This is a genomic window from Acidimicrobiales bacterium (assembly GCA_035316325.1).
GTDB lineage: Bacteria > Actinomycetota > Acidimicrobiia > Acidimicrobiales > VFJN01 > DASXTK01.
The window spans coordinates 1-57,572 of record DATHJB010000203.1 but is presented as its reverse complement, the minus strand read 5'-3'; the positions used below and the strand labels follow the sequence as shown (position 1 = coordinate 57,572).

Annotated in this window: 52 protein-coding genes and 1 tRNA gene; 33 read left to right on the top strand and 20 right to left on the bottom strand. The window is 71.5% G+C overall.

What is annotated here, in order from left to right; genetic code table 11:
• The first annotated feature begins 66 nt into the window (after positions 1 to 66).
• Positions 67 to 140, top strand: a tRNA-Ala gene (locus VK611_26660).
• A 70-nt stretch (positions 141 to 210) separates the two neighbouring features.
• Here the strand turns inward: VK611_26660 and VK611_26655 are convergent.
• From VK611_26655 to VK611_26640, 4 genes are read right to left on the bottom strand one after another with little or no spacing between them, the layout of a single operon-like run.
• Positions 211 to 588, bottom strand: coding sequence for a hypothetical protein (locus VK611_26655; protein HMG44944.1), 378 nt, complete (start codon positions 586 to 588; stop codon positions 211 to 213).
• Positions 588 to 791 carry a hypothetical protein gene (locus VK611_26650; protein ID HMG44943.1) on the bottom strand — a complete coding sequence of 68 codons (204 nt, stop codon included), beginning with the start codon at positions 789 to 791 and terminating at the stop codon, positions 588 to 590. The genes VK611_26655 and VK611_26650 overlap by 1 nt, the downstream gene beginning before the upstream one ends.
• 52 nt (positions 792 to 843) lie before the next feature.
• Positions 844 to 1,251: a RidA family protein gene (locus VK611_26645; protein HMG44942.1), complete on the bottom strand. Its 408-nt coding sequence runs from the start codon at positions 1,249 to 1,251 to the stop codon at positions 844 to 846.
• 44 nt (positions 1,252 to 1,295) lie between these two features.
• Positions 1,296 to 2,075 carry a DNA-formamidopyrimidine glycosylase family protein gene (locus VK611_26640; GenBank protein ID HMG44941.1) on the bottom strand — a complete coding sequence of 260 codons (780 nt, stop codon included), beginning with the start codon at positions 2,073 to 2,075 and terminating at the stop codon, positions 1,296 to 1,298.
• 41 nt (positions 2,076 to 2,116) lie between these two features.
• Here VK611_26640 and VK611_26635 point away from each other — a divergent pair, with 41 nt between their 5' ends.
• The 6 genes from VK611_26635 (at position 2,117) to VK611_26610 (ending at position 8,423) form a co-directional block, all read left to right on the top strand.
• On the top strand, positions 2,117 to 2,440 hold the full coding sequence (locus VK611_26635; protein HMG44940.1) for a PF20097 family protein: 324 nt from the start codon (positions 2,117 to 2,119) through the stop codon (positions 2,438 to 2,440).
• 77 nt (positions 2,441 to 2,517) lie between these two features.
• Complete coding sequence (gene metG, locus VK611_26630; GenBank protein ID HMG44939.1) at positions 2,518 to 4,305, top strand: methionine--tRNA ligase; 1,788 nt, start codon at positions 2,518 to 2,520, stop codon at positions 4,303 to 4,305.
• A gap of 75 nt (positions 4,306 to 4,380) precedes the next feature.
• Positions 4,381 to 6,060, top strand: coding sequence for a DEAD/DEAH box helicase (locus VK611_26625; GenBank protein ID HMG44938.1), 1,680 nt, complete (start codon positions 4,381 to 4,383; stop codon positions 6,058 to 6,060).
• 148 nt (positions 6,061 to 6,208) lie between these two features.
• Entirely contained in the window at positions 6,209 to 6,745 is a 537-nt protein-coding gene (locus VK611_26620; protein ID HMG44937.1) for an HU family DNA-binding protein, read from the top strand.
• Between the two features lie 201 nt (positions 6,746 to 6,946).
• On the top strand, positions 6,947 to 7,450 hold the full coding sequence (locus VK611_26615) for a sigma-70 family RNA polymerase sigma factor (protein ID HMG44936.1): 504 nt from the start codon (positions 6,947 to 6,949) through the stop codon (positions 7,448 to 7,450).
• Between the two features lie 7 nt (positions 7,451 to 7,457).
• Entirely contained in the window at positions 7,458 to 8,423 is a 966-nt protein-coding gene (locus tag VK611_26610) for a hypothetical protein (protein ID HMG44935.1), read from the top strand.
• Here VK611_26610 and VK611_26605 read toward each other — a convergent pair whose 3' ends face one another.
• A complete protein-coding gene (locus VK611_26605; GenBank protein ID HMG44934.1) occupies positions 8,424 to 10,232 on the bottom strand; it encodes an AMP-dependent synthetase/ligase in 1,809 nt (602 codons plus the stop codon). It abuts the gene before it with no gap.
• Positions 10,233 to 10,452: 220 nt separating this feature from the next.
• Here VK611_26605 and VK611_26600 point away from each other — a divergent pair, with 220 nt between their 5' ends.
• Both VK611_26600 and VK611_26595 read left to right on the top strand, forming a co-directional pair.
• Positions 10,453 to 11,646 (top strand): thiolase family protein, encoded by a 1,194-nt coding sequence (locus VK611_26600; GenBank protein HMG44933.1) that lies wholly within the window; start codon positions 10,453 to 10,455, stop codon positions 11,644 to 11,646.
• A 134-nt stretch (positions 11,647 to 11,780) separates the two neighbouring features.
• Positions 11,781 to 14,168, top strand: coding sequence for a CocE/NonD family hydrolase (locus VK611_26595; protein ID HMG44932.1), 2,388 nt, complete (start codon positions 11,781 to 11,783; stop codon positions 14,166 to 14,168).
• Positions 14,169 to 14,171: 3 nt separating this feature from the next.
• On the opposite strand, the gene VK611_26590 is transcribed toward VK611_26595, so the two are convergent.
• Positions 14,172 to 14,504: a hypothetical protein gene (locus VK611_26590; protein HMG44931.1), complete on the bottom strand. Its 333-nt coding sequence runs from the start codon at positions 14,502 to 14,504 to the stop codon at positions 14,172 to 14,174.
• A gap of 176 nt (positions 14,505 to 14,680) precedes the next feature.
• Positions 14,681 to 14,977, bottom strand: a complete 297-nt coding sequence (locus VK611_26585; protein ID HMG44930.1) for a cell division protein CrgA — start codon at positions 14,975 to 14,977, stop codon at positions 14,681 to 14,683.
• A gap of 67 nt (positions 14,978 to 15,044) precedes the next feature.
• Between VK611_26585 and VK611_26580 the strand changes: the two genes are divergently transcribed.
• From VK611_26580 to VK611_26550, 7 genes are read left to right on the top strand one after another with little or no spacing between them, the layout of a single operon-like run.
• Positions 15,045 to 16,646, top strand: coding sequence for a Ppx/GppA phosphatase family protein (locus tag VK611_26580; GenBank protein HMG44929.1), 1,602 nt, complete (start codon positions 15,045 to 15,047; stop codon positions 16,644 to 16,646).
• A gap of 43 nt (positions 16,647 to 16,689) precedes the next feature.
• Positions 16,690 to 17,673 (top strand): FkbM family methyltransferase, encoded by a 984-nt coding sequence (locus tag VK611_26575; protein ID HMG44928.1) that lies wholly within the window; start codon positions 16,690 to 16,692, stop codon positions 17,671 to 17,673.
• A gap of 27 nt (positions 17,674 to 17,700) precedes the next feature.
• Positions 17,701 to 18,306, top strand: a complete 606-nt coding sequence (locus VK611_26570) for an aminodeoxychorismate/anthranilate synthase component II (GenBank protein HMG44927.1) — start codon at positions 17,701 to 17,703, stop codon at positions 18,304 to 18,306.
• A gap of 58 nt (positions 18,307 to 18,364) precedes the next feature.
• Positions 18,365 to 20,221, top strand: coding sequence for a molecular chaperone DnaK (dnaK, locus tag VK611_26565; GenBank protein ID HMG44926.1), 1,857 nt, complete (start codon positions 18,365 to 18,367; stop codon positions 20,219 to 20,221).
• A 1-nt stretch (position 20,222) separates the two neighbouring features.
• Positions 20,223 to 20,759: a nucleotide exchange factor GrpE gene (locus VK611_26560; protein HMG44925.1), complete on the top strand. Its 537-nt coding sequence runs from the start codon at positions 20,223 to 20,225 to the stop codon at positions 20,757 to 20,759.
• Between the two features lie 10 nt (positions 20,760 to 20,769).
• Positions 20,770 to 21,906, top strand: coding sequence for a molecular chaperone DnaJ (gene dnaJ / locus VK611_26555; protein ID HMG44924.1), 1,137 nt, complete (start codon positions 20,770 to 20,772; stop codon positions 21,904 to 21,906).
• Positions 21,907 to 21,935: 29 nt separating this feature from the next.
• Positions 21,936 to 22,337 carry a helix-turn-helix transcriptional regulator gene (locus tag VK611_26550; GenBank protein ID HMG44923.1) on the top strand — a complete coding sequence of 134 codons (402 nt, stop codon included), beginning with the start codon at positions 21,936 to 21,938 and terminating at the stop codon, positions 22,335 to 22,337.
• On the opposite strand, the gene VK611_26545 is transcribed toward VK611_26550, so the two are convergent.
• On the bottom strand, positions 22,303 to 23,310 hold the full coding sequence (locus tag VK611_26545) for a hypothetical protein (GenBank protein HMG44922.1): 1,008 nt from the start codon (positions 23,308 to 23,310) through the stop codon (positions 22,303 to 22,305). The genes VK611_26550 and VK611_26545 overlap by 35 nt on opposite strands.
• A gap of 50 nt (positions 23,311 to 23,360) precedes the next feature.
• The gene (locus VK611_26540; protein ID HMG44921.1) at positions 23,361 to 24,581 is read right to left on the bottom strand and encodes a glycosyltransferase family 4 protein; all 1,221 of its coding nucleotides are present in this window, start codon (positions 24,579 to 24,581) and stop codon (positions 23,361 to 23,363) included.
• A gap of 291 nt (positions 24,582 to 24,872) precedes the next feature.
• On the opposite strand from VK611_26540, the gene VK611_26535 reads away from it, so the two are divergent.
• Positions 24,873 to 26,087, top strand: a complete 1,215-nt coding sequence (locus tag VK611_26535) for a glycosyltransferase family 4 protein (GenBank protein HMG44920.1) — start codon at positions 24,873 to 24,875, stop codon at positions 26,085 to 26,087.
• A gap of 19 nt (positions 26,088 to 26,106) precedes the next feature.
• Here the strand turns inward: VK611_26535 and VK611_26530 are convergent, their stop codons facing one another.
• The 4 genes from VK611_26530 to VK611_26515 all read right to left on the bottom strand — a co-directional run bounded on the left by VK611_26530 (position 26,107) and on the right by VK611_26515 (position 31,635).
• The gene (locus VK611_26530) at positions 26,107 to 27,213 is read right to left on the bottom strand and encodes a glycosyltransferase family 4 protein (GenBank protein HMG44919.1); all 1,107 of its coding nucleotides are present in this window, start codon (positions 27,211 to 27,213) and stop codon (positions 26,107 to 26,109) included.
• A complete protein-coding gene (locus VK611_26525; protein HMG44918.1) occupies positions 27,210 to 28,442 on the bottom strand; it encodes a hypothetical protein in 1,233 nt (410 codons plus the stop codon). Before VK611_26525 ends, VK611_26530 begins: the two co-directional genes overlap by 4 nt.
• A gap of 140 nt (positions 28,443 to 28,582) precedes the next feature.
• On the bottom strand, positions 28,583 to 30,028 hold the full coding sequence (locus VK611_26520; protein ID HMG44917.1) for a hypothetical protein: 1,446 nt from the start codon (positions 30,026 to 30,028) through the stop codon (positions 28,583 to 28,585).
• Entirely contained in the window at positions 30,025 to 31,635 is a 1,611-nt protein-coding gene (locus VK611_26515) for a hypothetical protein (GenBank protein ID HMG44916.1), read from the bottom strand. Before VK611_26515 ends, VK611_26520 begins: the two co-directional genes overlap by 4 nt.
• A 99-nt stretch (positions 31,636 to 31,734) precedes the next feature.
• Here VK611_26515 and VK611_26510 point away from each other — a divergent pair, with 99 nt between their 5' ends.
• The gene (locus VK611_26510) at positions 31,735 to 33,564 is read left to right on the top strand and encodes a polysaccharide biosynthesis tyrosine autokinase (protein HMG44915.1); all 1,830 of its coding nucleotides are present in this window, start codon (positions 31,735 to 31,737) and stop codon (positions 33,562 to 33,564) included.
• Positions 33,565 to 33,622: 58 nt separating this feature from the next.
• On the top strand, positions 33,623 to 36,103 hold the full coding sequence (locus VK611_26505) for an AAA family ATPase (protein HMG44914.1): 2,481 nt from the start codon (positions 33,623 to 33,625) through the stop codon (positions 36,101 to 36,103).
• 4 nt (positions 36,104 to 36,107) lie between these two features.
• Here VK611_26505 and VK611_26500 read toward each other — a convergent pair whose 3' ends face one another.
• Entirely contained in the window at positions 36,108 to 37,679 is a 1,572-nt protein-coding gene (locus tag VK611_26500; GenBank protein ID HMG44913.1) for a hypothetical protein, read from the bottom strand.
• A 201-nt stretch (positions 37,680 to 37,880) separates the two neighbouring features.
• Here VK611_26500 and VK611_26495 point away from each other — a divergent pair, with 201 nt between their 5' ends.
• The 8 genes from VK611_26495 (at position 37,881) to purQ (ending at position 46,274) form a co-directional block, all read left to right on the top strand.
• Positions 37,881 to 39,506 (top strand): hypothetical protein, encoded by a 1,626-nt coding sequence (locus tag VK611_26495; GenBank protein ID HMG44912.1) that lies wholly within the window; start codon positions 37,881 to 37,883, stop codon positions 39,504 to 39,506.
• A gap of 48 nt (positions 39,507 to 39,554) precedes the next feature.
• On the top strand, positions 39,555 to 40,835 hold the full coding sequence (locus tag VK611_26490; GenBank protein HMG44911.1) for an adenylosuccinate synthase: 1,281 nt from the start codon (positions 39,555 to 39,557) through the stop codon (positions 40,833 to 40,835).
• A gap of 49 nt (positions 40,836 to 40,884) precedes the next feature.
• A complete protein-coding gene (purD, locus tag VK611_26485; protein ID HMG44910.1) occupies positions 40,885 to 42,138 on the top strand; it encodes a phosphoribosylamine--glycine ligase in 1,254 nt (417 codons plus the stop codon).
• Between the two features lie 38 nt (positions 42,139 to 42,176).
• A complete protein-coding gene (purE, locus tag VK611_26480) occupies positions 42,177 to 42,638 on the top strand; it encodes a 5-(carboxyamino)imidazole ribonucleotide mutase (protein ID HMG44909.1) in 462 nt (153 codons plus the stop codon).
• A gap of 180 nt (positions 42,639 to 42,818) precedes the next feature.
• Positions 42,819 to 44,246: an adenylosuccinate lyase gene (gene purB / locus VK611_26475; GenBank protein ID HMG44908.1), complete on the top strand. Its 1,428-nt coding sequence runs from the start codon at positions 42,819 to 42,821 to the stop codon at positions 44,244 to 44,246.
• Positions 44,247 to 44,313: 67 nt separating this feature from the next.
• Positions 44,314 to 45,243 carry a phosphoribosylaminoimidazolesuccinocarboxamide synthase gene (locus VK611_26470; protein ID HMG44907.1) on the top strand — a complete coding sequence of 310 codons (930 nt, stop codon included), beginning with the start codon at positions 44,314 to 44,316 and terminating at the stop codon, positions 45,241 to 45,243.
• Positions 45,244 to 45,312: 69 nt separating this feature from the next.
• A complete protein-coding gene (gene purS / locus VK611_26465; GenBank protein ID HMG44906.1) occupies positions 45,313 to 45,585 on the top strand; it encodes a phosphoribosylformylglycinamidine synthase subunit PurS in 273 nt (90 codons plus the stop codon).
• Positions 45,582 to 46,274 (top strand): phosphoribosylformylglycinamidine synthase subunit PurQ, encoded by a 693-nt coding sequence (gene purQ, locus VK611_26460; GenBank protein ID HMG44905.1) that lies wholly within the window; start codon positions 45,582 to 45,584, stop codon positions 46,272 to 46,274. The genes purS and purQ overlap by 4 nt, the downstream gene beginning before the upstream one ends.
• Here the strand turns inward: purQ and VK611_26455 are convergent.
• Positions 46,271 to 46,687, bottom strand: a complete 417-nt coding sequence (locus VK611_26455) for a hypothetical protein (protein HMG44904.1) — start codon at positions 46,685 to 46,687, stop codon at positions 46,271 to 46,273. The genes purQ and VK611_26455 overlap by 4 nt on opposite strands.
• Positions 46,688 to 46,775: 88 nt before the next feature.
• On the opposite strand from VK611_26455, the gene purL reads away from it, so the two are divergent.
• Positions 46,776 to 49,010, top strand: coding sequence for a phosphoribosylformylglycinamidine synthase subunit PurL (gene purL, locus VK611_26450; GenBank protein HMG44903.1), 2,235 nt, complete (start codon positions 46,776 to 46,778; stop codon positions 49,008 to 49,010).
• Positions 49,011 to 49,032: 22 nt separating this feature from the next.
• Here the strand turns inward: purL and VK611_26445 are convergent, their stop codons facing one another.
• A complete protein-coding gene (locus VK611_26445) occupies positions 49,033 to 49,536 on the bottom strand; it encodes a GtrA family protein (protein ID HMG44902.1) in 504 nt (167 codons plus the stop codon).
• Between the two features lie 240 nt (positions 49,537 to 49,776).
• On the opposite strand from VK611_26445, the gene purF reads away from it, so the two are divergent.
• From purF to VK611_26425, 4 genes are read left to right on the top strand one after another with little or no spacing between them, the layout of a single operon-like run.
• Entirely contained in the window at positions 49,777 to 51,228 is a 1,452-nt protein-coding gene (gene purF / locus VK611_26440; protein ID HMG44901.1) for an amidophosphoribosyltransferase, read from the top strand.
• On the top strand, positions 51,228 to 52,262 hold the full coding sequence (gene purM / locus VK611_26435) for a phosphoribosylformylglycinamidine cyclo-ligase (GenBank protein ID HMG44900.1): 1,035 nt from the start codon (positions 51,228 to 51,230) through the stop codon (positions 52,260 to 52,262). The genes purF and purM overlap by 1 nt, the downstream gene beginning before the upstream one ends.
• Entirely contained in the window at positions 52,259 to 52,819 is a 561-nt protein-coding gene (pyrE, locus tag VK611_26430; GenBank protein ID HMG44899.1) for an orotate phosphoribosyltransferase, read from the top strand. Before purM ends, pyrE begins: the two co-directional genes overlap by 4 nt.
• A gap of 44 nt (positions 52,820 to 52,863) precedes the next feature.
• The gene (locus tag VK611_26425) at positions 52,864 to 53,313 is read left to right on the top strand and encodes a hypothetical protein (protein ID HMG44898.1); all 450 of its coding nucleotides are present in this window, start codon (positions 52,864 to 52,866) and stop codon (positions 53,311 to 53,313) included.
• Here VK611_26425 and VK611_26420 read toward each other — a convergent pair.
• A complete protein-coding gene (locus VK611_26420; GenBank protein HMG44897.1) occupies positions 53,231 to 55,246 on the bottom strand; it encodes an ATP-binding domain-containing protein in 2,016 nt (671 codons plus the stop codon). The two genes, VK611_26425 and VK611_26420, sit on opposite strands and share 83 nt — an antisense overlap.
• 98 nt (positions 55,247 to 55,344) lie before the next feature.
• Here VK611_26420 and VK611_26415 point away from each other — a divergent pair, with 98 nt between their 5' ends.
• Positions 55,345 to 55,650 (top strand): hypothetical protein, encoded by a 306-nt coding sequence (locus VK611_26415; GenBank protein ID HMG44896.1) that lies wholly within the window; start codon positions 55,345 to 55,347, stop codon positions 55,648 to 55,650.
• Between the two features lie 3 nt (positions 55,651 to 55,653).
• Here VK611_26415 and VK611_26410 read toward each other — a convergent pair whose 3' ends face one another.
• The 3 genes from VK611_26410 to VK611_26400 form a co-directional block, all read right to left on the bottom strand.
• Positions 55,654 to 56,115, bottom strand: coding sequence for a DUF3806 domain-containing protein (locus VK611_26410; GenBank protein ID HMG44895.1), 462 nt, complete (start codon positions 56,113 to 56,115; stop codon positions 55,654 to 55,656).
• A gap of 242 nt (positions 56,116 to 56,357) precedes the next feature.
• Complete coding sequence (locus VK611_26405; GenBank protein HMG44894.1) at positions 56,358 to 56,948, bottom strand: DUF2314 domain-containing protein; 591 nt, start codon at positions 56,946 to 56,948, stop codon at positions 56,358 to 56,360.
• Positions 56,945 to 57,256 carry a helix-turn-helix transcriptional regulator gene (locus VK611_26400; protein ID HMG44893.1) on the bottom strand — a complete coding sequence of 104 codons (312 nt, stop codon included), beginning with the start codon at positions 57,254 to 57,256 and terminating at the stop codon, positions 56,945 to 56,947. The genes VK611_26405 and VK611_26400 overlap by 4 nt, the downstream gene beginning before the upstream one ends.
• Between the last annotated feature and the right edge of the window lie 316 nt (positions 57,257 to 57,572).

Here is a 57,572-nt window from a genome sequence, read left to right as displayed (position 1 = left end):
ATGGCTGCTCCGATGGCCCGTCCCTCCACAGCCCGGCACTCTAGAGCACTACGCTGAACCGACCCAGGGGACGTAGCTCAGTTGGCTAGAGCACCTGCTTTGCAAGCAGGGGGTCGTGGGTTCGAGTCCCATCGTCTCCACCCAGGCGCTGCCGTGGCGCGACGGGGACCGTTACCCCTGGTGAGGTGACGGGTCCCCGGGCCGACCGGGTTAGTGGTGTTGGGGGTGCTCGCCGGCCTCGTTGGTCAGGGTGACCACCAGTTCTGAGTGGCCCGTGCCGGGTAGGCCGAGCACGGCGTTGAACAAGCTGGTCCAATCGCCGCAGTTGGTCATCGCCGCGACGGGGTTGTAGTCGATCGTCTTCAGCGTGAGCCGACCGGTGCTCTCGTCGTAGTCGTCGGCGACGTAGACGTTGTCCGCGTAGCCGACCGAGCAGGCCGGGTCGTAGCCCGGGTAACCGGAGATCAGGTCGAACATGATCGTCATCGGGATGGCGATGACGACGCCGTCAGGGGTGAAGATCCCCTCTCGCATCGGCCCGGCACCCTGAGGGACGATGTCGAGGCACCACAGCTCACCCCCGCTCATCAGGCACTCTCCACCGGCTCGACGTGCAGGTCGGCGGGGTCGATGACGATCCGGCCGTTCTCCTCGATCGTTGCCGCCAGGAAGCTGCCGCCGTAGGGCTGCAACCCGTCGAGGCGCTCGTTGGCGTCGTCGGTCGCATCGCATTGGGGGTCGCCCCCGTCGGCGTCGTCGTCGATGCCGTTGGCGCACATCGGGTTGCCCACGTCGAAGAAGCTCCGCTCCGTCTTCTCGGCACGATCGCCTGTGGATCTGGCTCTAGGGGAGGACTGCGGTGGCCTCGACCTCGACGAGCAGGTCGGGTTCGGCCAAGGCCGCGACGCCGAGGAGGGTGATCGGGCGGAGCGGGTCGACGTTGGCACGGGCGGCGGCTCGTCCGATCCCCTCGCCGAGGGCGGCCATCTTGTCGCCGGTCCAGTCGACCACGTAGATCGTCAGCTTCCCGACGTCGGCGAAGGTGCCGCCTGCGGCCTCCACCGCCGTGGCCACGTTCACGAAGGCCTGCTCGACCTGGGCGGCGAGGTCGCCGGGTCCGACCGGCTGGCCGTCGGCGTCCCGGGCGACCTGCCCGGCGATGAACACCGTTCGTGACCCGGACGCCACCGCCACCTGCCGGTACACGTCCGGCTTGGGAAGGCCGTCCGGGTTGAGGAGTTCGATGGGCATTGTGGGGTCTCCTTGATCGAGTGCGGAGTTCAGAGCAGAGGATGTCACCTCTGGTGGAGGGGGCAGCTCCAGGTCGTGCGGCCGGCGATCTGGCGGCGGAGGAGGGGAGTGCCGTCGAGGGGGCAGAGGGCGCCAAGGGCGGCGGCGGTGCGGAGGGGTCCGGTGTGGCTGCCGCCGGTGGACATCATCGTGGGCAGGGTGGTGAGGATCGACTGGTGGAGGGCGCCGAGCTCGGACGGAGTGAGGGAGCTCGCGGGGCGGGCGGGGTCGAGGGCGGCGGCGAAGAGGATCTCGTCGGCGAGGAGGTTGCCGATCCCGGCGATGCGGGACTGGTCGAGAAGGCGGGCCTTGAGAGGCGCCCGGCTCCGGCCCAGCGCCGCCGCCAGCTCCGACGCCGTGATCGTCAGGGCGTCGGGGCCCAGCCGCGCCACGTCGGGGTCCAGCTCGACGCCGCCGAGACGCCGCGGGTCGAGCATGCGGAGGTCGCCGCCGTCGTCGAAGAAGAGGGAGAAGCGGATCCAGGCGGGATCGGTCCGGGTGCTGGAGTACTGGAGGCGATCGATCGACGCCGACCCGTCGACCAGCAGCCGTCCCGTCATCCCGAAGCGCAGGCCGAGCCGGGTGCCGTCCTCCAGATCGAGGAGCAGCAGCTTGCCGACCCGGTCGATACCGGAGACCCGCTGCCCGACCAAGGCCGGCTCCAGCACCGAACGGTCGCCCCGCTTCACGTACCAGGCGTCCGGCGCCTCGACAGCCACGATCCGGCGGCCCACCACCGCCGACGCCTGCCGCCGATAGGTCTCCACCTCCAACAGCTCCGGCACGGCGCGCAGCCTAAGCACCCTCCGTGCGCCACGATGTCGGCGTGGAGCTCGTATCGGCGCTGGCGGCCATGGGGGCGGTCGTCGTCGTCTTCCTCGTCGCCCAGCCGCGGAAGAAGCGCGACGGCCCGTCTGCGGGGGAGGAAGGAAGCTTCCGGCCGCTGGTGACGTCGCCCGACGAGGCGAGGTGCCATGAGTGTGGTGGGGACGTCGAGGCCGGGTACCTGACCGGTGGCGACTACATCATCTGGCGACCCGGCGGGCGGCAGCGCCGGGGGCGTGAGCGGCTGGACGACGCCGGGTGGAAGGCGGTCCGGCAGCCGGCGCGGCGGTGCACGGCGTGCCGCCTCGTCTGGTTCGAGTACTGACAACGGCACCCGAACTCGGTCCGGGCGGGTTGGCGAACACCGGTACCGTGGCAGGGGTCCGCCAGGAGGCTCCCGAGATGTCCACTCTCTTCTTCGCAGGTGTTGCGTGGCCGTACGCCAACGGTCCACGCCACATCGGTCACGTCGCCGGCTTCGGCGTGCCCTCGGACATCTGGGCACGCTGGGCGCGCATGGCCGGCCACGAGGTGCTGATGGTGTCGGGCACCGACGAGCACGGCACGCCCATCACCGTCGCCGCCGAGGCCGAGGGGCTCACCCCCAAGGAGCTGGCCGACCGGAACAACGCCCTCATCGTCGAGGACCTGCGGGGGCTCGGCCTCTCCTACGACCTCTTCACCCGCACCACCACGGCCAACCACTACGAGGTCACCCGCGAGCTGTTCCGCAGCCTCTACGAGCACGGCGGCATCATCGAGATCGAGCAGCAGGTCGCCTTCTCCGCCTCCGACGGCCGCTCGCTGCCCGACCGCTACATCGAGGGCACCTGCCCCATCTGCGGCTACGACAGCGCCCGCGGCGACCAGTGCGACAACTGCGGCAACCAGCTCGACCCGGAGGACCTCATCGAGCCCCGGTCGAAGATCGACGGCCTGCCGCCGGTGTTCAAGATGACCAAGCAGTACGCGCTCGACCTGCCCCGGTTCGCCGAGGAGCTGCGTGACTGGGTGAAGGCCCAGGACCGCTGGCGCCCCAACGTCCGGGCGTTCAGCCTCAACCTGCTCGACGACGCCAAGGTCCGGGCGATCACCCGCGACATCGGCTGGGGCGTCCCCATCCCCTTCCCCGAGTGGGAGAACGACCCGCTCAAGCGCATCTACGTGTGGTTCGACGCGGTGATCGGCTACCTGTCGGCATCCATCGAGTGGGCCCAGCTCAGCGGGGAGCCCGACGCCTGGAAGCGCTGGTGGCTCGCCCCCGACGACGCGGCCCGCCACGCCTACTTCATGGGCAAGGACAACATCGTCTTCCACTCGTTCCTGTGGCCGGCGATGCTCGCCGGCTACGACGGCCCGCTGTGCGACGCACCCGACGGGACGCACCGTCCGCTCCACCGCCCCGACGACATCGTGGCCAGCGAGTTCCTCACGATGGAGGGCCGCAAGTTCTCGTCGTCGCGCCAGGTCGTCATCTACGTGAGCGACGTCCTCGAGCGCTACGGCCCCGACCCGCTGCGCTTCAGCCTCACCGCGGGCGGCCCCGAGACCGGCGACGCCGACTTCACCTGGGCCGAGTTCGTCCGCCGCAACAACGACGAGCTGGTGGCCACCTGGGGCAACCTGGTGCAGCGGGTGTGCGCCATGCTGCGCCGCAACGGCGATGTCGTGCCCGACCGGGGCTCCCAGCCGGCGGACGGCAAGGAGCTGCTGTCCCGGGTGGCCGACGGGTTCGCCAAGGTGGGTGACGGCATCGAGCGCTACCGCTTCAAGCAGGCGCTCAGCGACGTCCTGCTGCTGGCCCAGGAGGTCAACGCCTTCGTGTCGCAGAACGAGCCGTGGAAGGTGGTGAAGACCGACCCCGACGCGGCACTCGGCATCCTCTCCGCGGCCTACGACGCGGTGTGCGACCTCAACGTGATGATCACGCCCTTCCTGCCCCACGGCGCCCAGCGGGTGTGGGACAACCTGGGCGCGCCGGTCACGGTCCCGTTGCCGGTGGTCACCGAGGTGGGTGACGGCGACGACCGCCACCGGGTGATGCGCACGGCCCCCGACACCAATCGCTGGGAGCCGCTCCGGGTGGAGCCCGGCACGCCGATCGGCCCCGCGTCGACGCTGTTCGCGAAGATCGACACCGACGTGGTCGACGCCGAGTTGGCCCGCCTGGCCGAGTCCAGCACCGCCTGAGCGCGCGCCCCCCGACCGCGTCCCCCGCCGCCGCCTGCGGGACGTACCGGGTTCGTGCCAGTATCGGCGCCCCCCATGGCTCGCAGCGTTCGTCTCCGTCCTTGGCAGAAGCGCGCCCTCGACCGGCTCGCTGCGACCGAGTCCTCCGACTTCCTGGCTGTCGCGACCCCGGGCGCCGGCAAGACGACGTTCGCCCTCACCGCGGCGGTCCACGACCTGGCCGCGAACCAGGGTCGGCGGCTGATCGTCGTGGCGCCGACGTCGCACCTCAAGCTCCAGTGGGCCGACGCCGCCGAGGGCTTCGGCCTCCACCTGGAACCGACGTGGGCACCGGGCAAGGGCGCGCTGCCGGCCGACGTCCACGGCCTGGTGACCACCTACCAGCAGGTGGCGTCGAACCCCGACCCGCTCCGGGGCATGGCCGAACGGAGCCTGGTGGTGCTCGACGAGATCCACCACGCCGGCGACGACCGGGCCTGGGGCGCCAGCGTCCGCCACGCCTTCGAGCCGGCGCCCCGACGCCTCAGCCTCTCCGGCACCCCGTTCCGGTCGGACACCCTGTCGATCCCCTTCGTCAACTACGTCGGTGAGGAGGCGGTGCCCGACTTCGAGTACGGCTACGGCGACGCCCTCGGCGACGGTCGGGTGGTCCGTCCCGTCTACTTCCCCCGCATCAACGGGTTCATGGAGTGGATCACGCCCGACGGGATGGTGGCGTCGGCCTCGTTCGACGACGCGCTCGACAAGTCCGGGGCCGCCCAGCGCCTCCGCACCGCGCTCAGCCTCGACGGCGAGTGGCTGCCGGCGGTGCTGGTCCAGGCGAACGATCGGCTGAAGGCGCTGCGGCGCCACCACCCCGAGGCCGGCGGCCTGGTGATCGCCGCCGACCAGGACCACGCCCACGGCATCGTCGACCTGCTGAAGAACCGCTGCGGCGTGCGGGCCGCGGTGGCCGTGTCGGACGATCCCCGCTCGTCGGTGCGCATCGCCCGCTTCTCCGGCAGCTCCGACCCGTGGATCGTGGCGGTGCGGATGATCTCCGAGGGCGTCGACATCCCGCGCCTGCGCATCGGCGTCTACGCCACCACGACCACCACGGAGCTGTTCTTCCGCCAGGCCGTGGGCCGCTTCGTCCGTTGGACGAGAGGCGTGCCCCGCCAGAAGGCGTACCTCTTCATCCCCGACGACCTGCGCCTGCGGACGTGGGCGACGCAGGTGGCCGACGCCCGCCGCCACTCGCTCCGCAAACCGGAGACGAATGGTGACGAGCAGCCCGCCGACGACATCGCCTTCGACGAGATGGTGCACGAGGACGACATGAACCCCGAGTCGGTGTCGCTGTTCGCGGCCCTCTCCGCGGTCGTGACCGGCGAGGACGAGTCGTCGGTGTTCGAGCTCGACGACGACGCCCTGGACCGTATGGAGCAGGACGACGGCGAGGACGCCAGCGAGACCGCCGGCTACGACGTGCCGCTGCCGTCGCTCGGCGAGTCGACCTCCGGGATCGACGCCGCGGTGGCCGCGCACGTGGGCGCCCACGCCGGCGCCGCGGCGAGCTCGCGGCAACGTCGGGCGGAGCTGCGCGAGCAGAACGCGAAGATCGTGCAGGAGCTCGTGTGGCAGACCGGCCAGACCCACGCGCAGGTCAACTCGAGGCTCAACCGGCTCGTCGGGCTGCGCCGGATCGACGAGGCGACGGTCGACCAGCTGGCGAAGCGCCTGACGCACGCCGAGCGCTGGTTCAAGAACGGCTGACCGAAAACTCAACTAAATCAAGGCGGATTTCCACCACCCTCCGCGTTCATGGCCGTGGGACCTGCACGTTTGCGTGAGCATCCCCGCGCGCAACGTGAACATTGGTGAGACTGTGCGCGTTATCCCTACACAGTCAGGAGCGCGTGAAATGAACCGTCGTGATCTGGTCGCCGCCGTGGCCAACCACACCGGACGAGACCGCAAAGAGGTCGACGAGGTCCTCAAGGGCTTCACCGATGTGGTCACGGCCGTCGTTTCGAAGGGCGAGCCGGTCGCCATCTCCGGCTTCGCCAAGTTCGTCAAGGTCGACCGTCCGGCTCGGATGGGCCGCAACCCCCAGACGGGTCAGCCGGTGCGGATCAAGGCCTCGAAGAAGGCCCGCGTGACCGTGCTCAAGGCGTTCAAGGACGCCGTGATGAGCCCGAGCACCGCCCCGAAGCTTGTCAAGGGCACGTGGCCGCCGGCCCCGGCGCCCGCCAAGCCGGCCAAGAAGGCCGCTCCCGCCAAGCCCGCCAAGGCTGTCGCCAAGCCGGCCGCCAAGCCGGCTGCGAAGCCGGCGGCCAAGAAGGCCACCCCGAAGAAGGCGGCTGCCAGCAAGTCGGCGGCCACCCGCAAGACCACGGCGACGCGCAAGAGCGCCGCCAAGCGCGCCCCGGCGAAGAAGACCACCGCCCGCAAGCGCTGAGTCGCCCACGCGAACGAGGAATCCGGATCGGCCCCTGGCGCTCCGCCGGGGGCCGCATCGCGTCCGGGGAGGGACGCCGCCCCAAAAGTTCGCGGGGAGTTCCTACACGCCGCGTGCCCCGGCGGCGTTCTTGAGGCAGTGTTGAGCACGATGGTGGTCGACCACCGCTTAGCCGATGCCCTCCCGACGAAGGTCGGCAGTGTGGCGGTACCGGCGTTCGAGGCGTTCTACGTCGCCAACGAGCGTCGGCTCTACCGCGCGCTGTTCGTGGTCACCGGCGACCGCGACCAGGCCGAGGACGTCATGCAGACGGCGTTCTGCAAGGTCTGGGAGCGCTGGGACCGGGTGGCGATGCTCGACGATCCCGTCGGCTACCTCTTCCGTACGGCCTTCAACACGCAGCGCAGCGCGGCCCGCCGCAGCGTGCGGGCGGCCCGGCGCCTGGTCGGCTGGATGTCGGAGGCGTCGCCGCAGGGGCCTCCCGAGCCGTCCGAGGTGGCGGCCACGCGAGACAGCGCGGCCCGGGCCCTGGACGAGCTCACCCGGCGCCAGCGGGAGGCGGTCGTGCTCACGGCGTTGCTCGGCTTCGGGGGTCCCGAGGCCGCGCAGATCATGGGCATCCGCCCTGCCACGGTGCGAGTCCTGGTCAGTCAGGCACGTGCGGTGCTCGCACGGTCGCCGGAGCACGAGGTGCCGCGCTCGTGAGAGTGACGTGACGGGCAAGCGTGACGACCTACGGGCCCTCCTCGACAAGTTCGCCGCTAACGCCGGCGACCCCCCAGAGCACGGACTGGACGGGGTCATGGCGCGGCGGCGCCGCCGGACGCGCCATCGCCGTGGAGCTGTCGCCACGGCGATGGCGCTGGCGGTGTTCGGAGTCGTCGCCCTTCCCTGGCTGAGCGGCCTGCAGCGCCCCCACGACGTGTCCGCGGCATCGGAGGGGTCGTCGCCCGAGCGGAACACCGAGCTGCCCGACGTCGTGAAGTTGTTCTGCGCCGGCGGCGGCATCGACGTGCCGGTGGCGTCGATCCGGCCTCAGCACGACGGCCTGCACCTCGACGTCGACAACCGGCTGGGCGCCACCACCCAGGTGTGGGTGACCGCCGACGGCTGGAGCTCGGGCCGCTTCGACGTGTCGGCGGGCGAGACCAGCAAGGTGCTCGCCGCCCCGCCCGGTTCGCTGACCGTCGGCTGCCACGCCGGCGACACCGACCAGCAGCGCCGGGTCGACCTGGTCGACGTCGACCACCTCTACGAGGCGCCGACGCTCGACTGCCCCGAGGAGGAGCGGGCGCCGCTCGCCGGCGTGTTCCCGGTGGTCAAGGTCACCCCGTCGCTGCCGACGGCCGCCCGCGATGCCCTGACCACGGACCGCATCCCCGACAGCGTCCAGATGAAGGCCTTCACCGGCTACCCCGAGGGGGACAGGGTGTGGGACTCACCGGCGGCCGACCCCGTGGTGCAGGTGGTCCGCAGCGACGAGACCGTGGCGCTGGTCCACCTGGCGGGCACGCCGCCCGCCGAGGACCGCGGGCAGGCGGCGCCGGAGGGAAGCGACGCCACCGCGCGCGAGCCCACCCCGGTGGCGCCCTGGACGAGCGCCCCCCTGGTGGAGCACTGCCCGGCCTTCCTGGCCCCGCCCTCCGGCGACGTGGAGTCGCCCCGGGGTCAGGCGTAGTCAGGCATACAGCGCGTCGATCTCCGCCGCGTACTTGGCGAGGATCGTGCGGCGCTTGAGCTTCGACGTGGGCGTGAGCTCGTCGCTGTCGGGCAGCCACTCCTGGCCCAGGATGGCGACCCTCTTCACCCGCTCGGCCTGGTTGAAGCGCTGCATCGCCTCGTCGACGCCAGCCTCGACCGCGGCCCGCAGCTCGGGCGACGCCGCCAACTCGGCGAACGATGTGAAGCGGACGCCGTGCTCGCGGGCCCACACCGGCGCCACCTCGGGATCGGGCACCACGAGGGCGGAGATGAACGGGCGCTCGTCGCCCACCGTGCACGCCTGGCCCACGAGGGGCACCGTCTTCAGCGCCGCCTCCAGGTTGGCGGGGCTGATGTTCTTGCCGCCGGCGGTGATGATCAGCTCCTTCTTGCGGTCGACGATGCGCAGGTAGCCGTCGTCGTCGAGCTCGCCGATGTCGCCGGTGTGCAGGGTGCCGTCGTCGTCGAGCGCCTCGGCGGTGCGTTCGGGGTCGTCGAGGTAGCCGAGGAACACGTTGCCGCCGCGGCAGCACACCTCGCCGTCGTCGGCCAGGAACACGTCGCAGCCGGGGAAGGCGACGCCGACGTAGCCGGGCTTCACCTCGAGCGGCGACCACGTCATGGGCCCGGTGGTCTCGGACAGCCCGTAGATCTCCGACATGGGCACGCCGATCGCCCGGTACCAGGTGATCAGCTCGGCCGGGATGGGGGCGGCGCCGGTGACGGCGTACTGGGCGGCGTCGAGGCCGACCTTCTCCCGCACGCCCCGGAACGCGGCCTCGTCCATGGCGGCGAGGGCGTCGTCGTCCTCGGTGGTCGACGCGCCCCACGTGCGCTTCTCGACCAGCGGCGCGGCCGTGGCGACGGCGCCGTCGAAGCGGGCCTTGGCCTCGGGGTCGGCGCCCAGCGCGGCCTCGACGCCGGCGTGGATCTTCTCCCACACCCGCGGGACGCCGAACATGGTCTGGGGCCGCACCTCGCGGGCGTAGGCCGCGACCTCGGCAGGGTCGGGGCAGGTGGTCACCTCGAACCCGCCCACGATCGCCAGGTAGTGGCTCGACATGCGCTCGGCGATGTGGGCCATCGGCAGGTACGACACCACCCGGAACCCCGTCGGGTCGATGTCGAGCAGCTCGAGGTAGCCCGCGGCCGTCCACACCACGTTGTAGTGGCTGAGCATCACGCCCTTGGGCGGCCCGGTGGTGCCCGACGTGTAGATGACGGTGACGAGCGACTCCGGCGTGCAGCTCTCGAGCGCGGCGTGGAGGTCAAGCGTGTTGTGGCCCTCGAGGATGCCGGCGGCGTCGACCACGCCGGGGCCGCTGACGCCCAGCGGGTTGTCCATGAGCACGATCCGCTCGAGCTTCGGCAGCTCGTCCTGCACGGCGAGGAAGCGCTCCAGGAACCCGGCGTCCTCCACCACGGCGACCTTCGCCTCGCAGTGGCCGGCGAGGTAGGCGACCTGCTCGGGCGGCGACGAGTTGTAGATCGACACGGAGGTGGCACCGAGGAACGCCACGGCGAGGTCGACCACGTGGAACTCGGGGATGTTGCGCATCATCAGCACGACGCGGTCGCCGGGCCCGACGCCGAGTGAGGCCAGCCCGGCGGCGGCGCGGGAGACGCGGTCGGCGTAGTCGTCGTACGTCCAGCTGCGCCAGCCGCCGCCCTCCTCCCGGGCGCGCAGGGCGACCAGGTCGCCATGGGCGGCCACGGTGTCGAGGAAGCGGCTGCAGACGGTCTGTCCCTCGACCCGCTGGTCGAGGTCGGCCCTGGTGATGCCCACGTGCGGTCCCCCCGGGTTGGTTCCGGCCGCCCTCCGTCGTGAACGGCTCTGCGGTCAGGGTAGAGGTTCCACGACCGGTGATGTGCCGCCGGTCACAGAGGCGGGTGGCCGCCTCGGTTGCACGCCGTGGGCCCTGTGGGCAGACTGACTTGACCACCGGGTCAAGTACCTGTTGGCACGCTATTTGGCACCCATTGGCAAGCAACGAGGAGCAGGCCACATGCCTACCGCCGTCATCGTCGACGCTGTCCGCACCGGAGGCGGCAAGCGCAACGGCAGGCTCTCGGGTTGGCATCCCGCCGACCTCGCCGCCGAGACCCTGAACGCGCTCGCCGAGCGCAACGACCTCGACCCCGGCGTGGTCGAGGACGTGATCATGGGCTGCGTCATGCAGGCCGGCGCGCAGTCGATCAACGTCGGTCGCAACGCCGTGCTCGCCGCCGGCTGGCCCGAGGAGGTGCCGGCGACGACCATCGACCGCCAGTGCGGCTCGTCGCAGCAGTCGACCCACTTCGCCGCCCAGGCCGTGATGGCCGGCGTGCACGACGTCGTCGTCGCTGCCGGCGTGGAGATCATGAGCCAGGTGCCGATGGGCGCGTCGGTCGGCGACGGCAAGTTCGGCTTCCCGTTCGGGCCCCGCATGGGCCTGCGCTACCAGGACGTCGGCGGCCTCGTGCCCCAGGGCATCTCGGCGGAGATGATCGCCGACAAGTGGGGCCTCAGCCGCCAGGACCTCGACGCCTTCGGCCTCCGCAGCCAGCAGCGCGCCGCCCAGGCCCGCGACGAGGGCCGCTTCGAGAACGAGATCGTCGCCGTCACGTCGAAGCACCGCGACAAGGACTCCGGCGACGTCTCCGAGAGCGCCGAGCTGGTGACCGCCGACGAGGGCATCCGCGAGAGCTCCCTCGAGTCGCTGGCCAGCCTGAAGCCCGCCTTCAAGCCCGACGGCAAGGTGACCGCGGCCAACAGCAGCCAGATCTCCGACGGCGCCTCGGCCTCGCTCATCATGAGCGAGGAGAAGGCCAACCAGCTCGGCCTGCGGCCCCGGGCCCGGTTCGTGGCCTTCGCCCTGGCCGGCGTCGACCCGGTGATGATGCTCACCGGGCCGATCCCGTCGACGGAGAAGGTGCTGGCCAAGGCCGGCCTCACCATCGACGACATCGACCTGTTCGAGGTCAACGAGGCCTTCGCCTCCGTGGTGCTCGCCTGGCAGCAGGAGACCGGTGCCGACTTCGAGAAGGTCAACGTCAACGGGGGCGCGATCGCCCTCGGCCACCCGCTCGGCTGCTCCGGCACCAAGCTGACCGCCACGCTGCTCAACGAGCTGGAGCGCACCGGCGGCCGTTACGGGCTGCAGACGATGTGCGAGGGTGGCGGCCTGGCCAACGCCATGATCATCGAGCGCCTTTCGTAGCGCTCGCCGGGAGACACGAGCGCCTTTCGTAGCGCTCGCCGGAGACACGAGCGTCTGGGCTGACCGAGATCGGGGCGGGCGGAGCGACGGGGTGGGTCGCCTCGCCGCCTCGTGACAGTTGAACTGGGGGGAAGATGCGGGGGATTCGACGGACGGCCGCGCTGCTGGCGTGCGTGCTGGCGGTCACGGCGTGCGAGGCCTGGTCGCCCGGGCCGGGCGAGGCGCTGGCGCCATGGCAGGTACAGCCGGGCGTCGAGCAGGTGACGGTCACGGGGGCCCAGCCCCACCAGCCGCTGACGCTGTGGTCGATGGGCCGGCGCCACCCCAAGCGCAAGCTGCTCACCCTGCTGGCCGACGAGCACGGCCAGGCGCACTTCGCCTACCTGCCCGCCGAGCACATGGTGCTCCAGTCGGGCCCCGACCTCGACCTGGGTGACCTCGGCGACCTCGACCGGGGCGGCATCGTCGAGCCCGGCCGCTACGTGGTGCGCGACGACTCGGGGTCGCCCGTGCCCACGACCGCGCCGTTCGACGTGCTCGGCCGCGACGACACCCCCGACCCGGCGCTCTACGACCGCCAGCAGCTGACGGCGGCCACGCCCGACATCCTCGGGAGCCCGAAGCCCGGTGCTCCGCTGGCGGCCGGGTTCAACTACATGGAGATGCGCGACGGCGTGCGGCTGAGCGCCATGGTCCGCCTGCCCGACGAGGCGTTCTACGGCCCGGGGCCCTACCCGACGGTGGTCGAGTACTCGGGCTACGGGCCGTCGAACCCGGGCGCCGAGGAGCCCAGCAGCCGGCTGGCCCGGGCCGCCGGCTACGCCACCGTGGCGGTGAACATGCGCGGCACCGGCTGCTCCGGCGGCGTGTTCGACGTGTTCAACCCGGCGCAGATGGCCGACGGCTACGACGTGATCGAGATCGTCGCCCGCCAACCCTGGGTGCTGCACCACCAGGTGGGCATGGTGGGCCTGTCGTACTCCGGCATCGCCCAGCTCTACGCCGCCACCACCCGTCCGCCCGGCCTCGCCGCCATCACCCCGCTGTCGGTGATCGCCGACCCGTGGCTGCAGCAGTACCCCGGCGGCATCTACAACAGCGGCTTCACCCGCCAGTGGCTGGCCGAGCGCGACCGCCAGTCGTCCCCCGGCGGCACCAGCTGGGTGCGCGCCCGCATCGACGGCGGCGACCAGTTCTGCGCCGCCCACCAGGTGCTGCGCGACCAGAACCCCGACTTCGCGTCGTTCGGCCGGGCGCTGGACACGTACCACCCGATGGCGTCGGCCCGCGACCTGCGGGAGCTGGTCGGTGACATCTCGGTGCCGGTGTTCCTGGCCGGCGCCTTCCAGGACGAGCAGACCGGCCCGCAGTTCACGTCGATGATCGACGAGTTCGAGAGCGCGCCCCAACTGAAGGTGGGGCTGTGGAACGGCCGCCACCCCGACGGCCTCGGGCCTGTCAACGCGATGCGCTGGTTCGAGTTCCTGGAGTTCCACGTGGCTCGGCGGGTGCCGCACCTCAACCCCGTCGTCCGGGCCTTCGCGCCGGTCATCCTGGCCGACACCTTCGAGCTGCAGGACGCCACCCTCGAGCCCGACCGCTGGTACGACGAGTTCGGCGACGACTACACGGCGGCCCGGGCTGCGTACGACGCCGAGCCGTCGGTGCGGGTGGTCTACGAGAGCGGCATCGGGGCCAACGAGCTGGGTGAGCCCGGTGGGACCTTCGAGCAGGCGTTCCCCACGTGGCCGGCGCCCCAGGCGGTGCCCACCAGCTGGTACCTCGGCGCCGACGAGACGCTGCGCCCGGCACCCCCGGCCCGGCGCGCCGAGGGCGGCGTCGACGAGTTCCGCTTCGACCCGGCCGCCGGCGAGACCCGACTGTTCCCGAACGGCGACTACCCGTTGTTCGGCCGCCTGTGGGAGGACGCCGACTGGTCGCAGTTCGCGCCCGGCGACGTGCTGTCGTACCTCACCGTGCCGCTGGCCGAGGACCTGGTGGTGGCCGGCCCCGGCTACGCCGACCTGTGGGTCGCCGGCGACACCGCCGACCTCGACGTGCAGGTCACGGTGTCGGAGGTGCGGCCCGACGGGGTCGAGTACCTGGTCCAGAACGGCTGGCTGAAGCTGGGTCACCGCAAGGTCGACCCCGAGCGGTCCGACGACCTGGAGATCACGCACCCCTTCACGGCCCGGGCGTTCCGGCCGCTGCAGCCCGGGAAGTTCGTGGAGGCCCGGGTGGAGATCCCGTCGCTGGCCCACGCCTTCCGGGCCGGCTCCCAGCTGCGGCTCACGATCTCGACGCCCGGCCGCAACCACGTCACCTGGGCGTTCGAATCGCCCGACTACGGCGGCGCCATCCCCGCCACCCAGGTGGCCCACCTGCCGGGCAAGCCCTCCCACCTGGTGCTCGCCGTCCTCCCCGACGCCGACGTCCCCGTCGTCACCCCAGCCCCGTGCCCCAGCCTCCGCGGCATGGCCTGCCGCCCCTACGCCCCCCGGGAGAACACCCCAGCGGGCTGACCCTCAGTCGTAGAGGGGGGCGACCAGCTCCATGTCCTCCATGCAGTGGCGGGGAGGGTCGGGGACCTCGTCGTTCGCCGCGGTCATGCGCACCTCGGTGCCGCAGATCGAGCAGCGGTACATGAGGCGCACCTTGCGCAGCTCGCCCGGGGGTGGCGGCTCGGGGACGGGGGTGCCGAAGCCGGCCAGCATCCGGTAGCCGACCCGCATGATGAGCCAGCCCACGAGCACGGCGACGACGACGGCCCGCGGGTCGGCCCGGGTGATCGCCCAGGCGAGCAGACCGAGCACGGCGAGCACACCCAGCATCGGAGGGGAGATCGGGGATCGTCGCATCGCACGCATCGTAGATCCCCAGTTCACGATGGGATCTCGCTTTCCCACAACCTGTGGACAAGGTTGGGGAGCGTAACAACGATGTAACTACGTGGACAGGTCCGCCACGTCTCGTGGCCACTGTCCCGCAACCTGCGGTCGCGGGACCGCGGAGTGCATCCGCCCGTGACCCATGGTCACCTGTACTGGGTGGCGACCATGATCCCCGCGCAGATCGCTCCCAGGCCCAGCCCGAGGTTCACGTTGCTGGTGCCGTTGGGGAGCACGCCCAGGTAGTTCACGAAGATCAGGACCATCCCCAGGCCCAGCAGCGCGAACATCAGCACCGGCACCCACGTGGGGCTCGTCTTGTACTCCCGCGGCACCGGAGGGGTGTAGCGGGTGGACGCCGTCGGCCGGCTGTCGGTGGGAGTGGTGCCCTTTTTGGCTGTGACGCGTCCGCCGGACACCCGACGCTTGGCGGGTTTGGCCATAGCTCGTCAGATTAACAGTGGGCGGCACGGCGAGGGATCGCGCCGGTCTTGTGCGAGCCTTTGCGTCATGGCGGCTTCACCCGACGTGCTCGCGGCGGTCGACCTCGGCACCAACTCGATCCACCTGGTGGTGGCCAAGGTGGAGGGATCTCGCTTCGAGGTGATCGAGCGCGAGCGGGAGATGGTGCGGCTCGGGTCGCCCGACCGGGAGTCGGCCGACAGCGGCGACGACGAGATGCGCCGCCTCGACCCCGCGGCCATGGACCGCGCCGTCGCCGCCCTCGGTCGCTTCCGGGAGCTGGCGTCCGTGAGCACCGACACGATCCGGGTGGTCGCCACGTCCGCCGTGCGCGAGGCCGACAACCGGGCCGAGTTCCTGGCGCGGGTGCGCGAGGAGGTGGGCGTGGAGGTGGAGGTCATCTCGGGCTTCGAGGAGGCCCGCCTCATCCACCTCGGCGTGCTGCAGGCCGTGCCGGTGTTCGACCGCCGGCTGCTGGTGTGCGACATCGGCGGCGGTTCCACCGAGGTGGTCGTGGGCCAGCGCGGCGACGTGATCGCCTCCCGCAGCTTCAAGCTCGGGGCGATCCGCCTCACCCAGCGCTTCTTCCCCTACGGGGAGGTCACCAAGCGCAGGTCGCGGGCCTGCCGCGACTTCATCCGCGGCACGATCGCCGCCTTCGTCCGCGACGTGCGCCGCATGGGCTGGGAGGTGGCGGCGGGCTCCTCGGGGACCATCGAGGCCGTCTTCGAGATGGCCGCCGCCCGACGCGATCAGCACCGGCCCCGCACCTACAACAACTTCACCATCAGCCGCGACGAGGTGGGCGCGGTGGTCGGCAAGCTGCTGGCGGCCCGCACCGCCGAGGAGCGCGCCCACGTCCCCGGGCTCGACGCCCGGCGGGCCGACATCATCGTCGCCGGCGCCCTGATCCTCGAGCAGGTGATGGCCTCGATGGACATTCCCGAGATCACCTTCTCCGACTTCGCCCTGCGGGAGGGCGTGCTGCTCGACACCTGGCGCCGCACCCACGGCGGCTCTTTGCACCACCTGTCCGACCTGCGGCGCCGCAGCGTCGAGCACCTGGCCGAGCTGATGGACGAGGACCCGGCGCACTCGGCCCAGGTCGCCCGGCTGGCGCTCCAGCTGTTCGACGGCACCGCCGACCTGCACGGCCTGGGCGACGACAGCCGCGAGGTGCTGGAGGCGGCCGCGCTGCTGAGCAACGTCGGGCTGTTCGTGTCGCACTCCGGGCACCACAAGCACACCTACTACGTGATCCGCAACAGTGAGCACCTCGCCGGCTTCACCGACCGGGAGATCGAGCTGATCGCCCAGGTGGCCCGCTACCACCGCAAGTCGGAGCCGACGAAGCGCCACCCGCCCTTCGCCGCCCTCGACGCCGACGACCAGCGCCGCGTCGAGGTGCTCGCCGGGCTGCTGCGGGTGGCGGTCGGGCTCGACCGCAACCACTCGGCCCGGGTGGCCGACCTCCGCTGCCACGTCGAGGACGGCGAGCTGCGGGTCGAGGTGGTGCCGCGGAACGGCGACGAGCTGGGTCTGGAGCTGTTCAGCGCCTCGCAGCGCACCGGCCTGCTGGAGAGCGCGCTGGGCCGTCCGGTCGAGCTCGTGCGAACCGAGGCCCCCGACCCGGCGGTGTCCGGGCGGTAACATCGGCGTCGCCGAGCAGGGGCAAGGCACGACTGGGGGAGCCATGGCCACGACCAAGAGGGCGATCGCGCTGCTGGCCGCGAGCGGGCACCGGTTGACGCTGGTCGACGTGGGAGCCTCGCTGGAGCCGTTCCTGCCGTTCCAGCCGCTGCTGGGGCAGGCGACCTACGTGGGCTTCGACCCGGACCTCCGCGAGATCCACCACCGCGACGACGGCTCCGGGAAGCGGATCATGGTCGACAAGGCGGTCGTCGTCGACCCCGAGGCGTCGACCGTGAAGTTCTTCCTCACCCGCAACCCGACCTGCTCGTCGACCCTGCCCCCCCGCTCCGAGCTGGCGAAGAGCTACGTCAACGCGTACCGCTTCGAGGTCGTCGGCACCGAGGAGGTCGAGGCGACCACCCTCGACGCGGCGATGGACTCGGTGGGGGTCGAGCGCATCGACTGGATCAAGCTCGACACCCAGGGCACCGACCTGCGGCTCCTGCGCAGCCTCGGCGCAGCGCGGTGGGCCACGCTGATGGCGGTCGACGCCGAGCCGGGCTTCGACCAGCACTACGAGGGCGAGGACACCTTCGGCGACCTGCACCGCGAGATGCTCGACCGGGGGTACTGGCTGGCCGACCTGGTGCTGACCCAGGGGGTGCGGCTTCGGCCCGAGGTGTTCGACGAGAGCTTCCGGGCCCGGCGCCGACCGGCCCGCCTGGCCTACGAGTTCAACCTGAAGGGCAGCCCCACCGCCGCCGGGCCGCGGTACCTGCGGACCGTGGAGTCGCTGGAGCGGTCCGACGCCTCCCGCGAGGACTACCTGCGGCTGTGGGCCTGCGCCTTCGCGTCGGGGAACCACCCTTACGCCCTCGACGTGGTGGCGGCGTGCGAGAAGGCCCACGGCAGCGACGGCGACACCGCGGCGCTGCGGGCACTCACGGTCGGTCGGAACCGGCGGGACGTCGTGCGCAACGCCTGGCGCCTGGGCCAGCGGGTGAGCCTGCGCAACGTCCGGCGCCTTATCTCCAAGCCGTACTGACGCACCGAGGGCATAGCCTCGCGGCCCATGGTCGCGCCCCGGATCCTGGTGATCGACAACTACGACAGCTTCGTCTACAACCTCGTCCAGTACCTGGGGGAGCTGGGGGCCGAGCCGCTGGTCTTCCGCCACGACGAGCTGACGATCGACGAGGCGGCCGCGCTCGGCGTCGACGGGGTGCTGATCTCGCCGGGGCCGGGTCGCCCCGAGGACGCGGGCCTGTCCAACGACGTGATCCGCCGCTTCGCCGGCGAGCTGCCGGTGCTGGGGGTGTGCCTGGGCCACCAGTGCATCGGCCAGATCTACGGCGGCGACGTGGTGCGGGCGCCGCAGATCATGCACGGCAAGACGTCCCTGGTGCACCACGACGGCACGGGGGTGTTCGCCGGCCTGCCGAGCCCGTTCGAGGCCACCCGCTACCACAGCCTGATCGTCGAGCGGTCGTCGGTGCCCGACGAGCTGCAGGTCACGGCGTGGACCGACGACGACATCGTGATGGGTCTGCGCCATCGCACCCACGACGTCGAGGGCGTCCAGTTCCACCCTGAGTCGATCCTCACCAGCGCCGGTCACGACCTGCTCCGCAACTTCCTCGCCCGCATGAAAAGGGCGCCGGCAAAGTTGCAAGCGTGACACTCAACTTTCTACACTGACTGCCGTTCAAGCAGGTTTCTCATCGGAGGCAGTTCACATGCCCAAGGCAGTCGGCATCGACCTCGGCACCACCAACTCCGTCGTCGCGGTCCTCGAGGCCGGTGACCCCGTGGTGATCCCCAACGCCGAGGGTTCGCGCACCACCCCGTCGGTCGTCGCCTTCGCCAAGAACGGCGAGGTCCTGGTGGGTGAGGTGGCGAAGCGCCAGGCCATCACCAACCCCGATCGCACGATCCGCTCGGTCAAGCGGCACATGGGCACGAGCTGGAAGATCGACATCGACGGCAAGGGCTACACGTCGCAGGAGATCTCGGCCCGCACGCTGCAGAAGCTCAAGCGAGACGCCGAGGCGTACCTGGGCGACACGGTCAACCAGGCCGTCATCACCGTGCCCGCGTACTTCGACGACGCCCAGCGCACCGCCACCAAGGAGGCGGGCCAGATCGCCGGCCTCGAGGTGCTGCGCATCATCAACGAGCCCACCGCGGCCGCCCTCGCCTACGGGCTCGACAAGGAGGGCGACGCCGAGCAGACCGTCCTCGTGTTCGACCTCGGCGGCGGCACGTTCGACGTGTCGATCCTCGAGATCGGCGACGGCGTGTTCGAGGTGAAGGCCACCCACGGCGACACCCAGCTGGGTGGCGACGACTGGGACCAGCGCGTCATCGACTGGCTGGTGAACCAGTTCAAGGCGGCCCACGGCGTCGACCTGGGCGCCGACAACATGGCCCTGCAGCGCCTCAAGGAGGCCGCGGAGAAGGCCAAGATCGAGCTGTCGCAGGTGCAGCAGACGCAGATCAACCTGCCGTTCATCACCGCCACCAACGAGGGCCCCCTCCACCTCGACGAGCAGCTCTCCCGGGCCAAGTTCCAGGAGCTGACCGCCGACCTGCTGGAGCGCTGCAAGGGCCCGTTCGACTTCGCCATCAAGGACGCCGGTCTCACCAAGGACCAGATCGACCATGTGATCCTGGTCGGCGGCTCCACCCGGATGCCCGCCGTGCAGGACGTGGTGCGCGAGCTCACCGGCAAGGACGCCCACAAGGGCGTGAACCCCGACGAGGTCGTCGCGGTCGGTGCCGCGGTCCAGGCCGGCGTGCTCAAGGGCGAGGTCAAGGACGTCCTCCTGCTCGACGTCACCCCGCTGTCGCTCGGCATCGAGACCAAGGGCGGCGTGATGACCAAGCTCATCGAGCGCAACACCACGATCCCCACCAAGCGCACCGAGGTGTTCACCACGGCCGACGACATGCAGCCGTCGGTGGAGATCCACGTGCTGCAGGGCGAGCGCGAGATGGCGCAGTTCAACAAGACGCTGGGCAAGTTCCAGCTGGTCGACCTGCCGCCCGCGCCCCGCGGTGTGCCGCAGATCGAGGTCACCTTCGACATCGACGCCAACGGCATCGTGCACGTGTCCGCCAAGGACCGCGCCACGAACAAGGAGCAGTCGATGACCATCACCGGGCAGTCGTCGCTCGCCAAGGACGACATCTCCCAGATGGTGCGCGACGCCGAGCAGCACGCCGAGGAGGATCGGCGGCGCAAGGAGGAGGCCGAGGTCCGCAACCAGGCCGACACGCTCGTCTACCAGACCGAGAAGCTGCTCAAGGAGCAGGGCGACAAGCTGTCCGGCGACGAGAAGACCACCGTCGAGCAGCGCCTCGGAGACCTCAAGACCGCCCTGGGCGGGTCCGAGGTCGAGGCCATCAAGACGGCGACCGAGGCCCTCATGACGGCCAGCCAGACCTTCACCCAGAAGCTGTACGAGGCGGCGTCGCAGGAGAACGCGGCCGGTGCGACCACCGGCCCGAGCGCCGGCGCCGCAGCCACGCAGCCCAACGACGACGATGTGGTCGACGCCGAGATCGTCGACGACGAGACGCCGGAGTCGTGACGTGCCTGACGAACCCACTCCTCCCGTGAACGACGAGGGCGGCGGGTCCGGGGGCGACATCCCGGCCTCGCAGCCCAACGACGACGACGATCTGGACGCGGCTGCGCAGGCCGTCGAGGGCGATCTGGCCGTGCTCGCCGCCGAGCGCGAGCAGTTCCTCGACGCGTACCGCCGGGCCCAGGCCGACTTCGAGAACTACCGCAAGCAGGCCCAGAAGCGTCAGGACGACGCCGTGGCCCGTCAGCTCGGTGCGCTCGTGGAGCGGCTGCTCCCGGTGCTCGACGCCTGCGACGCCGCGGCGGCTCAGGGTGCGTCCCAGGCCGTCGAGCCGATCGTGACAGCGCTGTTCGGCGCGCTCGAGAAGGAGGGCCTGGAGCGCATCGACCCGAAGGGCGAGCCGTTCGACCCCGCCGTCGCCGAGGCCGTGGTGCTCGAGCCGGGCGATGGTGGCCCCCAGGTGGTGTCCGACGTGCTGCGCACGGGCTACCGCTGGCAGGGCCGTCTGCTGCGTCCGGCGATGGTGAAGGTCACCGACTAGGAGACCGGCGATGGCTCCACAGCGCGAGTGGTTCGAGAAGGACTACTACCGGATCCTCGGTGTGTCCGATACTGCGACCACCAAGGAGATCAAGAGCGCGTACCGAAAGCTCTCGCGCCAGTACCACCCCGACGCCAACCCCGGTGACGCCAGCGCCGAGGAGCGCTTCAAGGAGATCTCCGCCGCGTACGACGTGATCGGCGACGAGACCAAGCGCAAGGAGTACGACGAGGTGCGCCGCCTCGGCCCGATGGCCGGCGGCATGGGTGGTGGCATGGGCGGCGGGGGAGGTGCAGGCGCCAGCTTCCGGTTCGACAACATCAGCGACCTGTTCGGCGGCCTGTTCAACCGCGGCCGCGCCGGCGACGGCGGAGCGACCACCACGGCGCGGGGCACCGGGCCCCACCGCGGGCAGGACCTGGAGGCCGAGCTCCACCTCGACTTCGAGGACGCCGTCGGTGGCCTGACCACCACGCTGCACCTCACCAGCGAGGCCACCTGCGAAACCTGCCACGGTTCGGGGGCCCGGCCCGGCACGTCGCCGCGCCAGTGCACCAACTGCGGCGGCCGCGGCGTGCTCGACGAGAACCAGGGTTTCTTCAGCTTCTCCACGCCGTGCCCCGTCTGCGCCGGGCGCGGCTACACGATCGACGACCCGTGCCCCACCTGCGCCGGCACCGGGATCGAGCATCGGCCCCGCGAGGTGAAGGTGCGCATCCCCGCCGGTGTCCAGGACGGCCAGCGCATCCGCCTGCGGGGCCGGGGTGGCCCGGGTCGCAACGGCGGCCCGCCGGGCGACCTGTACGTCACCTGCCGCATCAACCCGCACAGCCTGTTCGGCCGTCGGGGCGACGACCTCACGCTGGTCGTGCCGGTCACGTTCCCCGAGCTGGCGCTGGGCACCGAGGTGACCGTGCCGACCCTGGAGGGCTCCACCGTGCGGCTGCGGGTGCCGCCGGGCACGCGGTCGGGTCGCACGTTCCGGGTGAAGGGCCGGGGCGTGAAGTCGAAGAAGGAGGCGGGCGACCTGCTCGTCACGGTCGAGGTCGCCGTGCCGCAGAAGCTGACGGCCGCCCAGCGCAAGGCCGTCGAGGCCCTGGCCGCGGCGTCCGACGGCACGTCACCCCGGGCCCATCTCGGGGTATGAGCAGGAAGCCGGACAGGAGGTGATCCGCGATGGCCAGCCGAGGTGGTGAACGCACCCGAGCGGTCTACGTGATCTCGGTCGCAGCCGAGCTGGCTGGGGTGCACCCGCAGACACTGCGCATCTACGAGCGGAAGGGCCTGGTCGACCCGGCGCGCACCGCCGGGGGCAGCCGCCGCTACAGCGACGACGACATCGCCATGCTGCGCCGCATCCAGGACCTCACCAACGACGGCCTGAACCTGGCCGGCGTGCAGCGGGTGCTGGAGCTCGAGACCCAGGTGGTGCACCTGCGCGCCGAACTGGAACGCCTGCGCACCGACGCGGCCGCGGCGGTCGCGGCCACGCACCGCCAGTACCGGCGCGACCTGGTGCCCCTGCGCCAGGCGCTCGTGCGGGTCACTCCTCCACCGGCTCCGCCCGGCCGGCGCTGAGCGGCTCGACGACGGGGGTCGGGGCCGGCGGCGAGGCGGCGGGGGCCGTGACCAGGGCCGCCGGGGCCAGATACGACCGGTCGACGTAGAGCAGCGGCAGGCCGGCGATCGGCCGCACGTCGAGCTGCGGGATGGTGATGCGCCCCACGGTGGGCGCCACGAGCACGTCGATCCCGGTGCCCTCCAGCTGCCAGGTGAGCTTGCGCAGCTCGCCGGGCGCCAGGCTGCCGGTGATCAGCAGCAGGTCGGCCTGGACGTCGCCGAGGGCGCCGAGCACGTCGTCGGGCGTGCCGACCACGGGTACCTCCCCGGTGTCGGTGGCAAGCCCGACGGTGTCGCCGGGCACCAGGGCGGCCACGGGCACGACGCCGGCGCCGGGGTGGTCCAGGAGGTGGTCGGCGAGCAGCCGGGCCTGACGCCGGGGCCCCAGCACGACGGCGCGCCGCATCGCCTGGCCCCGCGAGCGCTGCACGCGCAGCCAGCCCCGGGCGCCGAAGCGGCCGGTCAGCGTGAGGGCCGTCGCCAGCGGCACGATCATGATCAGGAAGCCGCGGCCGAGGCGCTCCAGGTGCACCACGTAGTAGGCGACGGCGAGCAGCGCCAGGAAGTGGGCCGCGGCGCTCACCACCCGCCGCATCTCCCTGCTCCCGGTGCCGAAGGGGCCGACGTCGTAGGTGCGGCTGGTGCCGAGCACCACCAGCCATGCCGGGACGGTGATCAGCGTGATCGCGTTGTAGGGGATCTCCGTGTTGCGCACGGTCAGGCCCGACGGACCGGGCCCGAACGACAGGATCTTCGCCGACAGGGTCGCGATCGCCACCGACAGGATGTCCAGCAGCACGAGGAGCTGCACGTGCCGGCGGAGCCACGTCGGGCCCGGCCGGGTGATCGGGTGATCGGGGGTGGTGGCCTCCGGAGCGCGCGACCCCGCGTCGCTCTCGTCTCGGCCGATCTGTCCGACAATCGAATCCACGATCGCCTTCCCCCAACCGTCCGGCACCCCAGCACGGACCTGTGGTGACCCTACTGCCTCCTCGCCCGTATTGGCCCGGGCGACTTACCCGCGGTTCGTTTCCTGGTGCAGCTCTCGTAGATGTCCAGCAGCGCCCGGGTCGTCGCGGCGGGGCTGAAGCGTTCCCGGTAGCGCGCGGCGGCCGCGGCCCCCCGTCGCGCCACCTCGTCGTCGGCGCCGGCCGCGGTGGCGATCGCGGCGGCGAGGGTCTCGACGGCGCCGCCGGTGATCCAGCCGCACTCCTCGTCGACGATCTCCGAAAGGCCGGCGAAGCCGGTGGTGATCACCGGCCGCCCGCAGGCCAGCGCCTCCGCGGCGACCCGGCCGAACGGCTCCTGCCACAGCGACGGGACCACCACCGCCCGGGCCGTGGCCATGAGCTTCTGCACCTCGTCGACGGGGAGGCGGCCGTGCCAGGTGATGCGCGGGTCGGCAGCGGCGGCCTGTTGCACCTCGTCGTCCAGCGGCCCGGCGCCGGCGATGTGCAGCGTGGCGTCGGCGGGTACGGCGTCGTGCTGCCAGGCTTCGAGCAGGTGCCGCACGCCCTTGTGGGCGCCGAGCGAGCCCACGAACACGAAGGCCCGGCTCGACGCGGGGGGCACGACGCCGGCGTCGACTGCCGGGGGAGCGACGCCGTTGTACTTCACCGTCACCCGCTCGGGCCGGAAGCCGGCGTCGTCGACGAGCCACTGCCGCACGGCCCCGCTGATGGCGACCGCGGTGACGCGGCGCCGGGCCAGGGCGGCGAACAGCGACGACGACGCCGTGACCAGTGCGCTCGCCACCTTCGATTCGCCGTAGCAGGCGTGGCGGATGCCGGGCAGGCGCCATCCGGTGGTGCACAGCTCGCAGGCCTCGCCGGCGCGGAAGTTGGTGCCGCCCACGCAGCGCACCCGCCGGTTGTGCACGGTCCACACCACCGGGAGGTCACGGCGCAGGGCCCGCCACGGCACGCTCGCCGACAGCAGCGGGAACAGGTTGTGCACGTGGACCACGTCGGGCCGGTGCTCGGTGACGGCCCGGTCGAGGCGGCGCTGCTGCGACACCGACCACACGGCCTCGACCGCCTGGCGCGCCCGCTGCGCCGACCCAGTGCCGAACACGTCGTCGTTGCTCGCCTCGTGGGTCACGACGTCGACGCCGGCATCGGCGAGCCAGGCCATCTCGTCGTGCACCGCCAGGTTCTCGCCGGACGGGACCCGCGACGAGTAGCCGTTGTGGACGACCAGCACCCGCAAGGCGGCCGACGTTAATCGGAAGACCCGCAGTGTTCACGCTGTCCCCATCGGGCGCCCGGCGACGCATGCAACACTGGTGGACGCCGCAGCCTCACTAACTTACTCTGTGGTAGCTAACTGATCGTGAGGTCCGATCACTGGGGGACCTGACCGTCGGAGAGTGCTGGGAAACGCTGGGAGCATCAGCAGGTTTGGGGAGGGAACACCTCGATGTCGCTCCGAGGAACTGGGTTCGGTCTGGCAGGGGACAAGGGGAAGATCTCCGCCGGAACGAAGGCGACACGCGTGCTGTTGCACGACTTCGCCGGGCACGCCTTCCCCATGGATCTCACGCGGGCGCTCGGCCGGCGCGGCCACACGGTGCTGCACACCTACTGCGAGAGCTACCGGGGCGGCAAGGGCCGCTTCGACGTGGATGCGGACGACGGTGACGTCTCCGTCGTCAGCCTGAGCATGGGCGCCACGTTCGCGAAGTACTCGCCGCTGCGGCGCGTCAGTCAGGAGATCGCCTACGGCCGCCGCTTCACGGCGCTGGCCGAGGAGTTCGGGCCCGACGTGGTCGTGGTGTGCAACATGCCGATCGTGGTGCAGCGCGTGGTCGCCTCGTGGTGCCGCCAGCAGGGCGTGCCCTGGGTGTTCTGGCTGCAGGACCTCTACAGCGTGGCGATCAGGGCCGCGGCGGCGCAGCGCCTCGGCGGCACCGCCGGCAAGCTCGCGGGCTACGGGTCGGAGTCGCTGGAGCGCTCGCTGGTCCGGCAGGCGGCCGCCGTCGTGCCGATCACCGAGGACTTCCAGCCCCTGCTCGACCGCTGGGGGGTCGAGCGCGAGCGCTGCACGGTGATCGAGAACTGGGCGCCGCTCGCCGACCTGCCCGAGCGGGCGCGGGAGAACGCGTGGCGCCGGGAGCAGGGCATCGCGGACGACCGCTTCGTGTTCCTCTACTCGGGCACGCTGGGGCTGAAGCACCGCCCCGAGCTGCTCTTCGAGCTGGCGGCGCAGCACACCGACGACGCCGACGTCGTGGTGATCTCCGAGGGCATGGGGGAGCAGCGGCTCCGGGCGATGCTGGCCGAGCGGCCGCTGCCGAACCTCCGGCTGCTGCCGTTCCAGCCGTTCGAGCAGTTCCCCGACATCCTCGGTGCCGCCGACACGCTGGTGGCGCTGCTGGAGCCGAGCGCCGGGACCTTCTCGGTGCCGTCGAAGGTGTTGTCGTACCTGTGCGCGGGCCGGCCGATCCTCGGGGCGATCCCGTCGGAGAACCTGGCGGCGCGCACCGTCGAGCGGTCGGGTGCAGGCCTGGTGGTGCCGCCCACCGACGTCGAGGCGTTCCTCCTGGCTGCCAAGCAGCTGCGCAACGACAGCCGCCTGCGCCAGGTGGCCGGCCGCTGCGCCCGGTCCTACGCCGAGGCGACGTTCGACACCGACGTGGTGACCGACCGCTTCGTCGACGTCATCGGGCAAGCCCTCGGGTCGGCCCGGACCATCGACCTGACCGTCTGAGTCCCCCTGAACGCCGGGGTCACCCGGCCCAGGGCGTGGGCGGCAGGCCGACCAGCTCGCGCAGCTCCGGGATGCGCCGGAGCAGCCGCCCGGACCACTGCTCCGGGCTGTACTGCGCCGCGAGCGACTCGCTGGCCACGCCCATGGCCCGGCGCTCGTCGTCGTCGGTCCGGTGGATGCGCAACAGCGCGCGGGCCAGCGCCTCGGCATCGCCGTCGGTGACCACGACGCCGTTGTAGCTGTCGAGCACCAGGCGGGCGGAGGCGCCGCAGGCCCGGCTGCACACGATCGGCAGCCCGGCGGCCGCGGCCTCGTGGATCACCACCGCCCACGGCTCGAAGCGGCTGGGCAGCACCAGGCAGCCGGCGGCGGCGAACACGTCGGGCACGTCGGCGGGCTGCACGAAGCCGAGCTGCTTCACCCCGTCGACCTCGTCGAGGAGGTGCTGGTCGGGGCCGGTGCCGGAGATCATCAGCGGCCACGGGTCGTCCACCAGGCCGCGGTAGCGGCGGTAGGCCGCGGCGAGCACGTCGACGCCCTTCTCGGGGACCAGCCGCCCGACGAACAGGAACGCGGGCGGCGGTAGCGCGGTGCCCCGCGCCCGGGCGACCGCGGCGAACCGGGGGTGGTCGCCGCTGTAGAGGCCCCAGAGCAGGCGCTCGACCGGGTAGCCGAGCCGGCCCGCGAAGTCGGCCTGCCGCTCGTCGCACACCCAGGCGGCGTCGTAGGTGGGCTCGAGCAGGAACCGCGACGACGCAACCCCGGCCCACTGCTTGGGGGTGCCGCGCCACTGGTTGTCCATGGCGACGATGCGCAGCGTCCGGCCCTGGCGGGTGCGACACACCTGGCGGTAGGCGGCGACGTTCCACGAGCAGACCACGATGGCGTCGGGGTCGAAGTCGGCCAGCAGGCGTTCGAGGGCGTCGGCGTCGGGACCGTCGCCGCCCCAGTCTTGGGTACGCAGGCCGGCGGTCACGGCGCCGGGGTCGAAGGGCGCGTCGGGCTCGCCCTGCTTGTGGACGACGAGCAGATCGGCTTCGCTGTCGAGGGCGCGCAGGCAGGCGTGGAAGTAGCCGCTGAGCCGCGCCCAGAGCACCGCGACACGGGGACGTCGCCGGACGGTCATGGTCGTGCTCCTACCTCCTGCTTCGCCGACGTCGGCGTGCCGCGCCCGTTGTTCCGGCCGGGTTCGCCGGGCGCGGGGTCGTCTGGTTCCGGTGCGGCGGTCGGTACCTCACGGAACAGGGTCCACCAGATGCCGGCGGCGACGGCGTTGCCGAGCGCCCAGCCCAGCACGAAGCCCGTCGCGTCGGCGAGCACCGCACCGGCGAGCGGCAGCCCGGCCAACAGGGGCGTCGACCACAGCCGCGCCCGCAGGCTGCGCCGGGCGTCGCCCAGGGCCCGCAGGCCCAGCAGCCCGCCGCTCAGCGCCCCACCGGCGATCGTCACCAGCCCCATGGGCACCAGCAGGGAGTCCGTCTCCGCCCAGGTGTCGCTGAAGAGCTTCACGCCCCACGCCGTCGGCAGGCCCAGCGCGACCAGCGTCCACACGGTCGCCACTGCCATCGACGCCGCCGATGCCAGCAGGAACTTCCGCTGGAGCCGGGCCCGGTCGTGACGCTGGCGGGCCCCTTCGGGCACCAGCAGCATGTAGAGCGCGGAGTGGATCACCGCCAGCGGACCGAAGACCACCCACGCCGCCCGCGTCGCGCCGAGCGCCGCCGCCCCCGAGATCGCCGCCAACCCGGCGAACGCCGCCTGGCTCACGCCTGTCGCGGTCACGAACTCGGCGAAGTAGCGGGCGCACACGTCGCGGTGCTGCACCAGCCACCGCCAGGGGTGCGGCCACCCCGGCAGCCCCCAGCCCAGCAGCGTGCCCGCGGCCGCTCCGGCGGCACCGCCGAGGCCCCAGGCCCACACGTAGTGGCCCACCGGCGCCCCGGCCGGGATGAGCGGGAGGGCCAGGCCCAGGCCGCCGAGCCACACGAGGTCGATGGCCAGCGCCGCGGCGGGCCGGTCGATCACGAACAGGTAGCGCCAGGTGTCCTGGAGCACGACCAACGGCAGCACCGCCGCCAGGACCAGCAGCGCGGAGCCGGACTCGCCGCCGAGCACCGGCGAGACGCCGCCGAGCACCACCGAGCAGCCGACCGCGAGGAACAGGGCGGTGCCGTGGATGTCGGACACGATGCCGCGACGGGCCCGCGGCCCCTGGTCGGCGTAGAGGGACAGCAGCGGCTCACCGGCGACCGCGCGCGTGCCCCCGGTGACCAGCTGGTAGGCCACCATGGCCAGGGCGAAGGCGCCGAAGGTGCCCTGGGAGCTGCCGTTGGCGACGAGGATCGTCACCGCCACGTTGCTGAGGCTCGACGCCGCCTGGTCGCCCAGGACGTAGACGCGGTGGCGCGAGAGGCCGCGCGCGCGCAGGCCCGCCCGTGCTCGACCGCGTCGCCCCGTGGCTGCTGGCACCGCTCTCCCCGGCTTGCTCGATCGTCCTACTGTACTGGTCGATCCGCAGGTGAGCCCACGGATCGCGCGGGCGCCGGCGGCTCGGAGCGCAGCTCGCGGCGGCGCACCTCCCAGAGGCAGCCGATGAGCGCGATGGGGAGCCAGAAGTGCCGGCTGAACGCGACCGGGCCGAACATCGACGACACGTTGACGGCCACGAAGCCACCGAAGAGGCCGATGGCGAGGGGGTGGAGATCGGTCCCCCGGGTGCGCAGCACCAGCCGGTAGGCCGCCCGGGTGACGGCCCCCAGGATGAGCCACAGGCCGACCAGCGCCGGGATGCCCTCCTCGTAGACCATCTTCAGCCACATGTTGTGGACGCCGTTGTGCAGGTCGCCCTGGATGGTGACCATGAGCTGCTCGGGTCGGGAAGCACCGGTGGCGCCGAGCTGGAGGTTCGGCCCGAGGCCGATCAGGAGGTAGTGGTCCAGGTCGTTGAGGATGTCCTCGTTGGCCCGCTCCCGACTCGCCACGCTCGACTCGAGCCCCGCGTCGCCCTCGCGCAGGAGGTCGAGTCGTTCGCGGATCGGCAGGTTGCTGTTGTAGAGCAGGCTGACCCCCAGCAGGATCATGAGGACCCCGACCATGATCGTCAGCGGTGAGCGGCTCCGCCGTCGCTGGCGCCGGCCGTCGGCGGTCGGTCGGGCGAGCATCCGGGCGGCGACCGCCACCCAGACCATCCCCACCAGGCCGCCACCGGTGGCGACGAGGCCCGACGTCGATCCGGTGGTGAAGAGGGCGTAGCTCAACATGCCGGCGACGGCGAAGCTCCACCGGGCGGTGCGCGTGCTGCGCGGGCTGGCCGGCAGCACCAACGCCACCGCGATGGCCACCTGGAGCCCGGGCAGCAGGAAGTTCATCAGCTCGCCGGGGTGGAACGTGAAGGCCGCCTGGCGCCCGTAGTTGTAGTCGGTGGCGAACATCGGGACGCCGATGCTGCCGAGCAGGGCGGCGATCGAGCTCACGATGAGCCCGTTGCGCCAGGCGGCCACCATCCGGAACAGGTCGCCCCGGGATCGGCACACGCTGCGGAGGATCCAGAACCAGACGATCGTCAGCCAGGCGAAGCGCGCCATGACCAGCATCGACGAGGCCGGCGCCGGCGCGAGGAGGCTCGAGATGGTGCCCCCGGTGAGCAGCACGAGGGTGCCGACCAGCACCATGCGGGGGCTGCGCCGGCTCGCCGCCGGGGCCAGGTCGCGGCTCTCGCCGGCGACGATCTTCAACACGATGACGAACGCCGCCAGGACGAAGAGGAGATCGGAGATCGCCCAGCCGGCGATGCGGGTGGAGTTGAAGGAGATGGTGAACAGGCCGAGGAGGCTCAGCCGCAGCGGCCAGCCCGTCGACTGCTCCGCTTCGGTGTCCGGAGTTGCCGGTGCGGCGGCCCGTTCCGGCTCCCCGAGGTCGGTCGGGGCGTCGACGGCGGTCACGGTCGGTTGAGCTCCGGCCGGTAGCGCCAGATCGCGATCCAGTGCTCGTCCGCCTCGTCGGTGTAGACGAGGTCGGCATCGCACACGGTCACGTCGAACAGCGGCTGCGCGGCGTTGCGCGGCTCGTGGAAGACCCGGCACGGCCGGCCGTTCTCGAGTGTGACGGGCTCGCTCTCGTCGGGGCCGTACCAGACGTAGTAGTCGACGCCCTCGGCATCCATCCGCTCGAGCTCGGTGCCGGCGCGCAGGTCGTCGAGCCAGGCGGCGTCACCCACCAGGCCTTCGAGGTGGAGCAGCGGCCGGTCGGCCAGGTAGCCGAACAAGCCGGCGCGGTCGCCCATCGCCAGCGTGGCGTCGGCGGGGAGCTCCCGGTCGACGAAGGCGGCCGCCTCGGCCGACACCGGCGAGTTGGTGAAGTTGCTCAGGAACGTCGCCGGCACCACGGTCAGGCAGAAGGCGAGGCCGACGAGCTCGGCGGCCGACGCCGCCCGTCGTCCCCAGCGCTGCAGCAGCCACAGTGCTCCGAGCGTCGTGGCGCAGAAGGCCACGAGCGCGAGGTTGTAGTGGTACCAGGGCCAGATCGGGTAGGTCGTCGCAACCACCAGGTAGGCCGTGAGCAGGCACTGGCCGGCGACGAAGGCCAGCGCGGCGTGGAGGAGCCGCCGGGTCCCCTCCGCCTGGCGCCACGCACCGACGATCGTCACCGCGGCGAGCAGCACCAGCGTCAACGCTCCCAGCCAGAGCGGCCGGCCGCTCGCCATCCCGGCCTGGAGCGCCTGCGTCAGCGGCTCCGTGTTGAGCCCGGACGAGCCCAGCGTCTTGGCCTGCCCCGACACGGGGGTCGGCGTGTCGAAGAGCCACAGGTTGACCGCGACGTAGACCAGCAGCGCCAGGACCGTGGGGCCGGCGATCGCGGCGAGCCGGCGGGCGAGGGCCGCGGGCCGCGGCCGGCCGGTGAGGGCCATCGCCGCCATCAGCGGCCCGATCGTCAGCAGGGCGTCGAGACGGCTGAGGAACGCCAGCGCGAGGGCGAGCCCCACGAGCCAGTCGCGGCGGGCGTCGTTCCCGTCGGTCCGCTCGACGAACAGCCGCACCGCCAGGAGCAGGAAGAGGAGCAGAGGCGCGGACTCCATCCCGCTGAACGACAGCTGCCCGGTGAGCACCGCCAGCGTGCCCAGCGCCACGAGGCCGGCCACCGCGCACGCCTCCGACCCGAGGGCCCGGCCGATCCGCAGGCACTCGCGCACGACGCCCACCCAGATGACGCTCTGCAGGGCGACGACGGCGACGACGAACGACGACGTCGACCGGAGGACCGACGCCAGGCCCGCCAGGCCCAGGGTCCACAGGGGGTGGTACCCGTTGGTGTCCACCAGGCCGGTGAACGTGGAGCCGTGGCCCGTGCCGATGTTCCGGGCCACCCCGAAGTAGTAGAAGGTGTCGTCGGAGAAGAGCTGGAACCACTCCGCCCGATCCTTGAGCAGGAGGAACAGGAACTGCGTGAGCGGCGGCGTCAGGGCCAGCGCGACGACCAGGGCGCGGGGCACGCGCCGTTCTGCCGGCCGCTCCGCGACCACGTCCGTCCCCACCCCATGCGTCGCCAGCATGACCCGACAACACTAGCTATCGCGGCGTGACCGGGCACCGCCGGCGCCAGCCCGACGCGATGGCCGGCCCGACAGGCCACCTGTAAGCTGACTTTTCGCATGGACCCTGAGCTCAACGAGCCTGATCTCCGGTCCTACCTGGGGGTTCTCAACAGGCGTAAATGGTGGGTCGTCGGCGTCGCGGCCGTGTTCTTCGCGATCGCCGCCGCCATCTCCTTCATATCGGAGCCCATGTACCGGGCGAAGACCACGGTGCAGACCCTGGGCCTCAACGATCCGGTGGCGGTCGCCACCGACCAAGAGCGCAGCGGCCCCGACGGCAACCGGATCGCCCAGGGCGAGCTGGCCTACCTCCGGGGCTCGACGCTGCGGTTCGCGGCGATCGACGCCGTGCCCGACAGCACGTCGCTCGACGCGGCGCTGATGGTGCAGATCCGGGCGAACCCGGTGCTGAACACCGACACCAACATGACGAGCAGCGTGGTCGAGCTCACGCTGGTGGGGCCGGATCCCGACGAGGCCCAGCAGCTGCTCAGCCTCTTCGCCTCGACCTACGTGGCCCAGCGCACCGAGGAGTCGACCACCCGGCTCATCGAGGTGAGCGAGGGCATCAACGCCGAGATCGAGAAGCTGCAGGGCGAGATCGACGAGCAGCAGGCGCAGCTCAACGAGGCGAACGATCGGATCCTCGACGCAGAGAACAACGGCGATTCCGCCGCCGCCGAGGCGAGGCGGCGCGACTACGAGGCGCTGAGCCAGCAGGTGCAGCCGACAATCTCCATCAAGGGTGGCCGGATCAGCCACCTCGAGAGCATCCTCAACGAGCTGTCCTTCGGCGTCGGGGTCACCGACGCCACGGGGGCGAGCGTGCTCTCGGACGCGCGCTCGACCGAGTCGCCGGTCAGCCCCGACATCCCGCTGAACCTGGCCATCGGCTTGGTCTTCGGGCTGTTCCTCGGCGTGGCGATGGCCTTCCTGCGGGACTACTTCGACGACTCGCTGAAGTCGAAGGAGGCGGTCGAGCGGGCCACCGGCGTGCCGGCGCTGGGCCTCATCCCGCGGTTCGACACCGCCGACTCCGAGCTGGTCACCGCCGCCTACCCGACCGCGGCCGCGGCCGAGGCGTTCCGCTCGCTGCGCACGTCGGTGAAGTTCCTCAGCGTCGATCGCGACGTGCGGGTGGTGCAGATCACCAGCCCGTCGCCGGGCGAGGGCAAGACGGTGGTCGCCGCCAACCTGGCGACGGTGTTCGCCCAGGCGGGCGACCGGGTGGTGCTGGTGAGCGGCGACCTGCGCCGGCCGCGGGCCGAGGAGCTGCTGGGCGTGTCGCTCACGCCGGGCCTCACCGGTGTGCTGATCGGCGACGTGTCGCTGCCGCAGGCGATCCGGCCGGTCGACGGCCTGGCCAACCTGTCGGTGCTCCCGGCCGGGTACCCGCCGCCGAACCCGTCGGAGCTGCTGAGCGGCGAGCGGGCCCGGCGCCTGATCGACGTGCTGGCGCAGACCTACGACCTGGTGATCATCGACTGCCCGCCGGTGCTGCCGGTGACCGACGCGCTGGTGCTGGCCCGCATGGCCGACACCACGCTGCTGGTCACGTCGGCCAACAAGACGTCACGCCGTGATCTCGACCGGGCCGTGGAGCTGCTCAACCAGGTGGGCGCCCCGCTCGTGGGGACGGTGCTCACGAGCCTGGCGAAGAACGCCACCTACGCCGGTGAGACGTACGGCTACGAGAGCGGCGGCGGGCCGCGCCAGGGCTACCAGTCGGGGATCTCCGGGTACGGCAACCTCGCCGACACGGGCCCGATGAACCGCACGACGTCGGAGCGGCCGGCGATCGGGCCGCCGGCCCCGCAACAGCAGCAGTCGGGCCCGCTGACGGGCGACGGCGACGGCTGGCAGCCCGACCTGCCGACCCGCAACTGACCCCCAAGACTTGAGCATAGGACTATCAACTTTCCTCAGTGGAGGGTAGATTGTTCGTATGGCACTCGATCCGAACCGTTGGACCCTGAAAGTCCAGGAAGCCTTCAGCGCGGCGGTCGAATCGGCGAAGCAGGCCTCCAACCCCGAGGTCACGCCCGACCACTTGCTGGCCGCCCTGCTCCGTCAGGGGGAGGGGGTGGTGCTGCCGATCCTGCAGCGGCTCGGCAAGGAGGTGCTCGCCCTCCGCAACGCCACCGACGAGGCACTGGCGCGCCTGCCCAAGGCCTACGGCAGCGACGCCCGCCTGTCCCGCGAGACCAGCCAGGTCTTCGACGAGGCCGACAAGGCCCGCGCCGAGCTGACCGACGAGTACCTGTCCACCGAGCACCTGCTGCTGGCCCTGGCCGACCGGCTGGGCGTGAGCCGAGACGACGTGCTCGCCGCGATGCAGACCGTCCGCGGCAGCCACCGCGTCACGTCGCAGAACCCGGAGGAGAGCTACCAGGCGCTGGAGCGCTACGGGCGCGACCTCACCGCGGTCGCCCGTGAGGGCAAGCTCGACCCGGTCATCGGGCGCGACGAGGAGATCCGCCGGGTCATTCAGGTGCTGTCCCGCCGCACCAAGAACAACCCGGTGCTCATCGGTGAGCCCGGCGTCGGCAAGACCGCCATCGTCGAGGGCCTGGCCCGCCGCATCGCCGAGGGCGACGTGCCCGAGGGCCTCAAGAACAAGCGGCTCATCGCGCTCGACCTGAGCTCGATGGTGGCGGGGGCCAAGTACCGGGGTGAGTTCGAGGAGCGGCTGAAGGCCGTCCTGAAGGAGATCACCGACGCCGAGGGCGAGGTGATCACCTTCATCGACGAGCTGCACACGGTCGTCGGCGCCGGTGCGGCCGAGGGCTCCATGGACGCCGGCAACATGCTCAAGCCGCTGCTGGCCCGGGGTCAGCTGCGCATGATCGGCGCCACCACGCTCGACGAGTACCGCAAGCACATCGAGAAGGACGCCGCGCTGGAGCGGCGCTTCCAGCCGGTGCACGTGGGTCAGCCGTCGGTGGAGGACACCATCGCCATCCTGCGCGGGCTCAAGGAGCGCTACGAGGTGCACCACGGCGTCCGCATCCAGGACGCGGCGCTGGTCGCGGCGGCGGTGCTGTCCGACCGCTACCTCACCGGTCGCTTCCTGCCCGACAAGGCCATCGACCTGGTCGACGAGGCCGCGTCCCGGCTGCGCATCGAGATCGACTCGGTGCCCACCGAGGTCGACGTCGTGGAGCGGCGCATCCGCCAGCTGGAGATCGAGCAGGTGGCGCTGGCCAAGGAGACCGACGCCGCGTCGAAGGAGCGGCTCGCGGCCCTGGAGGAGGAGCTGGCGAACCTGCAGGAGCAGCTCGACGCCATGCTCGCCCACTGGAACAACGAGAAGGAGGCGATCTCCCGCATCCGCGAGCTCAAGGAGCAGCTGGAGGCGGCGGGGGCCGACCTCGAGCGGGAGACCGACCTGGCCAAGGCGGCGGAGATCAAGCACGGCACCATCCCGGCTCTGGAGCACCAGCTCGAGGAGGCCTCCACGGCCCTGGCCGAGCTGCAGCGCGAGGGCCACGCCATGCTCAAGGAAGAGGTCGACGAGGAGGACATCGCCGACGTCGTCTCCCGCTGGACGGGCGTGCCGGTGAGCCGCCTCATGCAGGGCGAGGTGCAGAAGCTCGTCCGCATGGAGGACGAGCTGCACCGGCGGGTCATCGGTCAGGAGCAGGCCGTCCACGTGGTGGCCAACGCCATCCGCCGCTCCCGGGCGGGCCTGTCGGATCCGAACAAGCCGATCGGCTCGTTCCTGTTCCTGGGCCCCACCGGCGTCGGCAAGACCGAGCTGGCCCGGTCGCTGGCCGACTTCATGTTCGACGACGAGCGGGCCATCGTCCGCATCGACATGAGCGAGTACATGGAGAAGCACTCGGTCAGCCGGCTCATCGGGGCCCCTCCGGGCTACGTGGGCTACGACGAGGGCGGCCAGCTCACCGAGGCCGTCCGACGCCGTCCCTACTCGGTGGTGCTGCTCGACGAGATCGAGAAGGCGCACCCCGACGTGTTCAACGTGCTGCTGCAGCTGCTCGACGACGGGCGGCTCACCGACGGCCAGGGTCGCACGGTCGACTTCACCAACACCGTGCTGATCATGACGTCGAACCTGCCCGGCGACCCTCGGGACTTCTTCAAGCCCGAGTTCGTCAACCGGATCGACGAGATCGTCGAGTTCCGTCAGCTCACCCAGGACGACCTCAACGAGATCGTCGACATCCAGCTGCAGCACCTGCGTGACCGGCTGGCCCAGCGGCGCATCACGCTCGAGGTCACCGACGCGGCCAAGGTGGCGCTGGCGGCCAAGGGCTACGACCCGGCGTTCGGCGCCCGGCCGCTCAAGCGGGTCATCCAGCGCCACGTCGCCGACCCGCTGGCCATGTCCGTCCTCGAGGGCAAGGTCGCCGAGGGCAACGCGGTCACCGTCGACGTCACCGACGGCGAGATCGTCCTCCGCTAGGTCCTCACGGCTCGTTCCGCTCGGGCCGGTAGCGCCAGATCGTCAGCTGGTCGTCGGCCGGCCCGTGGCTGAACACCATGTCGTCCTCGCATACGACCACCGCCGACTTGGGGCCGTCGCCCTGGACCGGCTCCTCGAACCGTCGGCAGGACCGGCCGTCGACCACGACGGCCTTGCCCCGCCGGCCGTAGTGGACGTAGTAGTCGACGCCCGCGTCCGTCATCGCGTCGACGATCCGGTGGTCCGCGATGGCCCGGAGCAGGTCGACGTCACCCGTCAGGCCCTCGACGTGCAGCAGGCGGCGGTCGGCGAGGAAGCCGAAGATGCCCGCCCGGTCGCCCATCGCCAGCACCGTGTCCTCGGGCAGCTCCCGGCGCACGAACTCGGCTGCCGGCGGGCTGGCTGCGTAGTCGGGCGCCTCGGAGCGCAGGGTGACGAGGCAGGTCACCACCAGCAGGCCGACCACGAGTACCTGACAGGTCCGGCGGGCCAGGAGCTCCGAGTGGTCGGCGGCCGCGCGCAGGACGAGGAGCAGCGCGCCGAACGAGAACACGACCAGCTGGTAGTGGTACCAGGGCCAGACGCGGTACGAGGTGGCGAAGGTCAGCTGGATCAGCAGGATCGCCTCGCCGCCGACCAGCGCCAACGTGCAGGCGAGCAGACGTCGCCGGGCGTCGTCCACCGGCGGCCCCCGGGTCGTCGCCACCACCGCCCCGGCGACGAGGGCCAGGGCGACGGCGCCGAACCACAGGGGTCGACCGTCGAAGTCGCCGGCCTGGAGGAACTGCCGGACGGGTGCGGTGTTCACGAACGGCGCGCCCAGCAACTTGGCGGCGCCCGACACCGGCAGTGCCACGCCGAACACCACGACGTCGACGATCGCGTACAGCCCGAGCGCGAGCGCGGGAGGCGCCGCGACGAGACCGGTCCGCCTCAGCGCGACCGAGCGGTCGGGACGGTCGCGCCCCACGCAGACGAGACCCAGCGGCACTGCGGCGGCGATCGCGTCGAGCCGGGCCAGGCACACCGCCGCCAGCACCAGGCCCACCCGCAGGTCGCTGCCCGGCCGGGCGTCGGCGCTCACCACCAGCCGCACCGCCAGTAGGAGCAACGGGAGCAGCACGGCCGACTCCATGCCATCGAAGGCCAGGTGCCCGGTCAGCACCGCCAGCACGGCGTAGGCCGCCAGCGCGCCTGCGGCGCTGACCCAGCTGCCGACCAGCCGACCGATCTGCAGCGCCTGGTGCACCGCCGCCGTCCACAGCAGGCACTGCAGCACGCCGACCGCCAGGAGCAACTCACCGGGCCGGTCGAACAGCCACGCCAGCGGGATGAGCAGCAGCATCCACAGCGGGTGGTAGCCGTTGGTCTCGACCAGGCCGGTGAACGTCGAGCCGTGGCCGTGCGCCAGGTTCCGAGCCACCCCGAGGTAGTAGAAGGCGTCGTCCTCGAAGATCTGGTAGCGCCAGCGGGGCTCCGTCCGGAGCACCTTCACCAGGAAGGTGACCGGCGGGACCAGGGCCAGGAGCCCTCCCACCACCCATCGCTGCGCGTTGCCGTCCGCCCAGTCCCGCACCACCCCGCCGCCTCTGTCGCCTCTTCGGCACGACGCCGACACGACGAAGGCTAATGCGTGCTCCGCCGCCTACTCTGTCAGCCGTCGGGGACCGAGGCGGTCCGCATGAGCAGGTGGGGGATACCAATGCAGGACGACGTCAGCGCGCGCATCGCGCGCCTGGAAGCCGAGCTCGCGGAGCTCAAAGACGACTTGCACCAAGTGGGTGACCCGGGGGAACACACCGGGCCGCTGTCCCGGCGGGGACTGCTGCGGACGAGCGGGCTGGTCGCTGCCGGCGCAGCGGGCGCCCTGGTCGGCCCTGGCGCCCGGCCGGCGGGTGCCGATCCGGCCAACTCCGTGACCATCTCCCCGGCGATCCCCGGTCTGGTCGCCACCAACGCCCAGGCCGCCTTTGCCGAGCTGCAGGCCAACAAGGCGCCGGCCGCAGCCTTCGACATCCGCATGGCCAACGCGTCGACAGGAGTGACCGACAACACGACGGCCATCAACAACGCGCTGAGCCTCGTGGCCGGCTCGGGCGGCGGAACGGTCCTCATCCCCTCCGGGGTCTTCGAGTTCGCCGGCACGATCGTCGTCCCCGACCACGTGGATCTCTGGGGCTGCGGCGGCACCAACCAGGTCAGCGGCACGTCCGGCTCGGTGTTGAAGGCGCTCGACGGGGGCCAGCTGATCTTCCGCGGTGGAGGCAACCAGAGCGGCAACTTCATCGTCGACGGGAGTGAGCAGACCGACAGCCCAGCCGACGGCCTGGTCCGGATCGAAGTGACGATCGAGCGCGTCTTCACCGCAATGCGGGTGGGGCACAGCACCACCGACGGGTTGGTACTCGAGGGTGCGCAGAACTGCTCGTTCGTCCAGCTCTACGTGGGCCACTGCCTCGGCGACGGCCTGGTGATGGACGATGACTCGTGGTCGCACCTGTTCCTCCGCTGTGAGTTCACCGGCTGTGCCGGCAACGACGTGAGGATCAAGGAGACCGTCCATGACGTGAGGGACAACCTGTTCCTCCAGTGCATCCTCGAACGGGGCCACTGGGGGACGGGCGACTTCGACGGGCCCAGCAACACGGCTCTCCTTGTCGAGGGCGGGTCCACCAACAAGTTCGATAACTGCATCTTCGCGGTGCGGACGCCCAACACGACGACGTCCGGCTACGTGGTCATCGTCGAGGGGGGCGACGCCGAGTTCGACAGCTGCAACTTCACCACCGACATCGCAGGTGCCGGGTGCCTGTCCAACCAGGGCGCCGGCGTGCTCTTCTCCGGGCGCAACCACTTCATCGCCGAGCACAACGACGTCTCGCCGGGGCCTCGGCCCGCGATCCAGTGGAACAACCCGGGCTTCGGCAACGTCGCCGGCCGGATCGACTTCGGTACCTGCCCTGGGCCCCGGTGGGGTGGCTCCGGGTCGTACCAGCAGTTGTCGTTCGAGACCGACCGGCCTCATCTCCTGCTTCTCGAGAGCGACGCCACGTTTGCGTTGCGGACCGCGCTCCGCTCAGAAGAAGGCAACGGCTACCGGGTCCAGCTCGAGCGCGACGGTCAGATCAGCGTCAGCGACGGGACGTCGTTCACCCCGAAGGCGTTGTGGAAGTTGCTCGGGGGCGGGTGGCACACGCCGCAGAAGGTGCGCATCGACGGTGGGCTGAACCTCCACGAGATGGGGGCGACGCCGGCGAACCCGTCGGCGGGGGACGAAGCGGTCGTCTATGTCAAGGGCGACAAGTTGGTCGTGGCGTTCAATGACGCCGGCACCATGCGCTACCGGTCCATGCCGCTCATTGGCACGAGCGTCACCTGGACCCACACGACGACCGCACCCTGAGGGAACGTGGTGTGAGGCTGCGGAGGGTGGGGGGTTAGGCTCGGGTAAGTGCCGGCGACGATCATGGTCGGAACCCAATGGGGTGACGAGGGCAAGGGCAGGTTCACCGACCTCCTGGCCAAGGAGAGCCACATGGTCGTCCGCTACCAGGGCGGCCACAACGCGGGCCACACCCTGGTCGTCGACGGTGAGAGCTACGCCCTCCAGCTGATGCCCAGCGGGGTGCTGTACGACCACATCGTGCCGGTGATCGGCAACGGCGTGGTGATCGACCCGGTGGTGCTGTTCGACGAGATGGACATGCTCACCCGCCGCGGCATCGACTGCTCCCGCCTCCGGGTGAGCTCGAACGCCCACCTGATCCTGCCCTACCACCAGCTCCTCGACCGGGTCACCGAGCGGCACCTGGGCAAGAACAAGCTGGGCACCACGCGCCGCGGCATCGGTCCCACCTACGCCGACAAGGCCGCCCGCGTCGGCCTGCGGGTGCAGGACCTCTACGACGCCAAGATCTTCCGCCAGAAGCTCGACCTGGTGCTGCGGGAGAAGGGCCAGCTGCTGGCCAAGGTCTACAACCAGCTCCCCCCGAGCGCCGACGAGATCGCGGAGAAGTACCTGGGTGAGATCGCGCCCCGGTTGAAGGAGTACGTGGCCGACACGGTCAACCTGGTGCACGACGGGCTCGAGGCCGGCCAGCACATCCTGTTCGAGGGGGCGCAGGCCACCTTCCTCGACCTCGACCACGGCACCTATCCCTACGTCACCTCGTCGAACCCGGTGGCGGGCGGCGTCTGCACCGGCGCCGGGGTCGGCCCCCGGTACATCGACCGGGTGGTCGGCGTCGCCAAGGCCTACGTCACCCGGGTGGGGGCGGGGCCGTTCCCGACGGAGCTGTTCGACGAGGCCGGCGACGTGCTGGTCGACCGGGGCCACGAGTTCGGCACCAACACCGGCCGGCGGCGGCGTCCCGGCTGGTTCGACGCGGTGATGCTGCGCCACGCGGTGCGGCTCAACTCGCTGTCGGAGCTGGCCATCACCAAGCTCGACGTGCTCGACACCTTCGACACCGTGAAGGTGTGCGTGGCCTACGAGGCCGACGGGCGGCGCTACGAGCGCTTCCCCGACGACCAGTCGCTGCTGCACGCGGTGACCCCGGTGTACGAGGAGCTGCCCGGCTGGTCGACCGACCTGTCCGGGTCCACCGAGCTGCACCAGCTGCCGGCCGCGGCCCAGAAGTACCTCGACTTCCTCGAGGAGCAGGTGCAGGTGCCGGTGTCGCTGGTCGGCGTGGGGCCGGGCCGCGACCAGTTCGTCCACCGGACCTCTTGAGCAACCAGAACCCGAAGAACCGGAACAACCCGAAGAAGAGCGGAGAGACATGCGCGTCTGCGTGATCGGATCGGGCGGGCGAGAGCATGCGTTGGCCCACGTGCTGGGCCGCAGCGCCGAGGTCGTCGTCACCCCGGGGAACCCGGGCATCCCGGGGTCGGTCGACGTGCCGCCCCGCGAGGTGCAGGCCGACCTGTTCGTGGTGGGGCCCGAGGCGCCGCTGGTCGAGGGCCTGGCCGACGCCCTGCGCGGCGACGGGCGCCTGGTGTTCGGCCCCGGCGGGGCGGGCGCGCAGCTGGAGGGCTCGAAGGCCTGGATGAAGGACCTGCTCCGGTCGGCCGGCGTGCCCACCGCCCGCTACGGCGCCTTCACCGAGGAGGAGCCGGCGATCGAGTTCCTGCGCAGCCTGCCCGGCCCGTGGGTGGTGAAGACCGACGGGCTCGCCGCCGGCAAGGGCGTGCTGGTGGCCGAGTCGTTCGACGCCGCGGCCGCCGACGTGCGGGCCAAGCTCTCGGGGACGTCGGGGTTCGGCGCCGCTGGCCGCCGGGTGGTGATCGAGGAGGGCCTGAGCGGGCCGGAGCTGTCGCTGCTCGCCATCTGTGACGGCACCCGCGCCGTCCCGCTCGCCCCGGCGCAGGACTTCAAGCGCCTCGGCGACGGCGACGAAGGCCCCAACACCGGCGGCATGGGCGCCTACTCGCCGGTGCCGTTCGCCGGGAAGGACGTGGTCGGCGAGGTGATGGACCGCTTCGTCGAGCCGAGCCTGGCCGAGCTGCGGCGCCGCGGCATCGACTACCGGGGCGTGCTCTACGCCGGCCTGATGCTCACGCCCGAGGGCCCGAAGCTGCTGGAGTACAACGTCCGCTTCGGCGATCCCGAGGCGCAGGTGGTACTGCCCCGCATCGAGTCCGACCTGGTCGACCTGCTGGGCGAGGCCGCCGCGGGGCACATCCGCGGCGAGCCGACGTTCGTCGACGAGGCCGCGGTCACCGTGGTGATGGCGTCGCCGGGCTACCCCGAGAGCCCTCGGACCGGCGACGTGATCCGGGGCATCGCCGAGGCCGAGGCGACCGGCGCCACCGTGTTCTGCGCCGGCGTGGCGTCCGACGAGGAGGGCCGGCTGGTCACTGCGGGTGGCCGGGTGCTGAACGTGACCGGATTCGGAGAAAACCTGCCCGAAGCCCGGAACCGTGCCTACGACGCGGTCAACATGGTCGACTGGCCGGGCGAGCAGCACCGTTCCGACATCGCACACAACCCGTCCAACCACCCCGCCACCGCCCCAAGAGGCCTCGGCAGCTGACGCTGCGAGACCGATACACCTAGAGGAGGGTTGAGTCAGTGACGACCAGGAAGATCGCCGTGCTCATGGGCTCGGCGAGCGACAAGGACAAGATGGCACCGGCCGCCGACACGCTGGCCCGCTTCGGCATCGACGCCGACGTGCGGGTCATGTCGGCCCACCGCAGCCCCGCCCTGGTGGCGGAGCTGGCCTCGACCGCCCGCGAGCAGGGCTACTCGGGCTTCATCTGTGGCGCCGGGATGGCCGCCCACCTGGCCGGAGTGGTCGCCGCGCACACGACCCTCCCCGTCATCGGCGTGCCGCTGTCGGGCGGGGCGCTCAACGGTGTCGACGCGCTGTACGCCACCGTGCAGATGCCGAAGGGCATCCCCGTGGCCACCGTCGCGATCGACGGCGCCATGAACGCGGCGCTGCTGGCGGTGCAGATCCTCGCCGTCGACGACGAGGTCCTCGCCAAGCAGCTGGCCGACCATCGCGCAGAAATGGTGCCACCTCAGTGAGACTGGGGCGGTGAAGCCGGCACTGCGAGCCGAGCCGACAGGCGAGGCCCCGGCCCAAGCGGCCACGGGAGCGGGGAGCACAGGCGCGCAGCCCGAGCGGCCCGGCGCCGTAGGCGCGGAGAGCGGGAAGCTCGCGCATGGTTCGACCTCTCGGCCGCGAAGCGCCGAGGACTCGCAGACGTGACCAGTCCGCGCGCCTTACCGGATGTCTTGGCGGCTCGGTACGCGAGCACGCCGATGGTCGAGCTGTGGTCGCCCGAGCGCAAGGTGGTGCTGGAGCGGCAGCTGTGGATCGCGGTGATGGCCGCGCAGCGTGAGCTCGGCGTCGACATCCCCGCCGCGGTGATCGACGACTACCGGGCGGTCGTCGAGAAGGTCGACCTGGCGTCGATCGACGCCCGCGAGCGGGTGACCCGTCACGACGTGAAGGCCCGGCTCGAGGAGTTCTCGTCGCTCGCGGGCCACGAGTACGCCCACGCCGGGATGACGTCGCGCGACCTCACCGAGAACGTCGAGCAGCTGCAGGTCCGCCGGGCGCTGGAGCTGGTGCGCGACCGGATGGTCACCACGCTGGCCCGGCTGGCCGAGCTGGCGGCCGAGCACTCGGCACAGGTGATGGCCGGTCGCAGCCACAACGTCGCCGCCCAGGCGACCACCCTCGGCAAGCGCTTCGCCAACGCCGGCGAGGAGCTGCTGCAGTCCTACGCCCGGGTCGACGAGCTGCTGGCCCGCTACCCGCTGCGGGGCATCAAGGGCCCGGTCGGCACCCAGCAGGACCAGGTCGACCTCCTCGGCGACCCCGCCAAGGTCGAGCAGCTCGAAGAAGCGGTGCAGCGGCACCTCGGCTTCGGCCGGCGGCTCACCAACGTGGGCCAGGTGTATCCCCGGTCGCTCGACTTCGACGTGGTCGCCGCGCTGGTCCAGGCCGTCGCCGGGCCGTCGTCGCTCGCCACCACCATCCGCCTGATGGCCGGCCACGAGCTGGTCACCGAGGGCTTCGCACCCGGCCAGGTCGGCAGCTCCGCCATGCCGCACAAGATGAACACCCGCTCCTGCGAGCGGGTCAACGGCCTGGCCGTGGTGCTCCGGGGGCACCTGTCGATGGTGTCCGAGCTGGCCGGCGACCAGTGGAACGAGGGCGACGTGTCCTGCTCGGTGGTCCGTCGGGTGGCGCTGCCCGGGGCGTTCCTGGCGACCGACGGCCTGTTCGAGACGTTCCTGTCGGTGCTCGCCGGCTTCGGCGCCTACCCCGCGGTGATCGAGCGGGAGCTGGCCCGCTACCTGCCGTTCCTCGCCACCACCAAGGTGCTGGTGGCGGCGCTGCGCCAAGGGGTCGGCCGCGAGCAGGCACACGAGGCGATCAAGGAGCACGCCGTCGCCGCGGCCCTGGCGCTGCGCGAGGGTGCGGCCGACAACGACCTGGTCGACCGGCTCGCCGGCGACCCCCGGCTGGGCCTCGACCGCGGTGCCCTGGCGGCGCTGCTGTCCGACCGGGCGGGCTTCGTGGGTGCCGCCCCGCAGCAGGTGGAGGCCTTCTGCGCCCAGGTGGCCGGGCTCGTCGCCCGCCATCCCGACGCGGCCGCCTACCGGCCCGAGCCCGTCCTCTGACCCGAACCCGACTCCGACACCGAACGACTCCTACCGACTTCCAACGACGCACGTCGAGAGGATCCCAATGTCCCAGTTCCCGCTCCCGCACCTGCAGTCCGGCAAGGTGCGCGACATCTTCGGCGTCGACGACGACCGACTGTTGATGGTGACCAGCGACCGCCTGTCGGCGTTCGACGTGGTGATGGACGAGCCGATCCCGCAGAAGGGCCGTGTGCTCACGGCGATGTCGGCGTTCTGGTTCGGCGAGACGGCCGACGTCGTGAAGGGTCACCTGCTGTCCGCCGAGGTGGACGACCTGCCGGCCGAGGTGCGGGCGGTCGCCGACCGCGAGGACCTGCACGGTCGCGTCATGCTCACCCGCAACGCCGTGATGCTGCCGATCGAGTGCATCGTGCGCGGCTACCTGTCGGGCTCGGCCTGGCGGGAGTACCGGGCCTCCGGCACGATGCACGGCACGCGGCTGCCCGAGGGGCTGGAGGAGTCCGAGCAGCTGCCCGAGCCGGTGTTCACCCCGTCGACCAAGGCCGTCGAGGGCCACGACGTGAACATCTCGTTCCCCGAGGCGGTCAACGTTCTCGAAGCGGAGCTGCCCGGCCGTGGCGCCGAACTGGCGGCGCAGGTGCGCGACGTCAGCGTCGAGCTGTACCGGCGGGGCGCGGCCTGGGCGCGGGAGCGCGGCATCATCATCGCCGACACCAAGTTCGAGCTGGGCCTGGTCGACGGCGACCTCGTGCTGTGCGACGAGGTGCTGACGCCCGACTCGTCGCGCTTCTGGCCGGTCGACGGCTACGCGCCGGGTGGAACCCCGCCGTCGTTCGACAAGCAGCCGGTGCGCGACTTCCTCGACCGGCTCAGCTGGGACAAGAAGCCCCCGGCTCCGCCGTTGCCCGACGACGTGGTGCAGGCGACCAGCGCACGCTACGTCGAGGCGTACGAGCGGGTCATCGGCCGGTCGTTCGCCGGTTGGCCCGGCGCGACCGCCACCGGCGCGTAGCCCGTGCCAACCACCCCGCCGCCGCCCCCATCGGTCTCGGCGTCCGCCGAGGCAATTACTCTTCGGAGCATGGATTTCTCGGTCATGGTCGAAACCCGTCCCCGTGCCGGCGTCGCCGATCCGGAGGGCGCGACCATCGAACGGTCGCTGCCGGCGCTCGGCTTCAGCGGCGTGTCGGGCGTGCGGGTCGGCAAGGTGTTCCGCTTCACGGTCGAGGCCACCGACGCCGACGCCGCCCGGGCGGAGGTCGACGACATGTGCCAGCGCTTCCTCACCAACCCCGTCATCGAGGACGTCGAGTTCTCGGTGCAGGCGCTCGACGGCGCGGCGGTGCCCGGATGACCGCGACGATCGGCGTCGTCGTCTTCCCGGGCTCCAACTGCGAGCTCGACGTGGTCGAGGCGGCCCGCCACCTCGGCGGCGAGGGTCGCCTGCTGTGGCACGGCGACGCGTCGCTCGGCGACGTCGACGCGGTCGTCCTGCCGGGCGGCTTCGCCCACGGCGACTACCTGCGTCCCGGGGCGATCGCCCGGTTCTCGCCGGTGATGCAGGCGGTGGGCGAGTTCGCCGCCGCCGGTGGTCCCGTCGTGGGGATCTGCAACGGGTTCCAGGTTCTCTGTGAAGCGGGCCTGCTTCCGGGGGCCTTGCGGAAGAATCAGGGCCTCAAATTCCTCTGTACTACCGCCTCGCTGCGGGTCGAAGCCGGTGCGACTCCGCTCACATCGAGCGTCGATTCAGGCACAGTCCTGAGCATCCCCATCAACCATTTCGAGGGGAATTACACCTGCTCACCGGAGACGCTGGCCGAACTGCAGGGTGACGACCGCGTGATCTTCCGGTATGTGGACAATCCCAACGGGTCGATCGACGACATTGCCGGAATCTGCTCGGCCGCTCGCAACGTGGTGGGCCTGATGCCGCACCCGGAGCGGGCCTCACATCCGCTGTTGGGTTCCACCGACGGAGTGCCGTTGCTGCGGTCCCTGCTGGCGACCGCGACCGCCGGTCAGGCCGTTCCGGCAGCTCCCTAGGCGCCGCGGCTGATCCCGGCCTTGGTGAGCACGGGGCTGGGAACGCCCAGCTCACGCCATGCCGAGTAGGAGATGCCCTTCCGGGTGCTATATGGCGCGGCGGCGGCGATGAATTCCTTCTCGAGCGAGTCGAGATCGACCTTGGCGTCGCTGGTCTCCAGCGCCGCCTGCAGATCGAGCCGTTCCTGGATGAGGTGCAATCGCTTCAACGGGTCGGCGGTGAGGAGCGCGTTCTCGACGGCAGCGAGTCGCTTCTTCATCGAGTCAGGCGTGCGCTTGCGCCCGCGGCGGGGGCGATGCGCTTCCAGCGCCTCCAGATAGCGTCGAACAGCCCGGCCCTGGTCGCGACCTTCGGCAAGTGCGGCTTTGTGCTCATCACTCATCGGGGTGCGCTTGTGTGCTGAATCAGGCATGACACTTAGCATATTTCGATTTTGCAACCGTCGCGTATTTCGCTCCGAAAACTCTGCGCCAGGGCTCCCATGACCTACCCTGAGGCAGGTGACCACGCCTGAGACGAAGTCCGAGGTGATCCACCGGGCACTCGGATTGACCGACGACGAAGCCGCCGCCATCGAACGTCTCCTGGGCCGGGCGCCCAACCACCTCGAGCTGGCCATGTACGCCGTGATGTGGTCGGAGCACTGCTCCTACAAGTCGAGCCGGTTGCACCTGCGGCGCCTCCCGACCGAGGGTCGCGACGTGCTCGTCGGCCCCGGTGAGAACGCCGGAGTGGTGGATGTCGGCGACGGGATCGCGGTCGCATTTCGGATCGAGAGCCACAACCATCCGTCCGCCATCGAGCCCTATCAGGGCGCGGCCACGGGCATCGGCGGCATCCTGCGCGACGTCTTCACCATGGGGGCGCGGCCCATCGCATTGATGGACCCGCTGCGGTTCGGGCCGCTCGACGACGCCCGCAGCCGCTGGATCGCCGAGGGCGTCGTGTCGGGCATCAGCGGCTACGGCAACTCGGTGGGCGTGCCGACGATCGGCGGCGAGGTCGTCTTCGACGAGACCTACCAGGACAACCCGCTCGTCAACGTGTTCTGCCTCGGGGTGCTCCCGCAGGAGCGGCTGGTGCTGGGCCAGGCGTCGGGCGTGGGCAACCTGGCGGTGCTGTTCGGGTCGACCACGGGGCGTGACGGCATCGGTGGCGTGTCGGTGCTGGCGTCGGCCGGCTTCTCCGACGACGAGGCCGACGCCGCCAAGCGCCCCAGCGTGCAGGTGGGCGATCCGTTCGAGGAGAAGCGGCTCATCGAGGCGTGCCTCGAGCTGCTCGACGCCGGCTACGTGGTCGGCATCCAGGACCTGGGCGGTGCCGGCATCACCTGTGCCACCAGCGAGACCGCCAGCCGGGGCGGCGTCGGCATGGACGTGTACCTCTCCGAGGTGCCCCGCCGTGAAGAGGGCATGGAGCCCTTCGAGGTGATGACCAGCGAGAGCCAGGAGCGGATGCTGGCGATCGTCGAGCCGCGCCACCTCGACGCCTTCCTCGCCGTGTGCGAGCGGTGGGAGGTCACGGCGGCCGTCATCGGCACCGTCGCTTCGGGCGGCGCGCTGCGGATCCTCGACCGGGTCGACGGCGAGGTGCTGGCCGACGTGCCGGCCGCCACCCTGCACGAGGACGCCCCGCTGCTCGACCGTCCCCGCCGGGAGCCGGCGGACCGGGCCGAGTCGCTGGCCGACGTGGCCGACGCGGCGCTGGGTGCGCCGGTGGACGCGGCAGCCGAGCTGCTCGACCTCGTGTACGACACCTCCTGGATCTGGTCGCAGTACGACCACCAGCTGTTCCTCAACACCGTCGCCGGGCCGGGGGCCGACGCCGCGGTGCTGCGGCTGAAGCACCCCACCACCGGGGTCGACACCGGCCGGGGCCTGGCCGTCACCACCGACGGGAACCACCGCTGGTGCGCGCTCGACCCGCGGCAGGGCTCGGCGCTCGTCGTCGCCGAGGCGGTCGCCAACCTGGCCTGTGTCGGGGCCCGCCCGCTGGGGCTCGTGAACTGCCTCAACTTCGGCAACCCCGAGCACCCCGAGGTGATGTGGCAGCTGTCGGAGGCGATCGACGGCATGGCCGAGGCGTGCCGGGAGCTGGCGCTGCCGGTCGTCGGCGGCAACGTGAGCCTCTACAACGAGAGCCGGGGCCGCGACATCGACCCCACGCCGATCGTCGCCGCGGTGGGCCTGATCGAGAGCCTCGACGTCGCTCCGCCGGGTGCGTCGCTGGCGGAGGGCGGCACGCTGATGCTGGTGGGCGGAGGCGAGCCGGCGCTGTCGGGCTCGGCCTGGGCCTGGGCCCGGGGCCATCGTCGGGGCGCGCCGCCGGCGCTCGACCTGGTGGCCCATCGGGTGCTGTGCGAGGTGGTCCGCGGCCTGGTCGCCGACGGGCTGCTGCTCGGCGTGCGCGACGGGGCCGACGGCGTGGGTGCGGCGCTGGCCGAGATGGCGATCGCGTCGGGCGTCGGCGTCGAGGTCCAGCCGCCGGACGGTGCCGACCACCGCTGGCTGTTCGGCGAGTCGCCCAGCCGCTTCGTGCTGTGCGTCGACGCGGCCGATGCCGGTGCGGTCGAGGCCCGGTGCTCGGCGGCAGGCGTCCCCGTCACCGTGCTCGGCAAGGCCGGGGGCAGCCACATCGCCATCGGCCGCCTGGTCGACGTGCCGCTGGCGGAGGCGGTCCGCTCGTGGCGCCGCCGCCTCCCCGACCTCCTGGGCCAGGGCACCACCCAAGGCTGACGGCTCTCTGTACGCCGAGTGGTTACCCCTCGCGGACGATCTCGACCTCGACGTCGTCGAGCTCCGGGTGCAGCTCGTGGACCACTTTCCACATGATCTTGTCGAGCACCAGGAAGCGGGCCAGCCACAGCACCCCGAAGGCGCTCAGGTTGGCGGCGAGGATGGCGAACGTGGTGCCCCACCGGTCCTCGGCGTAGTTGACGAACAGCAGCGACAGCAGGAACGCCAGGAAGGCCATGGTCCAGAACGGCACGACCTCGCCCCAGAGCCGGTTCTTGCCCTGCTGGTTCCAGGTCCAGTAGCGGTTGACCAGGTAGTTCGGCACCGACGAGACGGTCACCGAGATCAGGTGCGACGTCATGTCGCCCAGGCCGATCACCGCGTTGGTGAGGATCAGCACCACGGCGTAGAAGACCACACCGGTGCCCGAGGCCACCGAGTAGCGCAACAGCTTCTGCAACGTGGGCGGCAGTGGGTCGATGATGCGGTCGACCCGGTCGAGCACGGCGCTGACGACGTTCCCCATCGGGCTGTGGAGCGTAGTGGTGCGTGCCCGGCGCTGCTGGGACGCTGGAACGAACACCGGTAGTTCGCCGCGGAGCGCGCGCAGCGAGGCAGAATGGGGCCCGTGGCTGACGACGGCTCCCTGAGAGGCCGAGCGGAGAGGATGCTCCGGCAGCCCACGCGTGGAGATTTGGCGGCCGGTCACCTGCTCAGCAGCGAGGCCTCCCGGCAGCGCAGCACATCGGGCCGAGACGAGGCGGACCTGTCCGCGGACGTTCTCAAGGAAGCCTGCGGCGTCTTCGCCGTGTACGGCCCGGGGCAACCCGTGGCGCAACTCACCTACCTGGGGCTCTTCGCCCTCCAACACCGTGGCCAAGAGGCTGCGGGCATGGCGGTCAGCGACCGCGACACCATCACCGTGGTGAAGGACCAGGGCCTCGTGGCCAGCGTGTTCGACGAGCGGACCCTGGCTGGCCTGTCCGGCGACCTGGCCATCGGCCACACCCGCTACTCCACCACCGGCTCGAGCACCTGGCGCAACGCCCAGCCCTCGTACCGGCCGGTCGGCGACGACGAGTTCGCCCTCGGCCACAACGGCAACCTCGTGAACACCGCGGCCCTGGCCGAGGCGGCGGGGATGCTGCCCGGCACCGTCACGTCCGACAGCGACCTGATCGCCGAGCTGGTCGCCCACGAGCTGGCCCGGGTCGCCGGGTCGCCGTCGTCGAACGGCAACGGTCACAGCCCGCGGGCGTTGGAGCAGGCGCTGGTGTCCGTGCTCCCCCGGTTGGAGGGTGCGTTCTCGCTGGTGCTGATGGACCAGGACAGCATCGTCGGGGTGCGTGACCCGCAGGGGTTCCGGCCGTTGGCGCTGGGACGGCTGGACGACGGCTGGGTCCTGGCCTCCGAGACGCCGGCGCTCGACATCGTGGGCGCCAAGTTCGACCGGGAGCTCGACCCGGGTGAGATGGTCGTGATCGACGCCGAGGGCCCGCGGTCGTTCCATCCGTTCGCGCCCGAGCGGGTCGACCCGAAGCTGTGCCTGTTCGAGTTCGTGTACTTCGCCCGGCCCGACAGCCGGCTCTACGACCGCAGCGTCCACCAGGCCCGCGTCGCCATGGGGGAGCAGCTCGCCGAACAGGCCCCGGCGGTCGCCGACATGGTGATCGGCGTGCCCGAGTCGGGCGTCCCGGCGGCCGAGGGCTTCGCCCGGCACAGCGGCATCATGCAGGGGCAGGGCCTGGTGAAGAACCGCTACATCGGCCGTAGCTTCATCGCCCCCAGCCAGGAGAAGCGGGCACAGGCGGTGCGGATGAAGCTCAACCCGCTGCGCGAGAACATCGACGGCAAGCGGCTGGTGGTGGTCGACGACTCGATCGTGCGGGGCACCACCCAGCGCCAGCTCACCAGGATGCTGCGCGAGGCCGGGGCCCGGGAGGTCCACCTGCGCATCACGTCGCCTCCGGTCGCCTGGTCGTGCTTCTACGGCATCGACACCGGCGACCGCAACGAGCTGCTGGCCAACAACAAGTCGGTCGAGGAGATCCAGGAGTACCTCGACGTCGACTCGCTGGCCTACCTCGACCTCCCCCGGCTGGTCGCCGCCACGGGTTCCCCGGGCACCGACTTCTGCGACGCCTGCTTCACCGGCCACTACCCGGTCGCGGTCCCCGTCGAGCTGACCAAACACGTGCTGGAAGGTGCCAGTTACTAGTGGGTGAGAGTTACAAGGCCGCGGGAGTCGACATCGAAGCGGGGGAGCAGGCGGTCGATCGGATCAAGGCCGCGGTGCGATCGACGTACCGGCCCGAGGTGCTGGGCGACATCGGGGGGTTCGGCGGGCTGTTCGCCGTGCCGACCGACCGCTACCGGCAGCCGGTGCTGGTCGCCGCCACCGACGGGGTCGGCACCAAGGTGATGGTGGCCGAGATGGTCGGCCGCTACGACACCATCGGCATCGACCTGGTGGCGATGTGCGTCGACGACCTGGTGTGCCAGGGCGCCGAGCCGCTGTTCTTCCTCGACTACGTGTCGGCCGGCAAGCTCGACCCCGACCAGGTGGAGCAGGTGGTCGCCGGGGTCGCCGAGGGTTGCCGGCAGGCCGGCTGCGCCCTCATCGGCGGCGAGATGGCCGAGCACCCGGGTGCCATGGCTCCCGGGCAGATCGACGTCGCCGGCTTCGCGGTGGGCGTGGTCGAGCGGGACCGGATCATCGGCGGGTCGACGGCCCGGGCCGATGATGTGCTGGTGGGGCTGCCGTCGCCGGGCCTGCGCTCCAACGGCTACTCGCTGGCGCGGCGGGTGCTGTTCGACGTCGCCGGCCTCGACGTGCACGACGAGCTGTTCGCCGGCCACACCGTCGGCGACGAGCTGCTGCGCCCGTCGGTGATCTACGCGCCCGCGGTCCGCGCTCTGCTGGGTGATGTCGACGTGCGGGCGATCGCCCACGTCACCGGCGGCGGGCTGGTGGGCAACGTCCCCCGGGTGCTGCCGGAGGGCCTCGACGCGGTGGTCGACCGTTCCATGTGGGAGGTGCCCCGGGTGTTCACGGAGATCCAGCGGCTCGGCGGCATCGCCGACGACGAGATGGCGAAGGTCTTCAACCTCGGCATCGGGATGGTGGTCGCCGTCCCACCGTCGGACCTGGCCCGCACGCTGGCGCTGCTGGAGGATGCCGGGCAGTCGGCTCGGGAGATCGGTCGCCTGGTCGGCGCCGACGGCGGTGGTCGTCAGGTCCGGTTCTCATGAGCGCGGAACTCGTCGAGCACCTGCTGAAGCACGCCGTGCGAACCGGCGACTTCGTCCTCAAGTCGGGGCGCCGCAGCACCTGGTTCATCGACGCCAAGCAGACCACCTGTCGCCCCGACGGCATGCTGCTGGTCGCCGACGCCCTGCTGGCGGCGCTGCCCGACGACGTCACCGCCATCGGCGGGCTGACCATGGGGGCCGACGCCGTGGCGTTCGGCACCGCCGCGGTCGCCGCCACCCGGGGTCGGGAGCTGCGCAGCTTCAGCGTGCGCAAGGATGTGAAGGACCACGGCGGCGGCGGTCGCCTGGCCGGGGCCCTGGAACCCGGCGACAAGGTGGCGATCACCGAAGACGCCGTCACCCGCGGTGTGTCGATGCTCGAGGCTGTCGAGGTGGTGCGGGAGGCCGGTGGCGAGCCGGTGCTGCTGATCCCGGTGGTCGACCGGGGCGGGATGTGCGCCCGCCTGGCCGCCGAGGCCGGCATCGCCTACCACGCCCTGGTCGGTGCCCCCCGGCTCGGTTTCCCCTACGACGAGCCCGGAGGCTCCGGGGGTTGACAACCGCCGCTCCGTGACGCAGGGTCGTGCGACGACAGCGCGGGGTGAGCGGAATGTGGGATCTGATGGTGGGTGTGGTGCTCGCAGCGATGGCGACCGTGACGTTGGTCGGGCTCCGCGCCTGCCTCGTGCGACGCCTGACGTCCTCGGCCACCCGGCGGATCGATCGACTGCAGTCGCAGATGACCGGCTGGGAGCTCGGCAACGGCGTCCGGATGCGTGAGCTGCGGCAGCGGATGACCGACGTCGAGGACACCGTCGTCCGGGCTCAGGACGAGGCCCGGGAGGCGGCGGCGACGCTGGCGAAGATCAGCCGGGATCTGATGGAGCGGATCGAGGCGGTCGAGCCGCAGGGCGAGCTGGAGGTGCTGGTGGCCGAGGGTCGCATCCCCGCCGAGCACCTCCCGGTGGCTACCCCTCCACGGTCGCGGGCGCGAGCGCGGGCGGCAGCGGGGCGGCATGGACCACCACCAGCTCCTGGACCGCTCGGGTGAGGGCGACGTAGAGCAGGCGCAGGTTCCGAGCGGTGTCGGCGGAGGTGCCGATCGCCGCCGGCTCGACCACCACAACGGCGTCGAACTCCAGGCCCTTCGCCTCTTCGGGAGCCACGACCGTGCCCGGCAGGTCCTTCGGAAGCCCGGCCCGCACCCGGTCCGGCGCCACGACGCCGACCGTCGTCCACTGCCCGGCGAGCTCCCGCACCAGCCGCTCCACCTCGGGGGCCAGGTCGTCGGCACCGGCGACCGTCACCTGGCGGGGAGCCCGGCCCTCCGCCCGCACCGACGCTGTGGGCACGACGTCGGGGGCCGCCTCCGGCAGCAGCCGGTTGGCGTAGTCCATCACCGGCGCCGGCACGCGGTAGCCGAGGTCGAGGTCGACCCGCTGCGTCGTCGCCGGAGAGCCGAGGTGGCCGACCACCACGTCCCACGAGTCCTGCGCCGCGGCTGCGGTGGCCTGCGCCAGGTCGCCGAGCACGGTCATCGAGCGGGTGGGGCAGCGGCGGGCGAGTGTCCGGAGGCCCATGGCGGACAGGTCCTGGGCCTCGTCGACCACCACGTGGCCGTAGGCGGGCGGCGGTCCGGCGACCAGCCACTGTGCCTCGTCGAGGAGCGCCAGGTCGGCCTCGGTCCACGGCTCGTCGTCGGCCTTCCGGGTGGCTCGGCGGAGGATCGTCGCCTGCTCGTCGGCGTCGAGGAGCCCGGTGGCCGCGGTCCGCAGCGCGCTCGGGCTGCTCAGCAGCCGCCGCACCACTGCGCCGGCGCCGAGCATGGGCCACAGCCGGTCGAGTGCCCGCAGCCAGTCGCGGTCGTTGCGCAGGCGCGACTCCAGGGCGACGGTGGTGGCGAGCTCCTCGCCCCGCCGTTCGGCCAGCTCCTGGCGCACCAGCCGCAGCAGCTGGGTGCGCAGCGCGGCCCGGCCCACGTTGTGGGCGACGTCGCGGGCGGCGATCTCCTTCACCGCCGCGTCGACCACGTCGACGTCGAGTCGCACGGTGCCCCAGCCGGTCTGCACGTCGAGCGGCTCGACGAGGGGCCGTCGGGTGCCCGTGGTCGCTCTCGCCAGCACCCGCCCCATGCGGGCGTCGCCCTTGATGCGGGCGGCCGTGTCGTCGTCGGCGGCCCGGACCCGGTAGGCGGTGCCGGCCAGCAGGCGGTCGAGGGTGGTCTGGCGCACCGCCGTCTCGCCGAGCGACGGCAGCACCTGGGCGATGTAGCGCAGGAACAGCGGGTTGGGCCCGATCACCAGCACGCCCTCCTGGTCGAGCTTCCGGCGGTGCTCGTAGAGGAGGAACGCCGCCCGGTGCAGGCCGACGGCGGTCTTGCCAGTGCCGGGACCGCCCTGCACCACCAGGCACGATTCGAGCGGGGCGCGGATCACCCGGTCCTGCTCGGCGGCGATGGTGGCGACGATGTCGCGCATCTCGCCGGTGCGCGACCGCTCCAGCTCGGCCAGCAGCGGGTCGGGGATGCCGCCGTGGTGGGCGGCGTCGACGGAGTCGGGGTCGTCGAAGTCCTCGTCGAACAGGTCGTCCACCCGGCGGTCGGTCATCATGAACCGGCGGCGCAGGCGCAGGCCCAGCGGGTCGGCGGCCGTGGCCCGGTAGAAGGGGACCGACACGTCGGCCCGCCAGTCGACCACCACCGGATCGCCCCGGGCGTCCTCCACGTGGCGGCGCCCGACGTACCAGCGGGGGGCGTCGTCCTGCCCGCCCTCCTCGTCGAGGCGGCCGAAGGCGAGGCCGGGCACGTCGGTGTCGAGGCTGCTCAGGCGGCGGTTCAGGTGCCACTGGGCGGCCGCCGAGTCGACCGCCTGGGCGGCGGAGTCCTCCAGTTCGGCGACGCGGGCGGTGCGCTCCCGCATCGCCTCGAGACATCGGTAGGCCTCGTCGACGTAGGCCTGCTCGTGGGGAACGTCGGGATGGGGCAACTGAATACCTCCGCGCGTACTCACGCTCGCGTGCCACTCAACCTGGATGCGGTCGGGAAGGAATCCGAGCCGGCCGAGCGTCGTGGACCGAACGGGATGTGCTCCTCTACGCCCTCGGTGTAGGAGCAGGGGCGGAGGACCCTACTGGGCCCGAGCTGGCCTACACCACGGAGAATTCGGACGGGATCACCCTGGCGGTGCTCCCGACGTTCGCCGTGCTGCCGGGCGGCTCCGACACGTCCCGCTTCGCCTCGATGCCCGGCCGCTTCAGCCGCCCCGTCTTCCCCGGCGAACGCCTCACGATCAAGATGTGGCACACGTCGGATTCGACGGCCACCTTCCAAACCGAGAAGCCCTCCGGCGCCCCCGTCCTGACCAACGGCCACTTCACCCTGGCGCCGTAGCCCTCACTGACGACGGAGGGCGCCGACGGTCTCCGCCATCGCGGCGTACAACGACGGGAAGAACCCTTCATCACCGGCGACAACCCGCTTCGCCGTGGCGTTGGCCGGGTGGATCACGACATCGCCCGGCTGCCCGTGGAGGGCGAGGTCGGTGCCGTACTCGTCGGTGGCGATGACCCAGTCGAGCCGGAGTTGCTGCCGCACGTGCTCGCCGTAGGCGATGCCGAGGGCGTTGACCACTGTGTCGACGTCCGGGTCGCTGGGCTCGCCAGTCGACCGCCACCGTCGCAGCGTCTCGTCGAGGCGCTCCAGCGACGGCACCGGCTCGGTGTCGCCGGTGAATCGTTGAGCCAGCTCGACGGCAACCGCCAGCTGCGCTCCGATCCACTCCCGTTCGCCATCGCTGAGCCCGTCGATCTCGACCTCGGGAGCGCTCGCGCCCCGACCCTTGTGCCGCCACCCCATGCCGGGACGGTACCGCCCCGCGGCGATCAGGAGAGAGCGGGTGACGAGGATCGAACTCGCATTAGCAGCTTGGGAACCCTCGCATCACTCCTGCGCCCAGCGCTCGACCTGCTCCTCGATCCGTTCGTAGGGACCGTCGACGGCCCGCGAGGTGTCTCACCATGTGGCCCGCCCGTGGCCCGCGTCGTGAGGTCACGGCAAGATGGGAACCACACGGGTAGGTAGAGCAGATAGGTGGCCGTTCAGGCAACCTCGTGGACCTCAGTTACGTCCTCATCGCCGACGAAGTCGATGTCGATGATGTGCTCTCGCCGGAATGTGATCGTGTCCCCGTAGTCCAGGCGGGGGAAGCCGATGGGCTGGTTGGCGAGGGTTCCCACCATCTTCTGGCGACCGACCTTCTCTACCTTCACCCACATGCGCTCGCCCCACTCGTCGGGCCAGCCGACGGTGAAGCAGATCTTCACCCAGTCGCCGGCGAGGACGTAGTCCTTCTCCTCCTCGCTGGGAATCGAGAACGAGTCCGGGTAGCGCTGGTTCATCTTCACCCCAGACGTTTTGTGGGTGCGGTAGATCACCCGCCCGGTGAGTGCCCACTCGATGCGCCCTCCAAGGCCTTCGAAGATTGCGGCCTCCAACTGTTGCGCCACCCAGTAGGGGCGCTCCCACCGGGGAACGGCGTAGATCTCCCCGAGCAGCTCCTGTCGCCTGGGGTCCTCTCGGTGGAAGGCGAGGACGATGATCCGGAGTGCCGCTCCGGGGGCGAACCCGAAGACGAGGATCGACAACAGCAGCGTCCTCCAACTCACGACGGCCTCCAGGAGAGCACTCATGCCGGCGCCCCGGGGAGGAACGAAGCGAAGCGGGCGTCGTCACGTAGCTCGACGAGGAGGGCGGAGATGGCGGCGCGCCCATCCGGGGTCAACTCGTAGTAGCGCCGGGCCGGACGTTTGCGGCTTGTCTCGTCGGCCTCCTCCCAGCCGTCGTCCAACCAGCCTTCGTTGAGCATCCGATGGAGGATCGGGTAGAGCACGCCCGAGCGGACGCCGGCTCGCTTGCCGAGCTCGTAGCCCCAGTGACGCCCCATAGGATCGTCCATGAGGGCTTGGAGCACCTGCACGAGGGCGTGGGTCTTTCGCATAGGTCGTATCCTATCTAGGTAGAGAACGACCTACAACCATCGGCACTGGGCGCGCCGTCAGGTCATTCGGGGTATGCCCACGCTTCCCAACGACGCCCACCGTCGTGTCGTTCCCAGTGCACCCGCTCCCCGGGGTCGTGCTGCGGCTCGTTGTGCGCCTCTACCCGCCGGCTCGTCCCCGTCGCCGAGAGCGTCACCGGAGCTTCACGTCCGGAGCGGACGGGAGCTTGGCCAACAGCCGAATCGTCTCGTCATTGTCGAACTCCGCGCCGGGGGTGACGGCACGATCAGCGAGCCATCGCCGGAACTGCTTCGA

Excerpts from the sequence above, each read along its gene's own strand:
- VK611_26505 (HMG44914.1), top strand. The coding sequence starts at position 33,623 with ATGGCACTCGATCCGAACCGTTGGACCCTGAAAGTCCAGGAAGCCTTC.
- VK611_26445 (HMG44902.1), bottom strand. The coding sequence starts at position 49,536 with ATGGGGAACGTCGTCAGCGCCGTGCTCGACCGGGTCGACCGCATCATC.
- VK611_26515 (HMG44916.1), bottom strand. The coding sequence starts at position 31,635 with ATGCTGGCGACGCATGGGGTGGGGACGGACGTGGTCGCGGAGCGGCCG.
- VK611_26410 (HMG44895.1), bottom strand. The coding sequence starts at position 56,115 with ATGGGGTGGCGGCACAAGGGTCGGGGCGCGAGCGCTCCCGAGGTCGAG.
- purS (HMG44906.1), top strand. The coding sequence starts at position 45,313 with ATGGATTTCTCGGTCATGGTCGAAACCCGTCCCCGTGCCGGCGTCGCC.
- VK611_26645 (HMG44942.1), bottom strand. The coding sequence starts at position 1,251 with ATGCCCATCGAACTCCTCAACCCGGACGGCCTTCCCAAGCCGGACGTG.
- dnaJ (HMG44924.1), top strand. The coding sequence starts at position 20,770 with ATGGCTCCACAGCGCGAGTGGTTCGAGAAGGACTACTACCGGATCCTC.
- VK611_26580 (HMG44929.1), top strand. The coding sequence starts at position 15,045 with ATGGCGGCTTCACCCGACGTGCTCGCGGCGGTCGACCTCGGCACCAAC.
- VK611_26550 (HMG44923.1), top strand. The coding sequence starts at position 21,936 with ATGGCCAGCCGAGGTGGTGAACGCACCCGAGCGGTCTACGTGATCTCG.
- VK611_26625 (HMG44938.1), top strand. The coding sequence starts at position 4,381 with ATGGCTCGCAGCGTTCGTCTCCGTCCTTGGCAGAAGCGCGCCCTCGAC.
- purQ (HMG44905.1), top strand. The coding sequence starts at position 45,582 with ATGACCGCGACGATCGGCGTCGTCGTCTTCCCGGGCTCCAACTGCGAG.
- VK611_26655 (HMG44944.1), bottom strand. The coding sequence starts at position 588 with ATGAGCGGGGGTGAGCTGTGGTGCCTCGACATCGTCCCTCAGGGTGCC.
- VK611_26570 (HMG44927.1), top strand. The coding sequence starts at position 17,701 with ATGGTCGCGCCCCGGATCCTGGTGATCGACAACTACGACAGCTTCGTC.
- VK611_26530 (HMG44919.1), bottom strand. The coding sequence starts at position 27,213 with ATGACCGTCCGGCGACGTCCCCGTGTCGCGGTGCTCTGGGCGCGGCTC.
- VK611_26620 (HMG44937.1), top strand. The coding sequence starts at position 6,209 with ATGAACCGTCGTGATCTGGTCGCCGCCGTGGCCAACCACACCGGACGA.
- VK611_26595 (HMG44932.1), top strand. The coding sequence starts at position 11,781 with ATGCGGGGGATTCGACGGACGGCCGCGCTGCTGGCGTGCGTGCTGGCG.
- pyrE (HMG44899.1), top strand. The coding sequence starts at position 52,259 with ATGAGCGCGGAACTCGTCGAGCACCTGCTGAAGCACGCCGTGCGAACC.
- VK611_26455 (HMG44904.1), bottom strand. The coding sequence starts at position 46,687 with ATGCCTGATTCAGCACACAAGCGCACCCCGATGAGTGATGAGCACAAA.
- VK611_26585 (HMG44930.1), bottom strand. The coding sequence starts at position 14,977 with ATGGCCAAACCCGCCAAGCGTCGGGTGTCCGGCGGACGCGTCACAGCC.
- metG (HMG44939.1), top strand. The coding sequence starts at position 2,518 with ATGTCCACTCTCTTCTTCGCAGGTGTTGCGTGGCCGTACGCCAACGGT.
- VK611_26590 (HMG44931.1), bottom strand. The coding sequence starts at position 14,504 with ATGCGACGATCCCCGATCTCCCCTCCGATGCTGGGTGTGCTCGCCGTG.
- VK611_26470 (HMG44907.1), top strand. The coding sequence starts at position 44,314 with ATGTCCCAGTTCCCGCTCCCGCACCTGCAGTCCGGCAAGGTGCGCGAC.
- VK611_26400 (HMG44893.1), bottom strand. The coding sequence starts at position 57,256 with ATGCGAAAGACCCACGCCCTCGTGCAGGTGCTCCAAGCCCTCATGGAC.
- purD (HMG44910.1), top strand. The coding sequence starts at position 40,885 with ATGCGCGTCTGCGTGATCGGATCGGGCGGGCGAGAGCATGCGTTGGCC.
- VK611_26510 (HMG44915.1), top strand. The coding sequence starts at position 31,735 with ATGGACCCTGAGCTCAACGAGCCTGATCTCCGGTCCTACCTGGGGGTT.
- VK611_26405 (HMG44894.1), bottom strand. The coding sequence starts at position 56,948 with ATGAGTGCTCTCCTGGAGGCCGTCGTGAGTTGGAGGACGCTGCTGTTG.
- VK611_26600 (HMG44933.1), top strand. The coding sequence starts at position 10,453 with ATGCCTACCGCCGTCATCGTCGACGCTGTCCGCACCGGAGGCGGCAAG.
- dnaK (HMG44926.1), top strand. The coding sequence starts at position 18,365 with ATGCCCAAGGCAGTCGGCATCGACCTCGGCACCACCAACTCCGTCGTC.
- VK611_26575 (HMG44928.1), top strand. The coding sequence starts at position 16,690 with ATGGCCACGACCAAGAGGGCGATCGCGCTGCTGGCCGCGAGCGGGCAC.